Annotated in this window: 56 protein-coding genes, 2 pseudogenes and 1 riboswitch (1 of these 59 running past the window's edge); of the genes and pseudogenes, 7 read left to right on the top strand and 51 right to left on the bottom strand. The window is 37.4% G+C overall.

What is annotated here, in order from left to right:
* Positions 1 to 127, bottom strand: the start of a protein-coding gene (locus EIH20_RS03475; protein ID WP_124057978.1) for a GntP family permease. 1,142 nt of this gene lie to the left of the window's left edge; the window shows 127 of its 1,269 coding nt (coding positions 1-127); the start codon lies at positions 125 to 127; the stop codon falls past the left edge of the window.
* Positions 124 to 1,269 carry a glycerate kinase gene (locus EIH20_RS03470; protein WP_124057977.1) on the bottom strand — a complete coding sequence of 382 codons (1,146 nt, stop codon included), beginning with the start codon at positions 1,267 to 1,269 and terminating at the stop codon, positions 124 to 126. Before EIH20_RS03470 ends, EIH20_RS03475 begins: the two co-directional genes overlap by 4 nt.
* Positions 1,270 to 1,409: 140 nt before the next feature.
* Between EIH20_RS03470 and EIH20_RS03465 the strand changes: the two genes are divergently transcribed.
* A complete protein-coding gene (locus EIH20_RS03465) occupies positions 1,410 to 2,537 on the top strand; it encodes a CdaR family transcriptional regulator (RefSeq protein ID WP_124057976.1) in 1,128 nt (375 codons plus the stop codon).
* A 52-nt stretch (positions 2,538 to 2,589) separates the two neighbouring features.
* Here the strand turns inward: EIH20_RS03465 and EIH20_RS03460 are convergent, their stop codons facing one another.
* Complete coding sequence (locus EIH20_RS03460) at positions 2,590 to 3,936, bottom strand: CapA family protein (protein WP_124057975.1); 1,347 nt, start codon at positions 3,934 to 3,936, stop codon at positions 2,590 to 2,592.
* 120 nt (positions 3,937 to 4,056) lie between these two features.
* Between EIH20_RS03460 and EIH20_RS03455 the strand changes: the two genes are divergently transcribed.
* Both EIH20_RS03455 and pepF read left to right on the top strand, forming a co-directional pair.
* Positions 4,057 to 4,737 (top strand): B3/B4 domain-containing protein, encoded by a 681-nt coding sequence (locus EIH20_RS03455; protein ID WP_124057974.1) that lies wholly within the window; start codon positions 4,057 to 4,059, stop codon positions 4,735 to 4,737.
* Between the two features lie 184 nt (positions 4,738 to 4,921).
* Positions 4,922 to 6,718 (top strand): oligoendopeptidase F, encoded by a 1,797-nt coding sequence (pepF, locus tag EIH20_RS03450; protein ID WP_124057973.1) that lies wholly within the window; start codon positions 4,922 to 4,924, stop codon positions 6,716 to 6,718.
* Positions 6,719 to 6,838: 120 nt separating this feature from the next.
* Here pepF and EIH20_RS03445 read toward each other — a convergent pair whose 3' ends face one another.
* From EIH20_RS03445 to EIH20_RS03425, 5 genes are all read right to left on the bottom strand, one after another.
* Positions 6,839 to 7,120 carry a chorismate mutase gene (locus EIH20_RS03445; protein ID WP_124057972.1) on the bottom strand — a complete coding sequence of 94 codons (282 nt, stop codon included), beginning with the start codon at positions 7,118 to 7,120 and terminating at the stop codon, positions 6,839 to 6,841.
* Positions 7,121 to 7,203: 83 nt separating this feature from the next.
* Positions 7,204 to 8,442: a peptidase U32 family protein gene (locus EIH20_RS03440; protein WP_124057971.1), complete on the bottom strand. Its 1,239-nt coding sequence runs from the start codon at positions 8,440 to 8,442 to the stop codon at positions 7,204 to 7,206.
* Between the two features lie 12 nt (positions 8,443 to 8,454).
* Entirely contained in the window at positions 8,455 to 9,375 is a 921-nt protein-coding gene (locus tag EIH20_RS03435) for a peptidase U32 family protein (RefSeq protein ID WP_124057970.1), read from the bottom strand.
* Between the two features lie 449 nt (positions 9,376 to 9,824).
* Positions 9,825 to 11,057: a peptidase T gene (gene pepT / locus EIH20_RS03430; protein WP_124057969.1), complete on the bottom strand. Its 1,233-nt coding sequence runs from the start codon at positions 11,055 to 11,057 to the stop codon at positions 9,825 to 9,827.
* 106 nt (positions 11,058 to 11,163) lie between these two features.
* Positions 11,164 to 11,445 carry a DUF1294 domain-containing protein gene (locus tag EIH20_RS03425; protein WP_124057968.1) on the bottom strand — a complete coding sequence of 94 codons (282 nt, stop codon included), beginning with the start codon at positions 11,443 to 11,445 and terminating at the stop codon, positions 11,164 to 11,166.
* A gap of 134 nt (positions 11,446 to 11,579) precedes the next feature.
* Here EIH20_RS03425 and EIH20_RS03420 point away from each other — a divergent pair, with 134 nt between their 5' ends.
* The gene (locus EIH20_RS03420; RefSeq protein ID WP_124057967.1) at positions 11,580 to 12,923 is read left to right on the top strand and encodes an MATE family efflux transporter; all 1,344 of its coding nucleotides are present in this window, start codon (positions 11,580 to 11,582) and stop codon (positions 12,921 to 12,923) included.
* A 143-nt stretch (positions 12,924 to 13,066) separates the two neighbouring features.
* Here EIH20_RS03420 and EIH20_RS03415 read toward each other — a convergent pair whose 3' ends face one another.
* On the bottom strand, positions 13,067 to 13,348 hold the full coding sequence (locus EIH20_RS03415; RefSeq protein ID WP_124057966.1) for a hypothetical protein: 282 nt from the start codon (positions 13,346 to 13,348) through the stop codon (positions 13,067 to 13,069).
* Between the two features lie 98 nt (positions 13,349 to 13,446).
* Here EIH20_RS03415 and EIH20_RS03410 point away from each other — a divergent pair, with 98 nt between their 5' ends.
* On the top strand, positions 13,447 to 14,169 hold the full coding sequence (locus tag EIH20_RS03410; RefSeq protein WP_124057965.1) for a YwaF family protein: 723 nt from the start codon (positions 13,447 to 13,449) through the stop codon (positions 14,167 to 14,169).
* Positions 14,170 to 14,283: 114 nt separating this feature from the next.
* On the opposite strand, the gene EIH20_RS03405 is transcribed toward EIH20_RS03410, so the two are convergent.
* The 32 genes and pseudogenes from EIH20_RS03405 to EIH20_RS03250 form a co-directional block, all read right to left on the bottom strand.
* Entirely contained in the window at positions 14,284 to 15,111 is an 828-nt protein-coding gene (locus tag EIH20_RS03405) for an exodeoxyribonuclease III (RefSeq protein WP_124057964.1), read from the bottom strand.
* A gap of 66 nt (positions 15,112 to 15,177) precedes the next feature.
* Positions 15,178 to 15,666: a YbaK/EbsC family protein gene (locus EIH20_RS03400; RefSeq protein WP_124057963.1), complete on the bottom strand. Its 489-nt coding sequence runs from the start codon at positions 15,664 to 15,666 to the stop codon at positions 15,178 to 15,180.
* Positions 15,667 to 15,686: 20 nt separating this feature from the next.
* Positions 15,687 to 16,391 carry a hydroxyacylglutathione hydrolase gene (gloB, locus tag EIH20_RS03395; RefSeq protein WP_124057962.1) on the bottom strand — a complete coding sequence of 235 codons (705 nt, stop codon included), beginning with the start codon at positions 16,389 to 16,391 and terminating at the stop codon, positions 15,687 to 15,689.
* A gap of 168 nt (positions 16,392 to 16,559) precedes the next feature.
* Positions 16,560 to 17,183: a TVP38/TMEM64 family protein gene (locus EIH20_RS03390; RefSeq protein ID WP_124057961.1), complete on the bottom strand. Its 624-nt coding sequence runs from the start codon at positions 17,181 to 17,183 to the stop codon at positions 16,560 to 16,562.
* A 182-nt stretch (positions 17,184 to 17,365) separates the two neighbouring features.
* Positions 17,366 to 18,154 (bottom strand): glutathione-dependent disulfide-bond oxidoreductase, encoded by a 789-nt coding sequence (gene yghU, locus EIH20_RS03385; RefSeq protein ID WP_124057960.1) that lies wholly within the window; start codon positions 18,152 to 18,154, stop codon positions 17,366 to 17,368.
* Positions 18,155 to 18,241: 87 nt separating this feature from the next.
* Positions 18,242 to 18,610: a YkvA family protein gene (locus EIH20_RS03380; RefSeq protein WP_124057959.1), complete on the bottom strand. Its 369-nt coding sequence runs from the start codon at positions 18,608 to 18,610 to the stop codon at positions 18,242 to 18,244.
* A 28-nt stretch (positions 18,611 to 18,638) separates the two neighbouring features.
* On the bottom strand, positions 18,639 to 19,757 hold the full coding sequence (locus EIH20_RS03375; protein WP_164470854.1) for an alanyl-tRNA editing protein: 1,119 nt from the start codon (positions 19,755 to 19,757) through the stop codon (positions 18,639 to 18,641).
* Positions 19,758 to 19,875: 118 nt separating this feature from the next.
* Positions 19,876 to 20,781, bottom strand: a complete 906-nt coding sequence (locus EIH20_RS03370; protein WP_124057957.1) for a PfkB family carbohydrate kinase — start codon at positions 20,779 to 20,781, stop codon at positions 19,876 to 19,878.
* An 84-nt stretch (positions 20,782 to 20,865) separates the two neighbouring features.
* Positions 20,866 to 21,453 (bottom strand): annotated as a pseudogene (locus EIH20_RS03365) (HD domain-containing protein).
* A gap of 151 nt (positions 21,454 to 21,604) precedes the next feature.
* Positions 21,605 to 24,163: a bifunctional lysylphosphatidylglycerol flippase/synthetase MprF gene (mprF, locus tag EIH20_RS03360; protein ID WP_124057956.1), complete on the bottom strand. Its 2,559-nt coding sequence runs from the start codon at positions 24,161 to 24,163 to the stop codon at positions 21,605 to 21,607.
* A 166-nt stretch (positions 24,164 to 24,329) separates the two neighbouring features.
* Positions 24,330 to 24,878, bottom strand: a complete 549-nt coding sequence (locus EIH20_RS03355) for a DUF1697 domain-containing protein (RefSeq protein ID WP_124057955.1) — start codon at positions 24,876 to 24,878, stop codon at positions 24,330 to 24,332.
* A gap of 11 nt (positions 24,879 to 24,889) precedes the next feature.
* The gene (locus EIH20_RS03350) at positions 24,890 to 25,393 is read right to left on the bottom strand and encodes a phage tail protein (RefSeq protein WP_124057954.1); all 504 of its coding nucleotides are present in this window, start codon (positions 25,391 to 25,393) and stop codon (positions 24,890 to 24,892) included.
* A 14-nt stretch (positions 25,394 to 25,407) separates the two neighbouring features.
* Entirely contained in the window at positions 25,408 to 25,776 is a 369-nt protein-coding gene (locus tag EIH20_RS03345; RefSeq protein ID WP_124057953.1) for a VOC family protein, read from the bottom strand.
* A gap of 12 nt (positions 25,777 to 25,788) precedes the next feature.
* Entirely contained in the window at positions 25,789 to 26,229 is a 441-nt protein-coding gene (locus EIH20_RS03340; protein WP_124057952.1) for a VOC family protein, read from the bottom strand.
* 194 nt (positions 26,230 to 26,423) lie between these two features.
* Positions 26,424 to 27,806, bottom strand: a complete 1,383-nt coding sequence (locus tag EIH20_RS03335; protein ID WP_124057951.1) for a DUF4767 domain-containing protein — start codon at positions 27,804 to 27,806, stop codon at positions 26,424 to 26,426.
* A gap of 122 nt (positions 27,807 to 27,928) precedes the next feature.
* Positions 27,929 to 28,471, bottom strand: coding sequence for a glutathione peroxidase (locus tag EIH20_RS03330; RefSeq protein ID WP_124057950.1), 543 nt, complete (start codon positions 28,469 to 28,471; stop codon positions 27,929 to 27,931).
* Between the two features lie 83 nt (positions 28,472 to 28,554).
* A complete protein-coding gene (locus EIH20_RS03325) occupies positions 28,555 to 29,460 on the bottom strand; it encodes an alpha/beta fold hydrolase (RefSeq protein WP_124057949.1) in 906 nt (301 codons plus the stop codon).
* A gap of 222 nt (positions 29,461 to 29,682) precedes the next feature.
* The gene (locus tag EIH20_RS03320) at positions 29,683 to 30,333 is read right to left on the bottom strand and encodes an ABC-2 transporter permease (protein ID WP_124057948.1); all 651 of its coding nucleotides are present in this window, start codon (positions 30,331 to 30,333) and stop codon (positions 29,683 to 29,685) included.
* 5 nt (positions 30,334 to 30,338) lie between these two features.
* The gene (locus EIH20_RS03315; RefSeq protein ID WP_206424096.1) at positions 30,339 to 31,178 is read right to left on the bottom strand and encodes an ABC transporter ATP-binding protein; all 840 of its coding nucleotides are present in this window, start codon (positions 31,176 to 31,178) and stop codon (positions 30,339 to 30,341) included.
* Positions 31,168 to 31,554, bottom strand: coding sequence for a GntR family transcriptional regulator (locus EIH20_RS03310; protein ID WP_124057946.1), 387 nt, complete (start codon positions 31,552 to 31,554; stop codon positions 31,168 to 31,170). Before EIH20_RS03310 ends, EIH20_RS03315 begins: the two co-directional genes overlap by 11 nt.
* Before the next feature lie 96 nt (positions 31,555 to 31,650).
* Entirely contained in the window at positions 31,651 to 32,472 is an 822-nt protein-coding gene (locus EIH20_RS03305) for a TatD family hydrolase (RefSeq protein WP_124057945.1), read from the bottom strand.
* A gap of 6 nt (positions 32,473 to 32,478) precedes the next feature.
* A complete protein-coding gene (locus EIH20_RS03300) occupies positions 32,479 to 33,246 on the bottom strand; it encodes a tRNA threonylcarbamoyladenosine dehydratase (protein ID WP_124057944.1) in 768 nt (255 codons plus the stop codon).
* A 157-nt stretch (positions 33,247 to 33,403) separates the two neighbouring features.
* Entirely contained in the window at positions 33,404 to 33,913 is a 510-nt protein-coding gene (locus EIH20_RS03295) for a DNA-deoxyinosine glycosylase (protein WP_124057943.1), read from the bottom strand.
* 23 nt (positions 33,914 to 33,936) lie between these two features.
* Entirely contained in the window at positions 33,937 to 34,677 is a 741-nt protein-coding gene (locus EIH20_RS03290; protein WP_124057942.1) for a MerR family transcriptional regulator, read from the bottom strand.
* 117 nt (positions 34,678 to 34,794) lie between these two features.
* Positions 34,795 to 35,613 (bottom strand): metallophosphoesterase, encoded by an 819-nt coding sequence (locus EIH20_RS03285; RefSeq protein WP_124057941.1) that lies wholly within the window; start codon positions 35,611 to 35,613, stop codon positions 34,795 to 34,797.
* A 13-nt stretch (positions 35,614 to 35,626) separates the two neighbouring features.
* Positions 35,627 to 36,142, bottom strand: a complete 516-nt coding sequence (locus tag EIH20_RS03280) for a P-loop NTPase family protein (RefSeq protein ID WP_124057940.1) — start codon at positions 36,140 to 36,142, stop codon at positions 35,627 to 35,629.
* A 183-nt stretch (positions 36,143 to 36,325) separates the two neighbouring features.
* Positions 36,326 to 37,096: a hypothetical protein gene (locus tag EIH20_RS03275; protein ID WP_124057939.1), complete on the bottom strand. Its 771-nt coding sequence runs from the start codon at positions 37,094 to 37,096 to the stop codon at positions 36,326 to 36,328.
* 217 nt (positions 37,097 to 37,313) lie between these two features.
* On the bottom strand, positions 37,314 to 43,016 hold the full coding sequence (locus EIH20_RS03270) for a DUF4011 domain-containing protein (RefSeq protein WP_124057938.1): 5,703 nt from the start codon (positions 43,014 to 43,016) through the stop codon (positions 37,314 to 37,316).
* 165 nt (positions 43,017 to 43,181) lie between these two features.
* On the bottom strand, positions 43,182 to 43,577 hold the full coding sequence (locus EIH20_RS03265) for a hypothetical protein (RefSeq protein ID WP_124057937.1): 396 nt from the start codon (positions 43,575 to 43,577) through the stop codon (positions 43,182 to 43,184).
* Between the two features lie 160 nt (positions 43,578 to 43,737).
* Complete coding sequence (locus EIH20_RS03260) at positions 43,738 to 44,643, bottom strand: alpha/beta hydrolase (RefSeq protein ID WP_164470853.1); 906 nt, start codon at positions 44,641 to 44,643, stop codon at positions 43,738 to 43,740.
* Positions 44,644 to 44,722: 79 nt separating this feature from the next.
* Positions 44,723 to 45,310: a rhomboid family intramembrane serine protease gene (locus tag EIH20_RS03255; protein ID WP_206424095.1), complete on the bottom strand. Its 588-nt coding sequence runs from the start codon at positions 45,308 to 45,310 to the stop codon at positions 44,723 to 44,725.
* Between the two features lie 92 nt (positions 45,311 to 45,402).
* Positions 45,403 to 45,588 carry a hypothetical protein gene (locus tag EIH20_RS03250; RefSeq protein ID WP_124057935.1) on the bottom strand — a complete coding sequence of 62 codons (186 nt, stop codon included), beginning with the start codon at positions 45,586 to 45,588 and terminating at the stop codon, positions 45,403 to 45,405.
* A 254-nt stretch (positions 45,589 to 45,842) separates the two neighbouring features.
* Between EIH20_RS03250 and EIH20_RS03245 the strand changes: the two genes are divergently transcribed.
* Positions 45,843 to 46,235: a hypothetical protein gene (locus EIH20_RS03245; RefSeq protein WP_124057934.1), complete on the top strand. Its 393-nt coding sequence runs from the start codon at positions 45,843 to 45,845 to the stop codon at positions 46,233 to 46,235.
* Between the two features lie 142 nt (positions 46,236 to 46,377).
* On the opposite strand, the gene EIH20_RS03240 is transcribed toward EIH20_RS03245, so the two are convergent.
* The 5 genes from EIH20_RS03240 to EIH20_RS03220 form a co-directional block, all read right to left on the bottom strand.
* Positions 46,378 to 47,463, bottom strand: a complete 1,086-nt coding sequence (locus EIH20_RS03240) for an ATP-binding protein (protein ID WP_478212818.1) — start codon at positions 47,461 to 47,463, stop codon at positions 46,378 to 46,380.
* 35 nt (positions 47,464 to 47,498) lie between these two features.
* On the bottom strand, positions 47,499 to 47,708 hold the full coding sequence (locus EIH20_RS08635) for an AAA family ATPase (protein WP_124057932.1): 210 nt from the start codon (positions 47,706 to 47,708) through the stop codon (positions 47,499 to 47,501).
* A 220-nt stretch (positions 47,709 to 47,928) separates the two neighbouring features.
* On the bottom strand, positions 47,929 to 48,474 hold the full coding sequence (locus tag EIH20_RS03230) for a hypothetical protein (protein WP_124057931.1): 546 nt from the start codon (positions 48,472 to 48,474) through the stop codon (positions 47,929 to 47,931).
* Between the two features lie 100 nt (positions 48,475 to 48,574).
* Entirely contained in the window at positions 48,575 to 49,102 is a 528-nt protein-coding gene (locus EIH20_RS03225) for a hypothetical protein (protein WP_124057930.1), read from the bottom strand.
* A 49-nt stretch (positions 49,103 to 49,151) separates the two neighbouring features.
* The gene (locus EIH20_RS03220) at positions 49,152 to 49,883 is read right to left on the bottom strand and encodes a CPBP family intramembrane glutamic endopeptidase (protein ID WP_164470852.1); all 732 of its coding nucleotides are present in this window, start codon (positions 49,881 to 49,883) and stop codon (positions 49,152 to 49,154) included.
* Positions 49,884 to 50,418: 535 nt separating this feature from the next.
* Between EIH20_RS03220 and EIH20_RS03215 the strand changes: the two are divergent.
* Positions 50,419 to 51,087 (top strand): annotated as a pseudogene (locus EIH20_RS03215) (HAD hydrolase family protein); the annotation flags it as partial.
* 366 nt (positions 51,088 to 51,453) lie between these two features.
* On the opposite strand, the gene abc-f reads toward EIH20_RS03215, so the two are convergent.
* From abc-f to EIH20_RS08725, 5 genes are all read right to left on the bottom strand, one after another.
* The gene (gene abc-f, locus EIH20_RS03210; protein ID WP_124057928.1) at positions 51,454 to 52,986 is read right to left on the bottom strand and encodes a ribosomal protection-like ABC-F family protein; all 1,533 of its coding nucleotides are present in this window, start codon (positions 52,984 to 52,986) and stop codon (positions 51,454 to 51,456) included.
* 277 nt (positions 52,987 to 53,263) lie between these two features.
* Positions 53,264 to 53,362, top strand: a riboswitch (SAM riboswitch).
* Positions 53,363 to 54,273: 911 nt separating this feature from the next.
* Positions 54,274 to 54,885, bottom strand: coding sequence for a Type 1 glutamine amidotransferase-like domain-containing protein (locus EIH20_RS03205; RefSeq protein WP_124057927.1), 612 nt, complete (start codon positions 54,883 to 54,885; stop codon positions 54,274 to 54,276).
* A 2-nt stretch (positions 54,886 to 54,887) separates the two neighbouring features.
* Positions 54,888 to 55,913: a virulence RhuM family protein gene (locus EIH20_RS03200; protein WP_124057926.1), complete on the bottom strand. Its 1,026-nt coding sequence runs from the start codon at positions 55,911 to 55,913 to the stop codon at positions 54,888 to 54,890.
* A gap of 497 nt (positions 55,914 to 56,410) precedes the next feature.
* Positions 56,411 to 57,400 carry a hypothetical protein gene (locus EIH20_RS03195; protein ID WP_124057925.1) on the bottom strand — a complete coding sequence of 330 codons (990 nt, stop codon included), beginning with the start codon at positions 57,398 to 57,400 and terminating at the stop codon, positions 56,411 to 56,413.
* 174 nt (positions 57,401 to 57,574) lie between these two features.
* Positions 57,575 to 57,667 carry an IS3 family transposase gene (locus EIH20_RS08725; RefSeq protein ID WP_420894250.1) on the bottom strand — a complete coding sequence of 31 codons (93 nt, stop codon included), beginning with the start codon at positions 57,665 to 57,667 and terminating at the stop codon, positions 57,575 to 57,577.
* Positions 57,668 to 57,671: the final 4 nt, after the last annotated feature.

The raw sequence follows: 57,671 nt of genomic DNA, 5'->3' as shown, positions 1-57,671 counted from the left end.
TACCACCTCCAACTAGACCGCCAATCAATGAACCTAAAATTAAACTATAAGCAGGCGGAAAATTTTTCACAATCAAGATAATGGCCACGATTAAGCCAACCATGGCTCCTAAAGTAGTATATGTCATGCTTCTTTACCTCCGAATTGAATAAGTTTAAAAATTTGACTCGTTAACATGGTTAAATTCTGACTAGCTACCTTTGAATCAAGTGCTTCATCAAGGGTGACAATTTGATGCAAACATGAAAATACGGACACCGGTTCGCCTTTAAAACTGTCGATACCCGCTTGCGTAACCGCTCCGCCAATCGCAATGACTTTAGTTGAAGAAGTTTTGGCTTCACGTACAATACCAGCTAAGACTTTGCCCATGGCTGATTGATGATCGATACGCCCTTCTCCTGTCACCACAAAATCCGACTGACTAATCGCTTCTTTCAAACCGCTCGCTTCCATCACAATCTCAATACCGCTTCTTAACTTCCCATTTAAGAAAGCTTTGAAAGCAAATCCTAAGCCACCGGCCGCTCCGACACCTGAATCTAAACTAAAATCTATTCCTCGCCAATCATGTGTGACCTGAGCAAAATTTTCTGCTCCGCGATCAAGAAAGTCCACCATTTCTTGATTAGCCCCTTTTTGTGGACCGTAAATATAAGCACAGCCTTGGGGACCCGTCAATGGATTTTCTACATCACAGGCTATTTCAAACTGACAATCTTTCAAACGCTCATCTTTGAGTGAATCATCAATCTGCTTTACTTTTATTAAATTTTGCCCTATCGGATCCAAAATTTGGCCGGAGTCATCCAGAAAGCGGAAGCCAAGGGCGTGCAACATTCCCATACCGCAATCATTCGTTGCAGAGCCACCAATACCGATAATAAAATGGCGATAACCTAATTCTAAAGCGTTCAAAATTAGCTGTCCGGTCCCGATTGTCGAAGTCAACAAGGGGTTTCGTTCCACACGATCAATTAATTGAATCCCAGACGCTTCTGCCATTTCAATCACGCATTTATGGTCAGGTAAAAGCCCATAGCTAGCTTGAACTGGACGTCCTAGTGGATTTAAAACACCTACTTGGCCATATTTTCCATTCAAACTATCAACCAAGGCCTTGATTGTTCCCTCTCCTCCATCAGCTACGGGTTTTAAAAGAATGTCAGCATGAGGGTTTACGAGTCTTATCCCTTCAAGAACAGCCTCATTTGCTTGCTGACCACTCAAGGAATGTTTGAATGAGTCCATACAAACTGTCACTTTCATCCTTACACCTCCAAATGAAATCGTTTACTTTAAATCACAAAATTTAGTATACGATTTTATACAAATTAGTGTTATAGTCTATGTGACAATTAAAACCTATATTTATCTATAAAATTTGTTACCCAAAACAAGGAGTTTCTATGGAATTACATGCCCAAATTGCTAATAAAATCGTTCATGCAATGAAAAAAATCATCAATCAAGATTTAAATTTTATGAATTCCACCGGTCATATAATTGCCTCAACCGATTCAAAACGGATAGGACATTTTCACGAAGCGGCTTTACGATGTATCCAGGAACAAAAAACATTAATCATTGATAATGACCAACTTTATCAAGGGAGTAAAGCTGGCATCAATATGCCGGTCTTTTTTAATCATCAAGTCATTGGTGTTATTGGCATAACGGGGCAACCCCAACAGGTCGAGATCTATGGTCATGTCATTAAACAAATGACTGAAATTCTCATTCTTGAAGAATGGCAACATCATCATCTCTTACATCAACGTTCCTTAAATCGGAGTATGATTGATAGCATATTATTCCACGATAATCACTCAATGGATTCTATTTTTACCTTTCCCAAGACGGCTTGCCTTCACATAGCTAGTTTGAACCTTGATCATTCTCACTGGAATACAATGGATATTAATGAGCGAATTTTGAATGAAATTGATCAACTTCAGAAACGCAATGAAAGCTTCTGGGCTAGCATCCTTGATCGCCATTTAATTTGTTTATTCAAAGACTACAAAGTCGAAGAAATTAATTCACGACTAAATCAGCTGTTAGACCTTCTAAAACCTTTCACCTCTGATAAATTGATTTTTGGTGTGAGTGAAGAATTTACTATTGAACAAACGGCACTTAACTATTTTAAGCAAAGTCAGTACGCCTTTGAATGGGGACAATTTGATAGTTTACAAAACCAACCAATCATTCATTATAGTCAAATGAATCTAGGATTACTTATCGTCAATTTGAACGAGGCAACTAAACTTCAATTCAAAACCAATATCTTACATCAAATTCCACCTGAAGATCTCGTCTTTTATCAGCAACTCGTTAGTTTATACGGGCAATATAATGGCTCCTTAATTCAGTTGGCTAATCATTTCTCCATGCACAAAAATACGGTTCAGTATCGCATCAATCGTCTTTATCAGTATACAGGCTATAATTTACGTCATTACGATGACTATTGCGTTCTCAAGTTAGCTTTTATGATGGAAAATCATCCTATCATCCACACAAAGCGTCCATAAAAATACCGCCCGGCTAGTTTGTTAAAACCATCCGGGCGGTTATTATTTATTCCTATTCTTCACGGAAAAGGTCCTGATCCTCTTGAGTATATTGGGTTTGGAGGTGGGTGACATATTCATAGTCCGTCGATAAACTTTGCATCCGATCCTTTATCATTTGCCACTGATATTGACCTTGAGGCACTTGATAACGAAGATAATCTGCTAAAGGAACACTTTGGAAAATCTTGGTACCCGTCATCCCCAAAATAAAGATAGGCATAAATTTAGGTGATGTCACTTTCACTTTGCCATCTTTACCCTTAACTAGGGTCACTTCAGTAATCCCACCGAATTTATTATCAATACTTTCTTGTCCAGAAATAAAACTAGCTTGCGAGTAGATTACAAAGGTTTTATGATCATTAATCCACTCACAGGGCTGCACAACGTGCGGATGACCACCCAAGATTACATCGACGCCCGCTTCACTAAGTGCTTGATATAAAGTTAATTGTTCTTGGTTAGGCATGGTGCCATATTCTTCACCCAGTTGGACCGATACGACCGTAGCATCGACTTGCTTATTGAGCGCTTCGATCTCTTTTAACATCACAGGCAAATCAATAAGCGAAACCAGATAGTCTTCACCACTTGGGACAGGAATGCCGTTAGTTCCATAGGTATAGGCTAGAAAGCCAACTTTTATCCCATTAACCTCTTTAATCCGAGCCCGACTTTTATCCTTTTCACTTTCGTAGGATCCAACATAGTCTAAGCCACTCGCCTTGATATTATCAATCGAAGCATGGCAACCGACACTGTCCCAATCCATGGTGTGATTGGTCGCATTCGACACGATATCCACCCCAATATATTTTAGGGCATCTAGGACTTCTCTAGGGGCTGAAAATCGTGGATAACCCGCGATAGGCAATTGTGGACTCGCGGCAAGAACTTCCATATTAGCAATCGTTAAATCGGCATAGGACGTAAAAGGGGCTACTTCTTGAAACATGGGTAAAAAGTCAAATTCGTAATCTGTCCCTACCTTTATCGGCATTTGACGTTGACGATTACTTTCAATCATGGCTTGATAAAGAGGATTATCCTTGTGAACCATCTGAGCCACATTGTCATGAATTAAAATGTCTCCAACCGAACGCAAAACTAGGCGATTGGGCTGAGCTGGAGAAGCTTGAAAATTTGGTTTGGCTTTTAAACCAACCAAGGGCTGTGGCAGGTATTTAATAGCTCTGGTTTTTGTTTCTTCGGCAGTTTTCTTTTGTTGCCGACTAGCTGCCTCTTGTGTCTGATGCTGTTGCGAATCATGTGTTTGAAAATAAACATAATAGACACTAGCTGTTAGGCCCATAATTAAGGTCAATATTAAACCAAACCAAATATACTTTTGTTTCATCCCTGCAATCCCCTTCACCTGATTTAATCATTCAACCTGTTGTTTCGATGTTTCTGACCTATTTATGGTATCATATTTATGTAAATTAATCAGTCATAAACTTAAGAAAAGAGGCCTAATATGAAAGTCATTATTGAACCCGATTTTTGGCAACTATTCCCTACCGCCCACATTGGTTTGATTCACGCAAAACAGGTGGATAACCAACAGACTTCGACAGAAATTCAAACCTTACTAGAAGAAGCCCATGAAAAAGCTCAAAAGCATCTTACCCAAGCGGAATTCAGTCAGAATGAAGTCGTCGCTAGATGGCGTAAAGCTTATCAGCAATTCAAGACGAAAAAAGGAGCCCGTTCCTCCATTGAGGCTTTATTAAAACGGGTTAATCAAGGTAAAGGTGTTGGATCTATAAGTCCTTTAGTCGACATTTATAATGCCATTTCATTGGAATATGGTCTTCCGTGCGGTGGAGAAGACATCTCCTGTTTTAAAGGCGACATGCGCTTAACTCTCGCCGATGGAACAGAAGAATTCATCACTTATGGTAGCAATCAGAGCGAACCCCCATATCCTGGCGAACTCATCTATAAAGATGAAGCCGGTGCTATCTGTCGCTGTTGGAATTGGCGGGAATCGGTACGAACCATGCTAACGGCCAATACCACTGAAGCCATCTTTGTCATCGAAACTCCAGACGACCAAAGTATCGCCCAACTCGAAGCAGCTCTTAGAGACCTAGCCGCTCGCTTAGAAAAATATGCAGGTGCCTCAACTCGATTTGCTATCTTAAATCAAGATTAACCTACTTTAAATTTAGACTAAATACTTTCTAAAACCATGGTTCATTAAAGTCTTTATATTAGGCTTTGATGAACTTTTTGCTTCCCTAGTTTAATTTGCTTCGAGCAAAACTCCAATTGACTCTTGAAATAGGCTTCGCTATGATAAGGATATAAAACGTTTACATAAAGAAAGGGCAATGATTATGACCGCTTTACCATTAAGACATGAATTACCCGTTGAAGAAACTTGGGACCTTTCCCTTTTGTTTGCTGATCAAGCAGCCTTTGAACAATGCGTCGCTGAATTTAAAGGCGATGTCATTTCTTTTAAAGAGCAATTTCAAGGACAAATGACCCAAGCTAGTCAAATCAAAGATGCTATCTTAGCCTATAACCATATTACGATTCTTTTAGATCACTTATTGAACTATGGTCAATTAGCCTATAGCGTAGACCGTACCGTTCAAATTAATGAAGAAAATGAAAACTTAGTCGGTCAATTAGGCGAATGGTATCAAGAAAACACAGCCTTTTTCAAATCCGAACTCTTAGCTTTAGATGCTAGCTTGCTAGATGAAGCTCGTGCTCTACCTGAATTGGCCGCTTATCATTCATTTATCGACGATTTGGAACGACAACGTCCAACCCTTTTTGATAGTAAAACTGAAAGTATTTTAGGTGCCTTGTCCCGTACGCTTTTCGGTCAAGAAAATCTTTATAACGCTTTAAAATTCCAAGATTTGAGCTTTGATGATTTCCAAGTGGGTGATCAAACATACAGCAACAGTTTTGCAAGCTTTGAACAAGATTATGAAGTCCACCCTGACCGTCAAGTTCGTTTGGCTGCTTGGGAGGCCTTCCATCGCAATCTTGCTAGCTACCAACATACCGCTGCCACTAACTACATCACCCTCGTTCAAACGCATAAGAAAATGGCGACCCTTCGTGGATTTGATTCAGTTTTTGACTATCTCTTATTCGATCAAAACGTAAGCCAAGAATCCTATAATCAAATCATAGATACCCTCATGAGTGAATGGGCACCGGTCATGCGTCGTTACGCCAAAATGATGGAAAAAGAACATCAAATAGACCGAATTTCATTGGCAGACATCAAATCCTCCTTCGTTAAACAAGCCAGCAGCAAAATTTCGATTCCGGAAAGTCGTAAAATTGTTCAAGCCGCTTTAGCTCCATTAGGCGAAGAATATAGCCAAATCATTGAAGATGCATTCAATCAACGTTGGATTGATTATCCGATGAATTACACTAAAGCAACCGGTGGATTCTGTGCTTCTCCTTATCAAAAACCTGCCTTTATCATGCTAAACTGGACAGGCCTCTTGAATGAAGTGCTAGTATTAGCTCACGAATTAGGCCATGCGGCTCACTTTACGCTCGCAGGTCTAAATCAACCTATTCTTGCTTATGAACCAAGTCTATACTTTGTTGAAGCTCCTTCAACATGTAATGAAGTCATTACGTGCCAATATTTACTACAACAACCCCTTGAAGCAAAAGCAAAACGTGCCTTAATTGCCGACTTTATCACCTCAACTTACTACCATAATATGGTTACTCACTTGTTAGAAGCAGCTTATCAACGTAAAGTATATCAAGCCGTTGACCGAGGTGATTTATTAAATGCCAACGTCTTAAATCAATTCTTTAAAGAAACCCTTGAAGAATTCTGGGGCGATGCTCTAGAAATCAATCCAGGTGCTGAATTAACCTGGATGCGACAACCCCATTACTTCGATGGTTTATACTCATATACCTACTCAGCCGGTTTAGCGATTGGAACCCAAGTGGGGCAAAAGGTTGCCCAAGCTGACCAAGCAACCATCCAACAATGGTTAAATGTACTCAAGAAAGGCAATTCTTTATCACCTCTTGAATTAGCTAAAGAAGCTGGAGTAGATCTCACCACGCCAGAACCTCTTCGTCAAGTAATCTCATATATCTCAAGCTTACTTGACCAAATCGAAGAACTTGCCTAAGCTAATTGAATAAGTTGAATTACTACTTAATCCGAATTTTGTTAAGAGTACAGCAAACGACCGCCAAGTAACTTGGCGGTCGCTGACTCTGGCTAAGATTCGGATTATTTTATTGAGCGACTAGCTTTCTTGCTCTAATTGATTCATTAAGTCTAGTTGCTGTTGTCTCGATAAACGCATTAATTCCCGGTACAATTCACGCAATGGTGCCTCAAATTCGGGATTATTTAATAAGGCCACCACTTGGTCCGTCATTTGCTCTTCCAAACCCATATCTAGCACATCTAAATTCTGTTCTTGCTTATATTGACCTAAAGCCTGAGCTAATTCCATGCGTTGCTCAAATAAACGGACTAATTGTTGGTCTATCTGTTCAATGTCACGACGAATATCTTCAATCATCTTCTCACCTACTTTCGCTTTAACTTTTCCTTATTGTTATGATAAAAAAACGGACTGCTTTTAGCAAGCAATCCGTCTAAAACCTATTTTTGTTTACGAATCATATCATTCGGCATAACGGGTTGGTCTACTTTGATTTTACAAATCATCATAGCATGAGGCGCCCGATCAATTTCATTGTCTTCTTCATCCCAGAAATGTTCTAATTTCTGTTGGAAATGACGCATCCCCGGTCCATAAAACTCAATCTCATCACCACGACCAAAGTTATTACGCTGTTGAACCGTCGCAATTTGCGTTTCTGGATCATATGATAACACTTGACCAACAAAAGCATAAGCTGGAATCTTACGTGGAGCACCAAATAATTGTTCATTTTCACTTGGTACTGAGTAATAAAAGCCGGTCGCTAACTCTCGTTGCGCTGCTTTCCATAGTTCATCCACCCATTCTTGTTTTAAGTCATAATGTTCTGGATCTTCACAATAGGCATCGATCGCTGCTCGATAAACATTACATACTGTTGAAACATAGTGAATGGACTTCATCCGACCCTCAATCTTCAGACTGTCCACGCCATTGTCAACCAAATCCGGAATATGCTCAATCATCGCCATATCAACGGATGACATGGAATAGGCTTCTTGGATACCTTCTTCACCCGCACCAATTGGCTGATGGTTTCCATAGATATCCATCTCATACATACCGTATTTCCAACGACAGGTTTGTGAACAGCCCCCACGGTTAGCATCCCGATGAGACATATGATTGGATAGGACGCAACGGCCTGAATAACCGATACACATAGCACCGTGAATAAAGGCTTCAATCTCCACATCGACTTTTTGTCGCATTTCTTTAATTTCAGCCATCGACACTTCCCGCGCCAAAACAACACGTTCTAAACCTTCATCTTTCCAAAAGTTTAAATTTTCATAGTTGGCAGCTGAAGCTTGCGTCGATAAATGAATCGGTAAACCTGGTGCATCAGTCGCACAGATTTCCATCAAGGCAACGTCGGATACGATAACGGCATCCACGCCTAAATCACGCAACTTTTTGAAGAAGTCGCCGGCTCCCTCTTCATCCCCTTCATGAGTAACCATATTAGCTGCCACATATACTTTAGCCTGATGCTGGTGAGCAAATTCAACGCCTTCTTTAATTTCATCATAATTGAAATTACCAGCCCGACTACGCAAACCATAGGCTTCGCCACCAATAAATACTGCATCTGCTCCGTAGATAATAGCCGTCTTCAATTTTTCTAGAGTACCAGCAGGAGCCAAAATTTCAGGTTTTTTTAGTATTTTAGTCATCTGATTTTCCTCCTACTTCACTAAATCTTTATCGAACAAGAAGAATCCTGTATCCAATTCCCGGACTTGCGGATGTAAAGATCGAACTTGGTCTTCTAATTCCTGAGCCAGTTGTTCTGTCCAAGTACCCGCTTCAATCTGCTGACGCGCTTGATTAAATAGGCTAGCAATTTTAACAAAATTTTCGCCTGGCGAGAAGAGGCCTTCTAACTTCCATTGAGTCACATTCATATCAGCTAAAGTTTGCAACTCACTGGCTAATAAAACATCATTATTAGCAAAAACATGGGTTCCATTGACATCTTCATATACCGAGTAATGCGAGCCGCCCTTTCTTGGTTCAGAAAGGAAAATTCCTCGATCACGACCCACATTTTCGGTCTTTTTAATATAATTAAAGTAATTTTGGATAAGTGGGCGACGAGATTGGTGAATGCAGGTAGCCCCATAAACTAAGAACTCAACCGGCACCGTTACATCAGCCGCAAGACGTTCCAACTCAACCTTAGGAACTTCGCGAGCCAAGACGGCAGCCACAGCCCCTCGTTTAGCCCAGAAATTAACTTGGCGGCTGGAAGTAACCATGACTTGAGCATCATAACGATACGGAATGAATAAATCATTCACTTTCATTTTCTGTAAGACACCCGGGTCACCTACCGTTACCGTATCCACTTCTTGTTCTTTCAAGAAACGTAGATAATCCGGGACTTGGTCAATGCCCTCATTATGAAAAATCGCATTCACTGCCACTGATACTTTTTTCCCTGCTTGGTGTGCAAGTTTAATTAAGTGTGCTTGCTCTTCTCGCGAAAAAGAATACGGTAAGCGCAGCCCGAATTCATCTTGACCAAAATAAAGACAGTCTACTCCTGCCTCTAACAGTCCTTCTGCTTGTTGGATCGATTCCACTGTTGCAATCAGCTCAATCATTCCCCAGCCCCCTTATTAATATTTACCATTGCAAACATAAGCCTTGACAGCCAGCTTGCCATGCATTAGTAGATTATAGATGAATTCACAATTGGAATCAATATAAAGTGATAACGTGCGATCAGCTTTGAATCACTGGTCCAAAAGACGTAAAGCAAGTCTCAGCTTGGTGCGTACTTTTGGAAAGTGGAGGTTGAAGCTGCACGTTAGAACTGGATTCCATATAAAGTGAGGAAGCTCGGTCAGCTCTGAAGCATTTGGCAAAGCGTGTAGGTTAGCGCTAGCTAAGCAAACGTCTTTAGACAAATGGAAGTCAGAGTTGAGCTGACGAACTAGAATCAATATAAAGTGATAACGTGCGATCAGCTTCGAATCACTTGTCCAAAAGACAAAAAGCCCCTCTAGTAAAGACTAAATCATCCTTTACTAAAGGGGTCATTCTATTTATATTATGCTTTTTTAGCCGCTAAGGTCACGACTTCAATAATCACGTCACGTGCTTTTTCCATTGATTCAACCGCTACAAATTCATAACGACCGTGGAAGTTTTCGCCACCAGCAAAGATATTTGGTGTTGGTAAGCCCATAAAGGAAATAATAGAGCCATCCGTTCCACCACGAACAGGTTTCATAATTGGCTCGATGCCCAAATTATGCATCGCTTCTTCAGCCAAATCAACTGACCGTTTGTCTTTTTCAATGACTTCAGCCATGTTGTAATATTCGTCTTCCATGTCTAATGTTAAACGTTTTGAATCTAAGTGGTCATTCATATGGTCAACCATTTTCTTCATATATGCTTTCTTAGCTTCAAATAATTGACGACTATGATCACGAATAATATATTCGATTTGGCATTCTTCTACCGTTCCATTAACAGCTAATAAATGATAGAAACCTTCACGACCACTAGTCCGTTCTGGAACTTCTAAAGCTGGGAATAGGTTTTGGAATTCACGAGCTAATTCAAGGGCGTTGACCATGGTGTCTTTAGCTGAACCTGGGTGAACGTTCTTACCTTGGAAATGAATTTTAGCATAAGCTGCATTAAAGCTTTCAAATTCCAATTCGCCTACTGGACCGCCATCCATGGTGTAAGCAAAGTCACAGCCAAAATGATCCACGTCAAATTTCAAGGCACCGGCACCAATTTCTTCATCCGGACCAAAGGCTACACGAATCTTACCGTGTTCAATTTCTGGATGAGCTAAAAGATAAGCTCCAGCCGTTACGATTTCTGCCACGCCTGCTTTATCATCCGCACCTAATAGGGTATTTCCATCAGTGGTAATGACTGTTTTGCCAACGTAATTTTTTAAATTAGGAAAATCTTTGACGGCTAAAACAATATTCTTTTCTGCATTTAGGACAATGTCCGATCCATCATAATTCTCGTGGAATTGAGGATTGATATTACGACCTTCGAAATCGGCTGTGTCAACATGGGCAATAAAGCCAATAACAGGAACTTCTTTGGTGGTTGTTGCTGGAATTGTCGCTGTTAAGAAAGAATTTTCTGGGTTCAAAAATACTTCTTGAAAACCAATTTCTTCTAATTCAGTTGCCAACATTTTTAAGAATTCAGTTTGACCTGGCGTTGAGGGAACTGTTTGACTATTTTCATCTGATCGCGTTTCAATTTTTACATATTTTACAAAGCGTTCGACTAATTTTTCTGGCATTGTGAGTCATTCCTCCTAGAATATCTTTCTTAATAGATAGATTTATTATAACGCATTTCATCAAATTAGGAAGCCTTTTCATAAATTTTTAAATGGATCTTTTATCCTAATTTCTCACCACATCTAAGAGCCACAAAAGACACAAAACTGTAATTAAACCAGCGATAGGAACTAGCCAAATAAATTTATGTGTTTGCGTTTTATGGTGAAACATCCGCATCCCTAACCAGCCACCTATGCCGCCAAATAGGAAGCAAGCAAGCAACAAATGGGCTTCAGAAATGCGCCAACGCTGATGGATGGCTAAAAATTTGTCTAAACCGAAAATCAGAAAACTATAAAGATTGGCTCCAATAATAAGTAATACAAAAAATGTTTGATAAGTCATACTTGCCTCTTTCTATTTTAGTATCGACCTCAGCCAAAAAATTTTCCTAAATAAAGACCCTTTAACTTTCATTCAATTATAGTAATAAATAAGCTATAATAGAACAGATGATTTTAAAAGGAGCGATTTGAAAGATGAAATTAGATAAGGCTTTCTATGCTGAGATGCTGGCAATCGCCGTGCCTATTGCTTTACAAAATTTAATTGCATCCTGTCTGAATACGATTGATACTTTGATGGTAGCCTCGCTCGGGGCAGCCGCCATCGCTGGAGTTGGACTGGCTAACCAAGTCTTCTTCCTCCTTGTCATGCTCTTTTTTGGCATCAATACGGGGTCTTCCGTTATGATGGCTCAATATTGGGGTCGGCGGGACAGTCAAGGTACTCGTCATATCCTCGGACTATCCTTAGCTTTGTGTTTCCTATTTGGAACAATCTTTACCCTAGTCGCCTTATTCTTTCCTCATTTTATCTTGAGCCATATGATCCACGACCCTAAGGTGATCCAAGCTGGAGCCGTCTATTTACAGGTTGTCTCTTTATCCTATATTATGACCGGCTTAAGTTTCGCTCTCGGAAGTGCCTTAAGAACAACGGGTAATCCCAAAACGCCTTTAATGGCTTCTTGCGCTAGTCTCTTTGCCCAGCTCTTTTTCAACTATGTTTTTATCTTTGGTAAATTAGGTTTTCCTCGCATGGGAGTAGCCGGAGCTGCCGTCGGAACCATTGCCGCCCGCCTGGTCGAATTAGCTATTATGGCTTATGTTATTTCCACTTATATGGGGCCATTCAATACACGCTTAACCAACCTCTTTAATTTTAATTTATCCTTTATTCGCCAATACTTCAAAGTTACCTTACCCGTTATCCTCAATGAAGGCTTTTGGTCTTTGGGTCAAGTCATGTACAGCATTGCATACGCTATGGTCGGCACCAATGCTACGGCTGCAGTTCAAGTCTGTATGGCCATCCAAGGGATTGTCTTCGTCATCGTCCGTGGTTTGGGATCCTCCTGTACCATCATTATTGGACGATCAATCGGACAGGGCTTGTTGGAAAAGGTACATGTCTATGCCAAACGCTACCTAAAATTGGCATTATTGGTTGGCCTGACTATTGGTCTTTTCCTCAGCCTCACACCTGGTTTAACTTTATTACCATTTACTAACTTAAGTCCCCAAGTCTACCAACTATCCTCTCAATTACTTCGGGTTATGGGTGTTCTTTTTGTCATGAAGGCTATCAATTCAGTCATCATTATCGGAATATTGCGTGGTGGTGGCGACACGAGTTTCTCTATGTATCTTGAAACCTTCTGTGTTTGGGCAGTAGGCGTTCCTTGCGCGCTTATCGCAGCCGCTATTTTCCACTGGCCAATCTACGGTGTCATGATCATGGCCTGTATGGAAGATGTTTGCAAAATTTTGATTGGACTTCATCGCGTATTTTCACGAAAATGGGTTCACCAAATTAGCTAATTAAATGTGTCAATCCTCAGTTGCCACTGCAATGAAAATTAAAAAATAAAAATTCCGCATTCCCTTCAATTGCCACTTTAGAACAGGCTAGGCAACATTGAATCAGGGATGCGGATTCTTTCGTATTAACTATAATAAATCCTTTAGTCTTCAGTCTTGACTACTGGATGGGTATCTTCTGAGGATACGGGCTCTTCAATATTTGTCGTGCTAACCGTTTCTTTCGTCGCTTTCTTATCACGTTTACGAACAAGCGGCTTAGGTCGATTTTCAGGTCGGTAGTTCTCTGGGTGTTTCTTGCGTAAATAGGTATTCATCCCTACCATTGAAACAATTAAGCCCAAAAGGATTAATTCTAAATGATGAGAGAGTCCACCAAAAATAACTAATAATGCTCCAAGAATAAAATAAAAAATATAGGCCATGATTCGACTCCTTTAGGGTTATTTGCTCGCCAATTAGGACTTTCCTAATCGGCAAATACTTGGTATGATATCGAGTATCTTACTTAAGCAGGTGTTCTATGTTAACTTATTTCTTTCGCAGCCAAATCGATCCCGGCGTTAAGCTAACAGCCCCTTGGCAGCAGCTTGTAATCTTAGGCTTAATCATTAGCTTTCTCTTAGCCTATCATTTCCGCAAGAAGCCAGTGGCTCTTAAAATCGGTCTTTGTCTTTCGGCTTGGCAACAAGTCTCCATCCTTCTTTGGTATTTTAGCACTGGCTATCATTTATGGCAAGAAGGACTCCCCCTTTACCATTGTCGCATCGCCATGTGGGCTTTAATTATAACGCAATTAGGGTTCAAAAAAGAAAACCAAACCTATTTTGCCATTTTAGGTTTTGTGGGCTCCATTGTGGCTATGTTGACGCCCGCTATTGATCCCTTTGCCTTCCCCCATATTACCAATTTTTCTTTTGTTTTCGGCCACTATTTCCTCTTTTTTAATAGCAGCTGGTTGTTGCTTCGCGCTCGACCTCTAGCAGCAAAACAAATTATTAAACTTACCCTCCTGATTAATAGCTTCATCTTAGCGATGGATTATGCTCTGGGAGCCAATTATGCCTTTATGCTTAAACTACCTGAAGCTCTTAGTAGCTTACCTTTCACTGGCCTGAGTTGTGCCGTGCTAATGACGCTATTTTATTGCCTAGGATTAGTTGCTTTTAATCGCTTGCTGGGCTGGAGTCAGACTCATTATCTCTCTATAAGAAGTCGACTTTCTCTACTTAATCCAAGTAAATAAACTCCATACCATAAGGCAACCCGCCCTCTCTTATTTGATCTTATCCGAATCGTTGGTCCAACGACAGATGATCAAAGAAAAGAGACAGCGGGTTGTTTTTACGTTGCTTTTAAATTAGAAATCGATCTCTAAGAGAATAGGGGTATGATCTTGTCGATCCCCCGAATGAATCATTTCCGACTTTTGGACCTTGTCTGCAATTCGGTTGCTGACAAGCCAATAATCAATTCTCCAGCCAGAATTATTAACCTTACTAGTTTTCACACGTTGTGCCCACCATGTATAAACGCCTTCAATATTGCCATGTAGGTAACGGAAAGTATCGGTAAAGCCTCGATTTAATAATTGGGTAAAGCCGAAACGTTCTTCATCTGTAAAGCCAGCTGATCGGCGATTGCCCGCTGGATTAGCTAAGTCAATCTCTTGATGGGCTACGTTAAAGTCCCCTGTTGCTAAAACCGGTTTACCCTTATCTAAACTTGCTAGATAATCCGCATATTTAATGTCCCAAATTTGGCGATCAGCCAAACGCTTCAAGCCATCGCCCGCATTCGGCGTATAGACCTGGGTAATATAAAATTCTGGGAATTCGAGGGTAATGATACGCCCCTCATGATCCATGGTTCCCGGTGCATCAATACTTGGATAAGTGACCACTGGTTGTAATGATCGATGGATTAAAAACATGGTACCTGCATACCCCTTACGCGCTGGTTCTTTTGAACTGGTCCACACGCAATCATATTCAGGAAACATCTGTTCAATAATTTCTTCGTGTTTTTTTGTAGGACCTGTAGCCGAAAGTTTAGTTTCTTGAATAGCTAACACATCCGGTTTTAAATCAATTAAATTTTGTAAAACCGCTTGAGTCATTAAAGCTCTTGCAGACTCACTGGTAAGGGCTGCATTTAGCGAATCGATATTCCATGATATTAATTTCATATTTGATCTCCTTAAAATTTCATTTTCACATTTCGTAAACTGTCGTGGCCAAACTCCTCTTATACCTCAGTGAGTTCGTCCCACTTCTTCATTACCATGACATAAATAAGCCCAAGAAGTAGCTTTAGCATGGATTGCTAATTCGTTTGGGCTCAAACCAATGGCACTTTCGCGACTACCCGCTGCTGGATAGACATAAGGAAAACGACGCAATGACATATCAAGGTATACGCGAATCGAAGCAGGCAAATCGAATGGACAGACGCCGCCGACAATGTGTCCGACTCGCTCAGCCACTTGGTCATCTGCTAAGAGGACTGGCTCTTGGCCAAAATGAGCTTTAAATCGTTTAGGATCTATTTTATCATCACTCGAACAAACCACCATTACTAAGCCTTGGTCGGTATCAAAAACAATTGATTTTGCCACTGCACCTAAGGGTACGTCTAACCAAGTAGCTGCTTCCCCGACTCCTTGGGTGGCTCTTTCAAAGACTTGAATCCGATCGGCCAAACCCACTTTAGAAAAATATTCCTTAACAGGTTCGAATGCCATCTAATCCCCTCCCTGAATCTTTAACTAAAATCATCGCGTACTTTTCTTAGTTGGATAAATTCGGCCAAACTATTGGCTCTTAAAAATGGATTTATAGCTTTTTCTTGACCTATCGTTGATGGCAAAGTCATCTGCCCTTGATCGCGTAAATCTTGGACTAGAGCTAAAGCCTGACGAATGGGTTGGTGATGAGGACTAACCCTTTGCGCAAAGCGCAAATTGGTCAAACTATATTCATGTCCTGCATACACAAAGGTCTGATCGGGTAATTGCTTGAACCACTGTAAAGCCGCAAACTGAGCGGCGTAATCGCCAGTAAATACTCGGCCACAGCCAGCCATAAACAAGGCATCACCACAAAACAAATGATTTTCAAGCAGATAAGAAATATGACCAGCCGTATGGCCCGCAGTCAAAGCTGTCTTAAATGTGAAGTCTCCAACCGAAAAGGATTGGTCAGGCGTCAGGGTCCGATCATTCCAGTCTTGCGTTTCAGTCGGGCCATAAACGACGACTTCTGGGAAATTTGTTTTAATAGCTTCGACACCAGCCGTATGATCGGCATGTTTATGGGTCAAGAGCACGGCCAAAGGGTTTAAGTGATGTTCTTTTAAATAATTTAAGACAGGTTCCCCTTGCCCCGGATCAACGACTATAACCTGATCTCCCTGCTCAATGAACCAAATGTAATTATCTTCTAAAGCAGGTACAGCTGTCACTTTCATACACGAGATCCTCCCTTAAGCGTTATCTACCTTCTCATTATAACAGTATTCCGTTTTTATTTTAAGAAAAAAGAAAATCCACTCTTTCCTTTATTTAGCAACTCTGAGGTTGCGCGGTAAGGATAAAGAGTGGATGTTCGTATGGAAATACTGAAATGAGTATTCCGTTTATATTTTGGTTGCTAATAAGGCGAGTAATTGGTTGATTCCCATCATGTAAAGATACATGGTCAAAGGTCGGCACAAGAGTTGTAGAAGAATAAATTTGCCCTTCTTCATCTTACTTAAACCTGCAAAGGCCGTAAAAATATCGTCCGGGAGTCCGGGTACGATATATACAACTGCTAAAATACACTCTAAATAATAGCCCTTATTTAAATAGCCCATCGCTCGCTGAATTAATTTGGGACTAAAGAGGGCTTCTAAAAGGACCGTTCCGTAGCGTCTAGCCAGATAGAATAAACATAAGGAACCGATAACGTTAGCACTAAATGCAAGAGCAAAGCCCTTCAAGGGACCAAAGGCTAAATAGCCCACCACATTCCCCATACCACCTGGTATGAAAGGATAAATCGCATTAAGAATGGTCAGAACAAAAAAGATTACCGGAGCAAAAATGCCCGTCCGACTAAGATAAGCCTGCAAGACTTCTGGTCTTTGGAAAAGGTCTTGATGGACACCTAAACCCACACTAACGGCCGCTAGAATTAAACCTAGCACAGACAAACCAGTTAGAATACGTTTGTTTTCACTCAGCCATCTCAAATCTCGATTAACTCTTTGATTTCTCAACTTGCTCACCCACTTGCTGTCAAATTTATCCTCATTATAAACCGAAATCCGTATCCTTGTCTATGCAGCTAAAGTCCTATCTATTTCACTTCTGCCAAGCAAAAATCTTTGATTCTAGCAAAAAAGCCCTAACTAGTTTTCCCATCCAACTAGTTAGAGCCTTTTACTTTATCGTTGCTGAATTATTTCGTAATTGGTTGATAGTCTGCTTTTAAGGCCTTCTGTACAGCTGGCCGCTGACTAATACGTTGAGACCATGCCTTCACATGTGGGTATGCTTGAACATCGAGAAAGACATCGGACCCTGGATAAAGTTTACCATCGACTAGTTGCCCCATCCATGGCCAAATCATCATATCCGCAATAGTATAGTTCTCTCCACAAACATAGGCTTTATCTGCCAAGTGTTGATCCAAGACATCCAATTGGCGCTTGGTTTCCATAGCATAACGGTTGATAGGATACTCTAGCGCTTCAGGTGCATAGTGGAAGAAATGACCGAAGCCCCCACCGACAAAAGGAGCCCCTCCCACTTGCCAGAAAACCCAGTTTAAACACTGAGTCCGTTGACTGAAATCTTGAGGGATAAAGCTAGCAAACTTATCCGCTAAATACACTAGAATTGAACCCGATTCAAAGACATTTAAGCCTGGTTCACCTTGGCTATAATCCACTAATACGGGTATTTTAGAGTTGGGATTCAATTCCACAAAAGCCGAACCAAATTGATCTCCTTGACCTATATTAATTTTATATAGGTCGTACTCAGCGGCCTTACCAATAGCCAGTAATTCCTCTAACATAATAGGCACTTTAATTCCATTCGGTGTGGCTAATGAATAAACCTGTAAGTCATGCTTACCTCGGGGTAAGCTTTGCTCGAAACGCGCTCCCGCTGTTGGACGGTTCCCGGTTCGTTCATTATTGACATCCTGCCATTCCCAAACTCGTGGTTTTTGATAATTTGTCATCTTGCTTCACGCTCCTCAAATTTTCTATCTTTCATCTTATTGTTTCGAATTGATTCGCTACTTTTTCTCTCTCTTTCATCTCATCAACTAAGCCTTCCACCAAGTATAAATCCAATAGCCAATTCCTAACCAAATCAACAAAATTGGCAGCGCATAATACCACCTTTTAACCAGTTTTTCCTTGGAAAACTCTTGGCTTTCTTGTTGAAGTTGGTCCCAAACCTCGTCGGGAATAAAGTGAATGGTCAGCATCAAAAGCATAGGAAGGATAATGAGGTCATCCAAATAACCCAGAACTGGAATGAAATCCGGAATGAGATCTACCGGGGACAAGGCGTAGATAAGAGTCACAATGGCTAGTCCTTTTGCTAACCAAGGGGTGTCAGGATGTTTCAGAGCTAGAGGCAATTTGGGTAAATCACGCTTAATTTGTTGGGCTTTGTCCTTTAACTTCATTGATGGCTCCTCGTTTACTTCATTTTCTTTATGCCATTTCATCCATCTTAACCAAAGCTTGATAACTTTGATCAAGCGGCAAGGCAACTTTGCCAGATACAATTATGGGTGACCCACCGCCAGTTAACGGTAAGGACTCTTGCCATTTAGCGAAGATATCACGGGCTTTTTTATCTGGCGAGATAATCGCAAAATTTGTCTGTCCTTCAATCGTAGCTAATAACACTTGGGTCTGACTACTTAACTTGGACAAAGCTTGACTTAAATAACGAAATTGGGTTGCTTCTTTAACCTCGACTTGAAGAATTTTAGCCTGTTCATTAACCAACGCCTGTGCTTGAACTTCCGCAAGTTGTCGATTGAGATCATCTAGCTGTTTCTTCTGGCTTTTGACTTGTTTTCCCATTTCTATTAATCCGTCCAATAACTGGTCGGGCGCTAAATTGAAGGCTTGGGATAAGTGTCTGATTAAGTCATGCTCCGCTTGAAAACGGTACTGGCTATCCAAATTACAGGATACTTGAATTCGCGTTCCTTTACTTGCTTTCTGACTTCCCAGAATAATAAAACTGCCAATCTGGCCTGTATGATAAACATGCGGGGTTCCACAAGGTTGCTGGTTTAATTGACCAATTTTAACCAAGCGAAGTTGGTCGTATTTCTGATAAGCAGGATCCGGATAATCTTGTCCTTTCATATAAGAATATTCAATGGGAATTTCTTGACGAATGGCCTCATTCATATAGGTTTGAACTTGATCTAGGTGGTCTTGATCGATATCCTTGCTGTTGACTTCGTACCATTGATTGCCCGGCGTCACTGAGACTGACGTTAAACATAGGCCCAGTCGCTCATAGTAACCGTCCAATAAATGATAGGCTGTCTGAATAGCCGTATTCAAATAGCGCGTATCACAGTCCACTTCCATTTGAATCGGATTTTCTAAGGTACCCGCCACTTGATGCCACACTTGATCGTCTTCCCATTTCAAGTCGGTCACGGGCAAGCCGTTAATGGTACCTTGATCAGACAACTGTCCCCCTTTTTCAGCATAAAAGACCGTATCATCAAAAAGGTAATAGTCCTCTTTTAACTCTTTAATTTGAGTGGTGCAAGTCAGCCGCATAAAATCATCATAGTGAGTCATGGTCGTCATCCTTTCCCATTGAGTCTCTTTAGACTATTATAGCAAATTAATCTCTAAAACAATGCAAAGAGGTACCTAAAAAAACTAGCTGAAATATTTTGCTTCAGCTAGTTTTTTATCATTTTGTATTTAATTTTTCTTTCAATCTTTGGTATTGATCTGGAGCCAATTGGACTCCACTTGTGCCCACCACTAAACTGGATACCTGATTAGCAAAATCCACGGCATGAGACAAGGTCATACCCGAATACAGAGCCGCTATGACCGCACCCGCATGGCTATCACCTGCTCCGATCGTATCAACTACTTGATTTGGATAGCCCGAAATTCGTTTAAATTCTCCTGCTTCAAATAAAAGTGCCCCTTCGCTACCAAGGGTCACGATAATCGGACGTTGCGTTTGTTTAGCTAACTTTAGCACGGCTGCTTCAACGTTAGTACAAGTTGCTAAGCGCATAATTTCCTGCTCATTGATATGGAGAATAGGAGATAAAGCGTACATTTTTTGCATGAGTTCTGGATTGATTAATTCAGCACGAGGACCCGGACAGAAGAAAATTTGCCCCTTAAAGCGGCTTAACGCTTCTACTAAAGCAGGTCCATCTTCCTCTTCTATCTCTAATCCACACACATAAATATAAGCATACTCATCTAAATCAAATGAATCCAACCATGAAGGATTAAAGCTATATTCAACTTTGTGATAGGAAATAAAAGACCGTTCCCCGTCCTCCTCAACAAAGCAATAACAACAACCATTCTCAAGGTCTGACCTTATCTCAGATTTGATCCCCAGTTGCTTCAAATTTTTTGCGACAAAGTCCCCATACAAGCCCGTCCCAACAGGTGAAATAAAGGTATAAGGGATGTTCAAATGATGGAGGATGTTTAAACTGTTAAAGGCGCAGCCGCCAACAGCCATGGTTTGTTTTGAGATATGAACATCGCCTTCCCGTCCCGGTAGACGATCCACATAAATCATAATGTCACAAACCGTTGATCCAATTACCATACACTTATCCACGTTTGACCTCCTATTGGTTTTTCTCAATTTTCTTTTTAACCATTCCACTTATATGTTCAGGAATGTCCTAAGAAACTCCTATCCTCAGCTTCCAAGATTCCCTTTTTCAATGTGCTTTTGTAAGATACCATCCGCTACTTGGAATAAAGTTTCTGAACCTAATTTGGTTTTACTTTGTCGGCCGTAGACTTGTTGCGCTGTGACATTATGAGCACGCCAATCTTCTCCGTCATTCGAATCATTGAGAATTAAGGGTTGCATGTTGTCCATAGCACGGGCAAATTTTGCTTCTGGTGTTTCAAAAGCTTCAAATTCATCAAACAAAGCAATCAATTCTTGCTTTTGATCTGCCGGAAGAAGGGAATAAATTTTTTCTTTGGCTAAATCTTCCCGCTCTTTCTGACTTTATTTAGCTTCTTCATCATAAGCATAGGTATCTCCCGCTTCAATCTCAACAATATCATGAATCAGGCACATCACCATGACTTTAGCAATATCCACTGATTCATTCGCATATTCACGTAACAAATAAGCCATTAACGCCATATGCCAGGAATGTTCCGCATCATTTTCCCGGCGACCACCCCCGCTTAAATGGGTTTGGCGAAAAATATTTTTCACCTTATCGACTTCCAAAATAAAGTCTAATTGCTGTTGTAATCGTTGATCCATTCACTTTACCCCTTCGCTCATTCATAGCTATTATTTTACCAGTTTACTTCAAAAAGTAACATGATTTTATAGATCCCTAAATCAGCTTGATTAAAACAAATAAAGCGGTCGACCAACCCGTGTCAGTCTACCGCCTCATTTTCATTAAAGATTAACGATTCAACGAGCCCTTGGCCAAATAATCATGTTCTTTCTTTCGCTTATAGGCCAACGCATCAATATAATAGAGAGTCATAATTGTATAGGGCAACCAAGAGTGGCGGGAATAGCTGGTATAGACCGGTTCCCATTCGCTAGCAAATTTTTGCTTATAGTTCCTCAAGCCTTGGAAAGAATAGGTTTTATTTGCTAAACGATAAATCAGATAAGCCAATTTCTCGTGGACGAAACTGTGTTCATTGATACCCACATTGGCTAAAGGCGCCATCCCTAAATCAAATTGTCGCTTACCTTGTTGCCGTCCATAATCAAATAACTGTAAGAAAAGATAATCCATGGTCCCACTCGGTGCCAAATCCGGATCAAAGCGCATTAAGTCAATTGTTAAACTAGCGTTATTAGGAACAGGCATCACGTTGGCAAAGGCCACAATAAGGCCCTCTTTATTACGAACCAGTGCTATCGGTCCTTTTTGTAAATAGGCGTCATCAAAGAAGCCTAAAGAAAAGCCCTTTTCATTTCGCCCATTGAGCCAAATCGTTGAAACGTCTTGGAGTCGTTGTAACAAATCTTGACTATAAGGGGGTTGGATGACTTCAAAGCTCATCCCCAAATTAGCAAATTTATTCATGACATTTCGTAGCGGTTTGCGAGCTCGCCCTTCTAGACTAAAAGCTGTCAGATCTACTCGCGCCGTTTCACCAAACTTGCTGAATTCAAAGCCATAATCATGAAGCATCATCGTATAGTCTAACGAAACCTCATAAAACACTGGGCTATAGCCCCACAAGTCTGCCTGTTCCAAGAAAGCTGTGGTTAAAGCCGGATAGGCCTCTGGGTCCCCAAAGGGCATGCCCATTACCACTACCCGATCTCGACAGGTAAAGAATTGCAAAGCGGCTCTTATTTGACCATCTGCTTGTCGCCAAACAAAAACTTCCTTATCTCCCAAGTATACTAAACCGGCTGTGGTAGGCGCCGGATAGGTTTGAATTAGCTGTTCAATGTCCGTCTCAGCAATCGCTTCACCCAAAGAATGTTTAGGTCCTTTTAAATAACGAATTAGCCCAAACAAACACACACCAATCCCAACGACATAGAAGCTAATACGCCACAAGGAAACTTCCATTGGTAAAAAGGCCTGTTGACGCGTTAGATGATGAAAGACCATGTAATTGCGAGTGGCTACAATGGCACTAATAAAGGTTACGACTGTCATTAAAAGGCCATCAATGGTCCACGCCTCAAGTGAATAAATGAGCTGTTGGCGATATAAGTCTTGTCGACTGAACCAAGCTAAAGCTAAGGCAAGCCCTAAAGAAGCTAACATCATCCACCCAAACTGGGTCAACCAAGCATATACCAAAGCTACCAGTAATAAGACTAGCGTCAACTTGCCAGCACGGACCACCTTTTGGCGCATGGCCCGACCTAACACCAGAAAGACATAGCCTAATAAAATACTTGGAAATTGGTAAATAATATTCGCGTCTGACTGGCTAAAATGACTCAACCAGTGAATATGACTTAATTTATCCGGAATGGTAGCTGAAAAGATCAAGACCACGCCGATAAAATATAATAAGAAAGCTAAGATATCCAAACCGAGTGAACGCAGTATTTTGGAAGGAATGCCTTCATTTTGTTCATCAAAGAGCTTCCCTGAATTTTTAGCAAAGAAGAAAACACCCATTAAAAATGGCACCACGTAATAGAATAACCGATACAACAAAATCCAAGAAAGCACCAATTCATTATCTAAACCTAACAAATCGAAACTGGTCAAAATAAATAAATCAAAGGAACCAATTCCACCAGGAATCATCGAAGCCAGTCCGGCTAGATTAGCCACAATAAAGATGACCAAAATTGTCATAGCGGGCAACTTAACCCCTAAGAAAAAGCCAATCAATAAGAATGCCAAAAAGGCTCCCAACCATTCGAGTAAGGAAGTCAAACAGAGTTGCAAAATAACCCAATTTGGCAAATGACTCGCTTCCGTCTGTTTCCATTTTGATAGACCATATACCACTGGAAAATAGAGAATCCCGCCGATTAACCAGGGCCAATAGACCTCTATTAACCAACTATGTCCTACATATAAATAAATCAAGGCCACTAGAGCTAAGAATGAACAGCCGACAAAATAAAACAAGAAAGATTTTACAATGACTTTTAACAAGGAATTGTCTTCATGATGATCAGTAAAATACTGCATACGTAAACCAATATTAATCAGACCACCAAAACCAATTAAATTGTTAAAACTATTGATTGTGATGCTCCGCTCTAAAATATAGGGCCATGAATAGCGCGATCCCAGAAAGCGATTAAACAAAAAATCATAATACAACATCGGCGTCACCGCTAAAGCCGAGACAATAGCCATGATCGCTAACTTAAGCCAACCTACATCGTAGATTATTGTCTGCAATCGATCCCAAGAAAATTCATGACTTAGCCGGGTCATTTCAACGACGACTAACACGCAAACCCCAATAAAAAATAAAGGTTTTAAAAAGCGCTTAACAATATTTACTATCCTTTTCATATTTTTCCCTAATTTCTCCCTAAATTATGATTCAATACCGAACACTATAACGGATAAATATTAATTTTTTTAGACTATTCCATATAATTTCACTCATTTTTAAAATTTAAGCAAAAAAGTCTCCCGTTCTCTCTTATGTGAGAACGGGAGACTTCAACTATCTCGATTATTCTTGAGTGTGCTGCAGAAATGTTAACATCTTGTCACAGGTCTTGGCATTACGGATTGTTACCTCTGAATAGTAGGCCTGTTTACCCAACTGTTTGTGATAAGCCGTCTTCAAGTAATCCGCTTCATCGCGCTTACCCCAAAAGACCGCCCGCTGCCCCAAGAAAACTTCCTCATTTCCTAATGACATGGAGGCTAAACTAGCTTCGACTTCTTGGCGATTGACTCGACGTGAGAAGAAGAGAACATCTCGACGAGCAAGATTTTCCTGCCACCAATTAGGTTGGTTGTCCATTTCCGCTTGAAAAGCTGGACCAGAAAGTAGGGCAAAGGCTATAGGAAAATCATAGTGACTATTAAAATACTCTTCCAATAAGGTTTCTAAGGCGTCTTCGGTAAGGTTGGAAACAAAATAGAGATTGCCGCTATTAATGTAAGACTTAACCGAATCCAGACCTAACTGACTTAAATCCTGACGCAATTCAGCCATCACCACTTTATGTTTTCCACCTACGTTGATACCACGTAAGAATAAGATATATTCCATTTTCTTCTACCTTATTTGCCTTGTACCTCTTGAAGCCAACGGTCAATCATCGCTTGATGATCCCCTTTAATGACAAAGTATGAACCACGAATCGTACCCGCTAACTTCGATTTTTGGCGAGCGAACTTAAATTTATCGACCAGTTCAAGAGGAACTTCCATGCCATCCGACAATTTTAGACCAACGGCTCGTTTCTTAGGATTATCCAATTCATATAAGACATTAATAGCTAAGCCGTCCTCATAAAAGACATGGGTCCACAGGATTCGATCTTCAAGCAGGTGTTGCGCAAGTTCAAGGGGTTTCGCCGCAAAGACCAAATCGCGCTCTTCTTGCAACAATTGATTAATATCGGCCATAAGATCAGCTTTTTCGGCTACAGGAACCGTTTCAAATTCTACTTTAAATTTATTCCAAAAGTAGCGCGCTTCATTGGCCCGCAAACCAGCTAAAGCAGGAGATACAGGAGAAGATTCTAGCCCTTGGGTTGAGACATCTTTAAAATCAACAATCATCTTTGTCTTCCTTTCTATATTCCTTTAACCGCATAATAATGACCACTCGGGGAAGCAAAGTTAAAATTAGGGAAAGGCTCTTGTCTAATTGGACTTACCGTCTCAGTTACTTGCCCTACTTTGCTGTGTAAGGCTTCAATATCATCCGACTCGAATAAGATACTCGGTTTAAAATCAACCACTTCGGGTGAAACTTGTTGAATAAAAGTCCAATCATAAACTGTAAAATAAGCTGTACTTGACTCGTGCGACTTCATCTCAAAGCTTTCAAAACCCATTAAATTTTCTTCAGCTAAAATGATAAAACCAATGGCTTGCCAAAACGCCTTCTCCTTAGCAACATCCTCCACATACAACATAATATTCGTATGATTACTAAACATGTACTTACTCCTTTAGAAACGAACCGTTTCAGAAACGAAGCCATCAATTTCAGTGTTGATTTGCCAAGTCATACCAAATTTGTCAACCACAATCCCATAAGCTGGACTCCACGGTGTTTCTTGAAGTTCCAAATTAATTTGTTGGGCTTCTTCAGCTAATTTGTCATACAATTTCCGGGCTTCTTGGGCTGTATCAACCATTATACAAGCAGTCATATTGGTTCCTTGGACATAATCTTGGCCAGGACCATGATCAGAGATTTGTAAACGAATACCCTGAATATCTAAGCTGGCATTCAAGACTAAGTTTTTATTTTCTTCAGGTGTGTTAGGCATAGCTTGACCAAAAGTCGTGCAAGATTTGATTTCAGCTTGAAAAACTTGGCTATAATAGTCGACGGCTTCAAGACCCTGATTGTTAGTAACGAGATACAATTCAATCGATTTTATCATGGAATTAGCTCCTTCATTTTTCGTGATACCGTATATTACTATATACGTTTGAATAAAGCAACGGAAATTCCTCACCTGACTATGCAAATTTACACTAGTTATTCATTATCAAAATCACTTGCAAAAATAGTGAGCTAACCTCTGCTAGCTCACTATGATTTGAAGCACGAAACTAATTCGCTTTTCCTTATTTCTTAATGTTTTAAATTTTGAAAGGCTTCGTATTGAGCCATATTGATTGGAAATTCTTTTACTTGTTCAAAAGATTGACGGTTAAGTACGCTCACTGATCCGTCAGGTCCCCGATGCCAGTTCACAATATTCAGCGAGTCTTCAACTGCAAACCCTTCAAATGAAAAGCCAGGACCTCCTTGAGAAAAATGAAAAATAAACGCACCTGGGGCTGTCTCATCGATAAAAACAAGGAAATTTTGTCCCCCTTCAGTTGGTGGAATTTCATATTGCTTACCAACTTCCATCGGTGATTGACTTGGAACAAGGTCAGGCATAATCTGACGAACATAGTGCTCAAAATCCTGGGATGAATAACTTTGCTCGCGATGATTAAATAAGTCCGCTAAATCTTCCGAGGATGATAATGATGATGACGAAGCAGTCACACTCTCGGATTCTTGACTAGCAGTCATATTCTTAGCGTCGTCTCCATACATTGCTTCAATATAACCTTCAATTAAATAACTATTTTCGACCTTTTGATACTGGTTACCTTCCAAACCTTCAACGACAAAAAATTCGAACTTATGCGGAATTTTGACGATGGTAAAGGAATTGTAAGGAGAATTCTCGTTAACAATCGTCGTCACAAAGTGATAGTCAGGATTCAGGGATTCATCCCAACATTCAGTATAAGACTTTCCATCAATCATAATCTCAACCAATTTAGGATTCCCATAAGCATCCGTCTGAGGCCCTCCTAGAAAACGGAAAAAATTGCTTGGTCCAGCACTGTACTTATTCTTGAGGAAATCATCAAACCGTTGGTAACCATCTTTCAATAGCTCCGGTTCTTGTTTGAAACTAACAGCTTTATTTTGACCGGGTGTTTTCGCCGTCTTTGTTTGAGCTAAATTTTGGACTAAGGCAGTTAAATCTTGATTGGCCGTCATTTTGAAATCCATGGCTTGAGACGGATCCGTCTGCTCACAAACCAAGGTCATATATTGCCCCTTATGTTCAACAATAAAATAAGTGATTAACCGTGCTGTCACGTCTTGCTCATTATAAGTGCTATAAATACTTTGGATGATATAATCTGCGTTAGTCGTTGTCTGGTCCGCTAAACTAATACTGACTTTTTGACCATTAAGGGTAAATTTTTCCATAACTTGGTCTAACGTCAACCCTGCGTGACGAAAATCAGTTTTTCGACCAGGATAATAACAAGTATAGCTTTGACTCATCGTATTAGCCCACGCTTTGAAATCTTGATCGAGTTGCTCATACCACGCCTTGTCTTTTGTTAAGTCATTAGCTTCCACTAGTGAATAATAAGGTAACGCTAAACCAAATAGCATTATCATTACAAATAGAGTCATACCTTTTTTCAATGCCTTCATCTTCTCACCTCAAGTTGAGTCTAACATCACTTTTAATAAATCACAACAATTTATTTATAAAAAATTAAACTTTGGTCAAACAAATAAATACCCGTTTCCCAAGAGGAAAACGGGCTAACAAACTAGAGCAACTCTTTAATGCAAGCTTCAACTAATTTCATATCGGCCGTCGGTTCAAAACGAGCCACCACTTGGCCTTGACGGTCCACGACGAATTTCGTGAAATTCCATTTGATGTCTGGATTATGTTTATAATCTTTATCAATCGTCAATAACATCGTAGCCATAGCCAGAGCTTTAGCGCTTTTACCAAATCCTTCAAAGTCTTTTTGTTCCTTCAAATAGCCATAAAGAGGGAGCGCATCTGGACCATTCACATCGCTCTTTTTCATTTGAAGAAATTGAGTATGATAATGCAATTGACAAAAAGCTTGGATTTCTTCATCAGAACCAGGCGCTTGATTCTTAAACTGATTACATGGAATATCTATTACTTCTAACCCTTGATCGTGATAGTCTTCATATAACTTTTCAATGGCCTCATATTGTGGTGTAAAGCCGCAGCCAGTTGCCGTATTCACAATTAAAATCACTTTATCCTTGTATTCCGCTAATGAAATTTCTCGGCCATCGCCGGAAGTCACACTGTAATCATAAATTGACATAGACAGCCTCCTATTATTCTTTTATTGTACTCTCTTTTCGAAAATAACGTGCCTATGATAGACACCGTGATAAAACCATTTGCTTATCTGAAGATAAAATCCACAATGTCCTCTTCGACCTGTCGGTGGCCCTCTTCATTTAAAATTTCATGGCGCATACGCGGATATAAAATAGTCTCAACTTGATGAATCCCATATTTTCGCAGTCTGGCCTCTAGCCACTTCACACCCTTACCGCATCCTCCGACTGGATCATCTTGGCCTGAAACTAAGAGAAGCTGCGTGCTTGGATCAATTCGCTTAAGATTGGCTGACCGCCAAATATCTTTCGTACCGCGAAGGAATTCTTGCCAGAAGCCCCCTGTGTTTTTGGCACCGCAAAAGTCATCTTGAAGATAGGCTTGAACATTAGCTTCATTATAAGAAAGCCAGTCAAAGGGCGTTTTGTAACCTTTGATAGAACGCTTAAAACCTTCAGTTCCTAGATAATTTAATATAGGATGAGCTAGATCCCGTCGACTTGGTCTGACCAGTAATCGAGAAAGGCCGTATGCCACTTCTTGCATGATGGCAGGACCTGCCATTGTTCCCATAATTATGGCTTTCAAATTGGGATGGACATAGTTTTCTAAATAAGCTTGCATCATAATGGATCCCATAGAGTGCCCGCCCATAGCGGTCGGCAAGCCATTTTCACTGGCCATGATGCGCACGCATTCAATGGCTTCTAGACTCAATTGAAACGCATTTTGAGGCCATTTTTGCAGATCTGAGATTTGCTCAACGTTCAAGCCTTGGCCCAATTGATCCATGACAAAAAGATTGATTCCTCGCTGATTTAGATAACGACCAAAATTATCATATCGTCCTGAATGCTCCATCATTCCTGTTAAAAATACGAGATTCGCTTGAGCATCATGTAACAACCATTGACGGCCTTTGAAGACTATTCCTGATAGTGTTTTTATTTCAAATTGATCCTTTTGCATTTCAACACTCCTTCCCCTAGCTTTAACTTCAATTCTACCACGCAAACCTAGGTATTCGCATCATAAACTAAAACAAAAATACCGAAACTAAGTTCATTATCGCCTCGATGACATACTTTTGGATCATGAAGCTGACACAAACTGTCTCGGTATTACAATGATTCTTATAGATAGACCTATTTATTTCTCTTAGACTACTCTTTAATGCGATAGGCAAAGGGATTAAGCAAAATCTTTATGGCGATAAATATTTCGTGAAAGAGTAATTGATCCTAAAAAAATTAAAAATAACAAACTTATCCCAATCATAACCATTAATACTGAATGGTGAATCAACCACGTGCCCATAACCATAACTTCCTCCTTAAAATGGCTTACTAAAAATGCCAATAAACCCAAAATTAAAAAGAAGGACATCATTACCATTTTGGCTTTCAAATAGCCATATTTGAAATAGATAGGATATTGAAATCCAATCACTAGGCTAGTAAATAACACGTAGGTGATAAAAAGGGGCCCCAATTGATCCATATCAAAGGAAAATCCTGTTAGATAAGCCATGATGATACTCATCAAATAACCTACCAATACACTAAATAAGCAAATTAATAAGCCCGTAAGATAACGACCATATACTACCGTGTCCGGTTTTATCCCGGTTATTCGGAAGAGGGAGTCTAAGCCAACTTGGTCACCAACCAAAAAGGGATAGGAGGCAAAGATGATGGCAAACATTTGCGCTACCATAAAATTCACTAATAAATTTTTAGTGAAATATGAATAAAATACGCATAGAGCAACCAGAATAAAAAGATTCTTCCAGGTAAAATATGGTCTCATGGCTAATAAATCAAACTTAAGAATTTTCTGCATCTCGCTTATCTCCTTCCATATAACGACATGATTTTATCAATAGATACTATTTCGCTTTGTGGTAGCAGTAATACCAATAAAGGATCATGCTGATGAACTAATACTTCATTGATTACTTGCCCTCGTTTGAGTCCTAAAATAGATTCCGACTGAAGTTCATGTAAAGTCGCTTCATCTAGCTTTAATAAACGGAATTGGTCAACAAAGTCTTCTTTTGTCGTGGCTGACACCACTTGTCCTTGATCCAAGTAAATAATATAATCCGCAATCGCTTCTAAATCTTGGGTGATATGGGTAGAAAACAGAACGGTATGATCTTCTTTCTCCATAAACTCTTGAATGATACTAACAAATTCATCCCGCATCATAGGGTCCAAGCCACTCGTCGGTTCATCAAGAATTAATAATTTTGCTTGATGAGATAAGGCAATCGCTAACATTAATTTAATTTTCATACCACGGGATAGTTGACTCACTTTCTTCTCCTCTGCCAAACCGAATCGGCGAAGATACTGGTAAAAACAAGTCTCATCCCATGCATGATAACCCACTTTCATGGCTTGATTGACCAATTTCATATTCCAATCCTTACCCAAAATCGGTTCATCCATCACTAATCCTACATCTTGTAGATAGTCCAATGAAGTTATCGGTTGATTATCAACTAAAATCGTTCCTTGATGATGAAGTAATGATAAAATTGTTCGAATCGTTGTCGTCTTACCCGCTCCATTCCGACCAATAAAGCCGGTCACAAAGCCCTTAGGAATTGTGAAACTAAGCGGACCTAGCTTGAAATTGTCACTATCCCGAACTAATTGTCTAACTTCTACTTTATTTTCCATTACTTTCTCCTTCATATAAATATTGCACTAAAGTCATAAAACTCTCTTTATCCAATTGGATTTCATGTCCTAATTGAATAGCTTCGATTAACTTAGTCTCCATTTGTTTTTGTTTTTCTTCTTGACGTAGGAGACTGTTATTCTCAGCCACAAACGTTCCCAAGCCCTGGCGGACTTCAATAAAGCCTTCTTCAGCTAATTCGTCATAAGCTTTCTTAACGGTTAAGATACTCACTTTCAATTCTTTGGACATGGTTCTAACCGACGGGAGCATCTCGCCATCCTCCAATCGACCTTCCATAATATTTCCTTTTATGGCTTCTTTAATCTGTTCATACAAGGGAACGGATTGTCCATTTTTTAAAATGATTTTCAACTGCTAACCCCCTTTATTTATATAACAGTATATAACAGTCTATAACTTAGGTCAAATAAAAACCCATGTCTAAAAAGACATGAGTTGGATTCTTTATCACAGCATTGCTTCATCTATTCCATATAAACAATTTTGCGTTTGCTTAATATGTGCTAAGACTTGGTCTTTTCTAATTGACGTTAATTGTTCCACTGTATCTTGCAAATTGTGAATCAGAAACTCGGCCTGATCTTGAGCTAGAGTAGTCGATTCATCGTCAACAAGCGGATTAGCAGGTAGATCGCTCTCTAATAGGAGTCGATCAGCAGGGATTTGCTTTGCGTAGGCGCGTCCCTTCTTGGTTGCTAACATCTGACTTCCTACCGATATGTAGCCGCCAAGTCGAATATGACGCATCAAGTCATCACTGGTCCCGTTGAAGCGATGAAGAATTGGAATGACCTTGCTTTGATAAACCTGACAAGCCTCTAACAGATCAATCACTACTGTGCTCGATCGGACTGAATGTAGGGAAAGAATATAAAAAGTATCAGTTTGCCGACTTTGACTGATAACTTGTTGTAAGATGCTATTTAGGACTTCTACTTGCACCTTTTCGCTAGCTTGTTCTAAGCGTCGCGGGCTGAAATCCAAACCTATTTCCCCAACCAAATGGGTCGTGGGCAATAAGCGCTCAAAAATAGCCAATTCTTGCTCCGCTTGTTTGGTGGACTGAATCCACCAAGGGTGGAAGCCTATAGAATATAAAGGTTTTAAGGCCTGATCTTGCTCACTTTCTACCAAGTCTTGATAGCCACTCGGCAAAAGAGTCTGAGCCACAAGCTGAATCTCATGCTCAAATAAGACTTGCAGAAAACTTTGTCTGCAAGCCCCTGCGGGTAAAAAATCATAATGATAGTGAGTGTCCAGATAAACCATCGACCTCTACTCCTTTAAATCAATCACACGCGGTGTCACCGTATAGTTTTCTAGACTAGCTAAGCGGCGGATAACTTTACCTGCTAGCATTTGCCCCATGATGGGTGGCATATAGCTCATGGATCCAAGTGTATCCGCCTTTGCCGAACTTTCTGGATTTTCAATTAGTTGGGTTAACTCAGTTGAGAAAAGAACTTCTAGCTGCTGAATGCCCCTTTGCTTACATTCTCGTCGCATGACTTTGGATAAGCGGCAATTCACCGTATCTTCAATATAGGCAAAGCGAAGAAACTGAGGATCCAACTTATTTGCGGCTCCCATAGCAGATAAAAGAGGAATACCGTGACGGCCACACCATTGGGCGACCATTAATTTGGGCGAAACGGTATCAATACAATCGATCACATAATCAGGTCGCGGAAAGGAGCCTAATATCTGATCGATATTATCTTTGTTGAGGAAGCTTTGTTGGGTGTAAACTAGGCAATCCGGATTGATTTGGGCAACCATTTGTTCCATTACCTCAGTTTTAACCTTACCAACCGTCGAAGTAAAAGCTAGGGCTTGGCGGTTAATGTTGCTAGCTTCAATGATATCCCTATCGATCAAGATAAGATTTCCCACACCGCCGCGCGCTAAAGCCTCAGCACACGCCGATCCGACGCCACCTAAGCCCAGAACCATGACTGTTGAATCTAAAAGTCGACTTAAGCCTTGATCTTTTAAAATTAAGCGTAGGCGAGAATAACGTTCGTTTTGTATATCTTTTTGCATCTTCTATCATCCTTTATGTATTTCTAAAGGCTAGTCTAATTGCTAGCTTATCTGCACCCGTTAAGTATAGCCTAACAGACTAGTTAAGGAAATATCCATTTTCAAAGCAAAAACTCCGTATCTAGTGACTGATACGGAGCTTTGCTTTTAGCGGAGTTTAAAGATATTCAAGGATTTTCTGCCAGTGTTCCACTAAATCTGCTAAACGAAATCGTGCATTCGCTGGACTAGTCGAAGGTAATACTTGCCCTGGCAACCCTAAGTGTTGAGCATGATACTTTTGATAATATTTATAGGAGGTAGCCCCATTACAAAATACTTCTCTAATCTCAGCTGCTTGCACAATGGGCTCCAAGTTTGATGGAACAACATTTTGAATACTGGCATCACTCGAGCCAATAATGTCACACTGATAGATTGAGTCATATACCGCCAGATGGTGACGCAATAAGAATTGACGTCTCCCCTCAATATCCTTTGATAGCGTCTCATCAAATAGCTCCTCCATCACAGGCCAGAAGCGATTTTGCGGATGACCATAAAAGAAACCATATTCCCGGGTCTTGACTGATGGAAAAGAACCGAGGATTAATATTTTAGACTTCTCATTAAATAAAGGTTGAAGCGGATGCATAATGGTCTGATGACGGGTATTTTCTGTAGTCATGGTTACCTCCTTCAAGCGACTAGTTAGTTCTCATCTTTAGCTTGGCAATAATACTCGATGGCTTCCTTGACAAAAATAGCTGTGCCTTGACCGCCAGCTTGATCAATGTTGGTCGTAAACTCCCCGCCACCGGCATACATTTGGCCTAAGCCAAGTAAAATGTCATTGGTACAAGTATAAAAATTCGCCGTAATTAAGTCCTGCAATTCTTTAACCAGTGCTTGTGCCTGATCTCCTTTGGGATCATCTGATTTAATTTTCCCCATTTTGACAAAAACGTCCATGATTTGTTGACCAGCAAATTCGTCCTCTTGACGGGTGCGACTTTTTTGCCGCTCTTGATATTCTTGATAGGCTGGCGTCTTACCCCAGTATTCCTTGGCCCGTTCAGCGTACTCATCTATTTTCTGTGTGTCAAACACTTTCAAATCCATATAATTCACTCCTAATAATTTTAATCCTTGAGCAAAAACAATTAGATTTTCTAGATGTTCCTTCTTTAGAGTTAATAAGTCAATTTGCTGTTGCAGAGCAACTTGCTGATCATAAGACGGACTCGCCATAATCGCTTTGATTTCTTTTAATGGAAATTCCAAGGCTTTAAATAGCAAAATTTGTTGCAAAAGCCGCAAATCTTCCTCATCATACAAGCGATACCCGGCCTGACTGCGTTCCTTTGGCTTCAATAACCCGATGCGATCATAATACTGTAGCGTACGAACACTAATCCCTACAAGTTGACTCACTTCTTTAATGGTTTTCATATCGCCACCCCTTTCATTAGCTTTAGTGTAAACTATGACCAAAGGTCAGGGTCAAGACATTTAGAAAAATTCTGCTATAGTCTTTCAGCTACTAGCATCTAGCGAAAAAATGGACCATTATTCGATGTTTGCGTTTAATAAATCCACGACCACAATTTCGGGTCGATTATTGACACGAAGTGGGACTATGCTATTACCGAGCCCTCGGCTTACAATCATCGTGGTTTCTTGCTTATGAAAAAGTCCGCTATCATATTGCGGCAATAGACCTTGATTAGGTGCGATGAGTCCGCCAAGGAAAGGAATCCGAACTTGACCGCCATGGGCATGTCCACTTAAGACCAAATTAGCTTCTTCAGCAACATATTCATCGAATCGCTCGGGACGATGGGCTAATAGGATAATCAATGACGCCTTGCGTTTTTCAACTTTCGGCATTGATTGACTAAATCGCGGATCATGGCGCCCCGTCACTAGAATCTGTTCATCACCTTTCGAAATAACTTGCGACTGATTCGCCACTAGCTTTACACCATGGCTTTTTAGTAGTTGCACTAACTCAGTATATCGACTTCGCAATGCTGCCTCATGATTCCCCGTCACATAATAGCATGGGGCTATTTTAACTAACTGAGGCAATAAACGTCTGATAACAGCGATATCCGGATGATAGGCATCCATTAAATCCCCCGTTAAAGCTATCATATCCGGCTTTTGTTCACGAACTTGAGTCACTAAATCCCGGTTCGCCTGACCGAACTCGGCATTGTGCAAATCCGACAATTGTACAATCCGAAAATGATTAAAGGAACTAGGTAAGTTCTCTTGCTTTATCTGGTAGTGAGTCACTTGCAAGGCTGTATTACCCCAAACTGATCCAGTAATAAGCAAACCTACTAGGCAAAATCCGGCCAGCCATTTTTGTTTTGTTCGCATGGTGTCACCTCTTTTAGATCTGATTCCACTCGCGCATTAATTGATCTAGTTGGCTTTGATTCTTAATAAGTACTGTCTTTTCTTGATATTTACGACGAACATCAGAAAAATGTCGACGTTTTTTCCGGCTTCGCCCCTGCCATATAATCCATTTGATAAAATCCCAATCTAGCTTTTCATTGCATCCATCGGTTAAATCAGGTCGTGTGACTCCTTTGTAAATACGATAGCGTTGAATGACACGCCGCAAGGCTGCCCACCGATTAACTTGCATTAATATAATCCAATCTGCTTCATTTAATCGTTGCTCTAGATAAATATTTGAATAATTGCCATCAATAACCCAGTCTGTTTGGTTCTCCATAAAGGTTCGAACCAAGTCTAGCTGCTCATCTTTTTCTCGAATTTGCCAATCAGGTAAATATTGAACTTGATCCAAATGCAAAACGGCTAAATTATCTTGCTCAGCCAACCAACGTGCTAAAGTCGACTTCCCCGATCCACTATAACCTAAAATCGCAATTTTCATTTACTTACCTCCATCCATTAGGAGAAAACTAAGAAACTGTATTTAAAGCTTATATTCACTTTGATAATAGGTTACTAGTATAGACCTGTCAAACACCAAGCCCAAACAAAAGAATGCCGACTAAAATAATCGGCATTCTTTTTTATATCATATGTCGTCCTTAGTCATAAATCCTTCAAAATATTATTTCAACCACCCAAGAATTGCTCGAATGATAAAACCAATGATTGTTAATAAGGCACCACCACCGCCTAAGAGCGCCATCAATAAAGCAAAATTGGCTTCAGCGTTAAAGCCTGTTTTCCAACCATCTTGCTTGGCAATTTCTTTTAACAAGGCATCAATATCATTTTCATTATTAGCAACGAAATGCTCCCAAGTCATTGTGCCATCTTTGGGGTTCACTTCTCCTTGAACAGAAATAGACATCTGCTTGCCGCCAATCAAAAAAGGCGTTAGTTGATAAGTATCTCCGTCTTTTTCCACCTTTACATCTAAGGATAACTGTTTATATTTATTGAGCTGACCCGTTTTTAGCAAAATAACTCCCGGTTTATAGACCGTTCTGCCCGCAGTCAAACTGGCTTCATTCTTTTCAGTCAATTCACTCAAAATTCGGATTCCATCCTCATTAGTTTCAACAAAGAAAGGGGTTCCTTTCAAACGACTTTCTATTTGGCGAGCCCGGTCAAGGAGCTCGCGAGATCCTCGGCCTTGGTCAAGTGAATAGAATTCATTCCCAATGACCTTTTGTTCACGGACCATACGAATCATAGCTACGGTCGCTGGAAGACCTACGGCAAACATTACAACAGCGCCAAAAAGCAAGGCATCATCATTATTTTGCAAGTAAAAGAAGCCCAATAATAAGCCTATCGCTAAGAATACTAGGGCAAAAACACCGGTAATCATTAATTTGCCAAACTGCCATTTTCTTATCGTGACCTTATTCATAGTGACCCTCCAATAATTTTGTTCAAAAATAGCAAAATTATTATTTAATGTAGATAATTTCATTCTTAATTTCGATGATTTTTTGTCTAACTAAAGTATTTAATGCTTTCTCATAATGATTCATCATTTGTTCTGTCGTTCTAGAAAAGCCTAACATATTTGACATTGATTTTCCCAATTCTATTTTTGATATTTCCCTAGAATTAACAATAATTGTTTAGAAGCCATTTTTTAATTCTATACTACTAATCAAAGAAATATCTGGCTTATTTTGTATCCTGAATTGATGATAATTACGATAATCTATTTGGCCCCAATAAAACAATTCTCCATCTTCTATTCTCTTTTTTGATTTTGTTTTTGTAAGAATCATCTCCAAATATTCATTAGAAACTTTAGTTAATTTGACCTTATCGTAGTGAGAAAGTATTCTTCTTTTTAGCACATCTATATGGATAGGAGCTTCTAGTGAAATAATCTTCTGAGCAATCTCAATATCAATCTTAGGCTGATTCTTAAATAGATGATTTGGAAATATTTGCTCAGGCTTAAGAATACTGTACGATTCAATGACAGTTTCGAATGAATTTTTGCAATTCTCAACGGAATGGTTGTTGCATATGGTATCTTTTTCTAACTCTTCACTGTCAAAAATATTTGAATCAATACGTATTTTTTCTAACTCACTACTATTGTTCTCGCCCTCAACTAAATTTGAATTCCCAATGTTTTGAACCGTTTGATTATATACACTTTCTAAATTATTATTATTTAAAAAGGGAGATAAAAATTTATCTATTCTACTCAATTCGAAGTTCTTATTTTCAAACCAATCAATTGACCATATATATAAAATCTCCCAACCTTTATTTTTTAATATTTTAGGTATTAATCTCACACGATCGTCAGTAGTTTTTATTTTTGCAAATTGTTGGTTATCTATTTGAATTGCCGCACAATATTCTTTTGGCTTGATTGGGTTGACAATTGCGATTTGAACTTTAAATTCTGAATTTCCTACATTAATATCTACTGATAATCCTTTTTGTTGAATATAATTAGCTATACTTTCTATCATACCTTTTTGTGATAAATTATCTTTAATGTTTCTGTTTTCCAGAGTTCCTGATTGTGCATACAATAAAAATTCCTTAAGGCCTTTTACACCTTCCTGACTTCGAGCAGTTAAATTTATATCGTCCGCAGTAATCGTTGAAAAAACTTTCATTTCTTTTCGTGCCCGAGATACAGCTACATTAAGACGTCGCCATCCTCCAGGACGACCTAACGGACCAAAGTTTTGATAAAATTTCCCGGTTTCATCAGGGCCAAATCCAATCGAAAATAATATTTTATCTCTTTCATCCCCTTGAACATTTTCGAGGTTTTTTATAAATATTGGTTCTGACATATTAGTAAAGCTATCAGCAAAAACTGGATCATTACTTAACTCTTTTTGAAGCAAATCATCAATTAAATTTTGTTGTGATACATTAAATGTAATCACACCAATTGAATCAGAATTTTCTGATAAAATATGATTCTTAATTTCAGAAATAATAGCGAGGGCTTCTGGTTTATTTGTTCTCGTATTTCCACGATCATATACTCCTTCAACTTTAATAAAGGAAACCTTTGACGTACGATCATGCGGTGAAGGAAAAGTAAGCATTTTATTATCGTAGTACATTTTATTACTAAAGGAGATTAAACTTTCACTTTGAGAGCGATAATGATGTGTTAAATATCTCTGAGGCATATTAACTGAAAGACAATCCTCTAATAAACTCTCTAAATCTTCAATTAACAAATTATCTTCATCAATTTTTGATGTTCCAAAAAAATTAGTTGGGGGCATTTGTTGAGGATCACCAACAATTATACAATTTTTTGCCCGTGACATAGCTCCAATCGCAGTAGAAGTCTTAATTTGAGAAGCTTCATCAAAAATAACTAAATCAAATTTAGGAAAATCCATATCGATATATTGCGCCACAGACAATGGACTCATAAGAAAACAAGGGGTCAGACGCCTAATAATTTGACTGTTTTCATGGAAAATCTTACGAATTGAAAGGCCACGTCCTTTACTTTGTATTGCTTTTTTTAATTGAGCTATTTGTTTAGCTTCCTCGTCGGAACATGTTTTTGTATCTGGAATGTTACTACTTAAATTCATAACTATTTGATTCTTCGCTAAAGACACATAATTATTTGTAAGTTCGTTAAATTCTGAAGCTATTACATCGTAATTTTGGCCACTAAAATTGGAGATCAACTTAGATTGTCCTACATATAAATTAATCAAAGTAGGAATAATACTTGCAAGAAATACTTCATAAATATTAAATTGACTAGATTGATTTTGAGAAAGGTTAATATATTCGCCCATTTCAGTTAAGCCCAATGCATCCAGATCCAATATATTCTTATAGAATTGAGACCATTCTTTCCAATAATCCAAATTTAATTGCCAAAGCATAATTTTTTCAAGTAATGATTTCGCATCCTGATCGTTTATCAAGTCACTATAACCAGTTAAAGTTAAAAACTCAGTTATTAATTCTTGAATCTCGACAAGATTTTTCTTAAAATCTGAAAGTTTTCTTTCTTGACGTTTTGACTGAACTACTAATATGTCTTGAAAAACATCAGAATTATATAAATGATTATTTTTCAAGTGCTCAAGTAAACAAATTACATTTGAAACGCTATCCTTACTATTAAAATCTTGATTAAAAGAATACCCTAAATTTTCACTGAAGTACTTGAGTTGTTGATCGCATTCCAATTTTAAATCTTGATATTTTCCAATTTTTTCTAAATATAATATAGCTAAATCATCATCAAGCATTACATCTTTTTTAGCAATTGAATATATAGGTAAGAGTGCTCGTTTAATATTTTTTCCTCGGGTAAGAATAAATGACTGTTTAGCATTTAATATTTCTAATTTTATTTGTTGCCAATTCAAAGTATCAATTTTGCTGATAAATACTTTTTCTAAATCTTCCTTTAATTGAAGTAATTCTGATTGCTTTTTATTGAGATCCTTCAAATTTTTCAATAGGTCAACATCCGGCAATTTCAACCAATTACTTGTATCTACATCAAACTGAATATTATGTTTTTCGTATAATTCCACTAAATTTATTAATTGATTTAACCGATTGCTTTGCTTAAGCCATTCAAATTTAAATCCGGATTTTTCATTAGTATTATTTTCAAGCAATTCTTTCAGTTGTTGCAACACATTTCTCAATTTTTCTTTTGATTGTAATTCATAATTTGCCAGATGAAAGTGTCTTAGTGGGTGAAGATGAACTGGCTTACTTAATCCCTTATTAGCAACAGATAATCTTTTAACGCTCTGTAAAACCAATTCCCATTGATTTTGATCAAAGTTTGCAACTGTTTCCTCCGAAAAACTCAAAACATCACTGATATTTGTTAACGACTCATTCCATTGAATTAACTGAAAGATACTCTTTCCTATTTTTTGAGGTTTGTGAATTTCGAATACCATATCATGTAAAAGTTGTCTTTTTTCCGAGATCTGATCAAATTTACGTTGGAATTCATTGTCATCTTCAAATATTTTCAAATCGAAACACTGACCAAATTTATCTAATACCGTTTGTTTTTTTGTCTTATTTGAATGTACTTCTAACGTAAAATCCCCGATTCCAATTTGGTTTAAACGTTCAGCAACAACAGAAAGAGCTGCCATTTTTTCTGCGACAAACAATACTGTTTTTCCATTATATAATGCATTCGCAATTATATTAGTAATAGTTTGTGACTTACCCGTTCCAGGAGGTCCATGAAGAACGAAACTAGATTCTTTTGCAGATTCTGCAATTGCTAATAACTGACTAGCATCTGTATCTGTAGGTGTAATTATTTTTCTTAAACATTCAGTATCTTCCAAATTTTCACTTTGAAACTGATTATTACTTTCATAATAGCGTCCATCAACAAGTGATTGAATTACTTTATTTTCAATCAAGCGATCAAATCGTTTATTCAAATCATCCCACATGACAAACTGACTAAAAGAAAAATTTCCTAAAACTGCTATCTCTAATACATCCCACTCTTTTAATTCCATTATTGCTTTACGAATAGAATTAAAAACCAATTGAATGTCAACACCAGCTTCATCCTCGGGAAGTGGATTTAAACCAGAAATATTAAGGTTAAAATTTTGTCTTAGCATTTCTAACAAAGTAATATTCATTTGTGCATCTTCATCTCTCAATTGAAGAGTGTAACTTTGATTATTTTTCCTAATCAAATCAACTGGCAAAAGAATTAATGGAGCTAAGCGACTAACAGGATTCCCATTCTGGTCTAATTCATCTTTAGGATCAATCCATCTTAAAAATCCTGCTGCTAAAAATAGAGAGCTTGAACCATTTTCTTCAATTGATATTCGAGTTTCTCGATAAATTGTTTTAAGTGTTTTATCTAACTCTGGTTTAGATAAGAATGTACGTAACTTTTTCCCTTTAAATTCAGCTAAACTTAATTGTGAGATTACTTCTTTGTTGGATTCAACATCAACAAAATTAATCTTTTTTTTGCTAATTTCCCAATCATTAAAAGCTTCTTTTATAAGAAACGATTGACCGTTTGAAAGAGCGTCCTCGAGCTGTCCAATGTCTGAATTAAAAAGTTGTATTGCTTTTGGCCCAGGCCGAAAAGATATCAAATTATTACGTTTAGATAAATCCAGCAAATTTCTCATCCAAATTTTACGCTTATCAACAGCTTCTTTTTTCGAAGTATCTAAAAAATATTCTTCAATAGATCTAATATTTGCCGCTTGATTAATAGCATCTTCTGCCAACCCATAATCTATGAGCTTTGTTTCTCCATCCTGTTCAACAAATATTGGCATAGGTCGAATTCCCATGAAATGAGCTCTCTTAATATCAATTACTAACTCAAATTCTTCAATATTTTCTAGTGTTCCTCGAGCACTACGAATAGCCTGATCAAATAACTTTTTTTGACCTTCATTCATATATGTAGCTTCAATAACTTCTAGGTCATTAATCCCTGATGACAATCTTTTAGATAGTTCTGTATAATCAGTAATAATATTTTCATCAAAGAGAGCTTCTTTTAGCCAAACTCCAACAAAAGCATGTCCTTTCGTAAGGATAACAAATGGGTGAAAACCACAACTCTCAGCTACTGAAGCATATAATACTGCCATCTCAATACAATTTCCCATTTTATACTGAAGTATTTCTTGAGGAGTCCGAATTCTTTGCCCAACAGATGAAAAATCAGGAAGGTTTACAGAATACGCAATATTCTGTTCATATATTGCCCCATAGATTGCTGCCAATTGATTTAAAATTTCTGTTTTATTATCAGTTAGGTAACCAGTAAAAGCAGAAGAACCTGTTCGTTTTTTTAATAGTTGAGAAGCACGTTTTTGCAAATTTATTATCTGCGGAGTATTGGGTTGTACAAATGACGCTAAACTTTCTGGAAAAATTTTACTTCCAGTCCATTGATTCATTGGCAAAACATCAAATTGAAGCGATTTTTGTGCGAGTTGCGTTCCTTCACTGTCAGTCCAAGTTATTCTTAAACAATCCATTATTGTCTCAGTTAGTTCAAATACTTTTTTCGCTCTAAAAATTAATTTAGGATCTAATCTATACTCCTTACCTTCTGAGATCTTAGGAATGTTTATTTTTTGAGATTCAATGTGCTCAAATTCAAAATCTAAAGATAACTCTGTCTCCTGGATATCCATATCGGAGTTATTTCGAATAATTATTTCATTAATAAAAGGTAGCTTTGCTTGAATTAAGCTGTAATTTAATATTCCAATCCAATTGACATCTATTTCAAACTGGTTATTAAAATCGGTTGTCAATAGTTTTTCCGTTAAAGTCATTTTTTCTTCTCCTCAGAAAGAATTTAATTATTCTAAAAATTGATTTTCCTTATTAATTATATCACGGTATTATTTTATTTTAATTAGTAGGATTATCTTTGAAATAACACTTTCTTATACTGACCTTCATTAATTCGGTAATTCGGTTTTATTCTTATATTACAATCACATCTTATCCTCTTCATTTGTATAAAGTGTGACAACAACACCATTTTTGACAATAATCTTAAACTCACCTTGATTAATCGGATAATGACCATTACCTAGGTTTTCAATTAACTTTGCATCAGAAATGGGTAAAATTTTTTCGGTGATATCTTCTAGATTTAACCCCATAACCCTTTCGAAATAGCGAATGATAGCATGCTCTGAAATCAAAATACCTTCGCTATCCTTACTTAGATTATTGATTTTTTGCTTAATTTGATTTAAATTCATTTTTTTCGTTACTAACTCTTGTTTTATATTTTTTACAGTCACTTCCAATGTTTCTATATCTGCTTCAATTCCTGCCTGAATAGACTGCAACTTTTTAAGTTCTTCTCTATTTTTCTTTGACATCGACTACGCCTCTCAAAATAAATATTAGGATGACAATTATTATATCAAGGAACCTTTACTGATTAAATAATTTCTTAACAAAATATTCAATGCTTATTTTACAGTTCAAAAATCACCTATAAATTGACTTAATTGCCAACTCATAGTTGATTCACTTTTTTTATTTCTCTTCAAGAAAATCCTCAATTTCTTTCGCCAAATCTAAATAGACATAATTATGCAAGTAGTGTGGGCAATCATAGGTAATCACCTGAGCGTGAGGCACTTGTTGAGTAAAGTCTTTTTGGAATTGTTGCCACCTCGCCTTAGGGTAGCTCGTTCCCTGACCATTGGACACTAATAATAAATAAGGCACGTCAGGAAGAGGCTCAGCCTCCACATCTTTAGCTGAGTCTTTGATTGCTTGCAGTTCTCGGACCATGACCGCATTCATCGTACGCCGATAAAATAAGGCTCGATAGATTTTCTTGTCCTGATCCGATAATTTTCCATGTTGCATCGCATCACTCTCAGCTACGCCAGGTAACAAGCGAATCAAGCCGCCACGTGCAGAAAATGATAAGAGATATAAGAAAAATGGATTCAACTTCATTTCGTCGTAAGAGGCTGGCATCGCCATATCCAAGCCGACAATGGCTTCTACTTCCTCTGGATATTTCTGCGCCCAGCGCAGCGCTTGGATGCCGGACATTGAATGAGGTAGTAAGACAAACGGCCCCTTTATCCCTTTTTTCGCTAAGGCCATACGGGTTTCTTCTAGCAAAGTGTCTACGTCTCGCGGTCCTAGGATATCATCGCTAAAGCCATAACCGAACTTTTCGACGGTTACCACGCGATAATGCTGACTCAATTGTGACCCCAAAGTCTTAAAATCCAAGATGGGAACCGTGGTTCCCCCGCCCGCTAACATAATCAGCGTTTTATCCCCTTGACCCTGAACCGCCAGCGACATCTTCTTATCTTTCACTTGAACCATTTCACCTAAAGGATGCACATAAGCCTGTTCCCGTTGAAGTTGAACTTGATGGTAAATAAACACTAGGACCAAGAAAATGATTAAGGCCACTAGGACTCTCCCTAAAAATTTAATAAGCTTATTCATTGTCTCACCTTCATCATTGATTCAATCGAGCCATCCTGCTGAATTAATAGTGATTTATTTTGTTTTTATTTAAGGAATAACCGAGGGCGGAACCTACTAAACCGCCTATAATATGGGTGAAGTTGGACACATTATCCTGGACAAACAAACCATCAAAGACTTGTTGACCCAGATAGATCAAGGCTACTAGTACGAAGGTCAAAGGAATTTCGCCTTCTTTTAAGCCCGTCATTGAAGCTAAGAGAATCAGTGCAAAATCTACCCCACTAGCCCCTAGCAACTGCGTCTGTGGAAGTAATGCAAAATTGATGATACCAGTGACCAAGGCTGTGATAACAATCACCCAAAAAAGATTAGCTGAGCCATATTTTTCTTCCAAGATCGGTCCGATTACCAGAAATAACATCATATTGTTAAAAAGATGCTGCCAATTGGCATGCCCCAAAACATGACCCACAAAGCGAACATAGGTTAATGGATCTAATAAGGACGACCGATACACACTGAAGAAATGCTGCGTTAAAAAACCTGCTGTTAATTTATCACCCAATAAAATAAACAAACACGCTAAAGCAAAAGACAAAACCACTGGAGCGTTAAAAGATAATCTGAACTTATGCAACAGAGTCACACTTCATTCCTCCTAGCTTAACCGATTTATCAAACACATTATAGCATAAGAAACCCTGTCCTACGGCGAAGGAAAGACCAGGTTTTAATTATCTATTTCCTCTGTCCTTTTCGATATTTCAACAGAATTCGAATGAAGAAAGCTATTAAAATAAATGCTAGGCCTAGCGCAAGTGTTCGTTTCATAATTCCTTCACTCGCAGCCATTATGCTATAAAAGATTAAGCCCACAATGGCCATCAATAATACTAGAATGGTATAAATACGACTTATCAACACAGAGAATTTTGTCCCCCTTGATCGGTAGGAAAATTCAATAATTCTTTTTGAGATTAGCACTGCAATCGCGTATACCCCTATTCGAAAAATGGTATTCATATTCATTCTCCTTAATATTTAACACTCATCTTTAAAATCCTTGAAAACTATTCAAAGTTAATCCGTGTCCTATAAAAATAATTACGAGCGAATTTTTTTATAAACTTCCAAACTTATGATACGGTATTCCTATCATAAACAAAGGAGGAATCTCGATGTCACAAGAAGGTTTGATCTTCGACGGTGGTTATAAACATCATTCCGCTGGAAAGCTAGGAAATTACGGCGTCTTTGTCTTTACCGATAATCAATTGGAAGTCTACCAGACGATGAAAGAAAAACTAAAGAAGTCCCCAGGTATCTTGGGCTTAGTGGCTAATCTTGCATCAGATGATTTCCAATTTAAAGATGAAGACCCAACTTTTGTACTACCCTATGCCGAAATGGCTGAAATAGCTAAGCATAATAAATTCTTAATGGATCCAGCAATCAAAATCACCATGAAGGATGGAGAAACGTTAATTCTGTATATCCGTCCCAAAAAGAATATCCCTAACATTTCTGAAAAAGTGTTAAAAGTTAATCAAGAAGTCGCCATTAAGCAATAAAAAATTTTCTAAATATGAATTGGCCCCCAAAAAGTTAGCTAGTACGACTAATTAACTTTTGGGGGTCGAATAATTTCAAAGACTAATCTTATCTTCAAAGGGAATTTCGAGTGAAATGAATACTCGTGAGCCAATTCACTGACTAAAAATACTTTGATAGATACTCCTCAATTCTCCATACAAAAGCTAGAGGTAGACTATTATTATGGGTCTTTTCATCAGGATTATAGCCAATATTTTTCAACGAAAATTTAAAACCAACTAGACTTTCATATTTATTTATAAATTGACGGTAACTCTTGGCCTGCGTATTAATATTTGCTTTAGCCTCAATAGGAATAACTTGGCTATTAAATTCTACTAAAAAATCTAATTCTGCAGTATTTCCTGACGTCCAATAATACGGTTGAAATCCTTTAACTAATAATTCGTTTAACACGAAATTTTCAATTAAAGATCCTCTAAAATTCCTAGTATTTTGCGACTTCTCCATTAATGCTTTCATTGAAAGCTTTACTCGTCTAAAGAGCAACCCTACATCAGACATGAATACTTTATACTGATTTAATTGAGCTTGAGAAGCTAATGGAGCATATGCATTTTCTATTCGATGTAATCGATAAATTAATCCCGCATCAACAAGCCAACCCATAGCCGCTTCAAATGTTTTAGCCCTCGCAGAATCTTTTACTCGACTAAAAATAAATTTGTTATTATCTTGAGACAGTTGCACTGGAATTGATCGCCAAATATCACGAATATTGACAATTTGGTCTGCTGGAGCATATTTTGAAACATCATTCTCATAACCAAATAGTAAGTTATCATGAACTTCATGAACAAGATTCAAATCGTGACTCTCGAACCAAGTTTTTACAGCTTCCGGCATTCCACCTACTATTAAATAATCTCTGAACTGCGCTTCAAGATTATCTAAAAGATATTCGGGTAACGGTTCAGATAAGGAGTAGTTCATCACTAACTCAGAATAGTTCTTATTAGGGTTGGCCATAAGAAACTCTTCAAAATTCATTGGATATAAGGTTAATCGATCTACCTTTCCAACTGGAAAAGAGACCTGATCTTGTCTAATACTTACCCCTAACAATGATCCTACGCCAATAATGGCCAATTCTGGTAAATCTTCTTGAAAATATTTCAATGCCGTAATAGCCTTAGGTTGAATCTGAATTTCGTCCAAAATTAATAATGTGTTAGTTACATCAATTGCTTGATCGAGGAATAAATTGGATAATTCTTTAACTATACGCGTGATATTATAGTCACGTTCAAAAACCTGCCCAATCTGTGGTTTTTTTCTAAATTTAAATACGCAACATGGTCAAAATATTTGCGCCCAAATTCTTTAATTATGAAAGTCTTTCCTGACTGCCGAACACCAGTTAATAATAAAGGTTTACGAAGAGGTTTTTCTTTCCACTTGATTAGGTCTTTCATGATTAAGCGTTCCATAAAGTCACCTTCCTTAACTAGAAAATACCAAAAGTCCTATGATTTTTGCAAACGTATAACGAAAAGTCCTATGAGTTTTTGTTTACAAGAAACAAAACTCATAGGACTTTTGTGTGATAGTTTTATATAATAATCAGATTTAAGTCATAATACGTTTCCTTTATTTCCTTATGCCGTAGCAAGAAAACTGATTATATAAATGAATCAAACCCTTATTGATCTATTCCATACTCGAATAGGAATTTTTTATCTCTTCAAAAATTCGTTGTCTAGAATGGACTCCGCCCAAAAATAATAAGGTTACAATGAAAATATTTAATAAGTAAGTAAAAACCGCGATGAAAATCCCCGATATTAAATAAACATAGACCTCTATAAACAGAGCTAAAATACTACAAATTATCACCCATTTTACCACTTGTAATGATTTCTCATTTGCTAAATAAACGTCTTCAAACTGTTCTTTATCCATAGACATAGGAGTCAACTTAATATTGCTATATATTTTACTAGTTAGCAAATAGCCTAAAAAAACGCCAAGCATAGTACTGGCTATCCATACAATAATCCTTGCTTCAACGCCACTCATTGTCATCATGGAATTGATTATTTTTATAAGGGGATAGGTTACTAGCATTAAACCAACTAATTTAGATTGATTGAAACTTTGCTTTTTTATTCCAGATGTCTCGATTGTTTTCGACTTTCTATCATAGTAGATTTCCAAATTATTATAATAACCAATAAATATTGATTTATTTTTCATAGTCATTCCTCTTCATATACACATTCAATCAAACCTGGCATTTAGTTTTCTCGAATCTTCATTCAAACATTTTCAATAAAGCACTGTAGAATACTAAATTTTAATTGCTATTTGAGATAATGAAATAAAGTACAACCGTTAAAAAAATAATTGACATTCCAGCAATATTAAATGCTGCCGTTAAAAATTTATTCGTTAGGGGTCTCTCAACGTAATTAATGGTTGGGTTTTGTGGATTATAGTAAACTATCATTTCTTTCCCAAGTGGCCACAATTTTTCCGAAAGATTTCTCAAATTGGCAATCGGTCCTGTTTTCACACATAAATTTCCTTTGGCATCCTCGTACGCTTTGGATTCAATCGACAAAGGAAATCCTATCGATAAACTTTTTACCGAATTAAATTTTTTCTTTGTCAAAAATGTTTGGCCTTCTGCTTCAAACTCAACAACTGGATACATCTTTACATCACCAGGAAAATCGTATTTGACAACATGTCCAATTGCTTGTTTTGAACAAGATCTATTTTTCTTATCCGTTATTTTCCTAATCAAGACTCCGGCCAAAATACAGATTATTCCAAGGCTAGCTGACAATAATAAAGAAATTAAAACTTGTTTATTTTCCACGTCTTCAACGCTCCTTTAGTAGTGGCTATTATCTCTTTTATTGTTGAAATTAATTTCTATTCATTACATAAATAATGTATGGCACAAAGTCAATTAGCCAATTATGAAATCCATGAGCAATAATCAAAGAAAGTAATGTACACCCTTTTATTTTTTCCCTGAACATACAATATATAAATCCCATTAATCCAGTAACAATGACTTGTATGAGGCTGCCATGACTTATATGATAAAGCCCAAATAAGATGGACGATCCCGCTATTGCTAGCCCTCTTGAATGTCTAATTTTAAGAAAAGTATTAAAAATGAAACCTCTAAAAAGTATTTCTTCAGTTAAAGCTATGGAGAAAATATAGTAGAAGAGTCCATAAATCATCTTTAGCCAATTGATATCGGGAGATACATTAGGAAATTTATTTTGACCAATGAATGTAAATAAGCCACCAAAAATAATATAAGTACTTAAACCACATAGTAATCCAATAATAATTTCTTTTTTCTGGTTGCCTTTAAGTTTAAAGTAGTCTAAAAATGATTCTTGGTTTTGTCTCATATAAACCCATGGTAGAACTAATACTGAAAAAGGTAGTATAAAGCGCATTATTTGAACAACGATTAGGGGTAAATTTTTAATTGTTGGAAAAACTATGCCAACAATCAAAATTAGAATCACAAAACTCATAAGACTTACCATGACTATTTGCCTAATAGCATCAGACTTTACTTTAGCTTGAAAATCAGGTGAACGTTTCATATGCCCTCCGTAAATCACTTTATCCATTGAATTGGCTAATATTCCAATTCTCTTCAACTACATAAAAAAGGTTCCATACTTGTGACTATCTGTGATAGCTCCTTTTAAACTAATCAATTCAGACTTATTAAACTAATTATAATAAAGTATTCATAACAAATACATAAGACTTTAGAACTTTATACAGCGTTTTTAATTAAAGATAGACTTTTCTAACTTATAGGTGAGACAAATCCTTAATTTTACTTTGGAATTCATTTTCTATATTCATTTTGTAAAAGTAGGTTCGAATTACTTTGTCAAAATTGTGCACTGTCCCATAAGGATATTATTATACAAAAAATTTAACTCCTCCATTTTTAGCTTAATTTCAACCGATTCGTCTTTAATGAGAATTAGTAGACAAAAAAATATCAATAATATACAATTTTTTGTATATCTGATTTTGTTTGGAGTGAAAAAATTGTATTTTGTATTCGATATAGACGGGACAATCTGTTTTAATGGTCAATTTATTGACAAAAAAATAATTTAAGCATTAGACGAACTAAATAAAAATCACGATTTAATTTTTGCGTCTGCAAGGCCGATTAGAGATCTCCTTCCTGTGGTGACACGGTTCAAAGAAAATTTATTAATCGGTGGAAATGGATCGATTGTTTCGGATAATGGAGCCATTCAGGTCATTGATTATATATCGAACAATGATTACATGAATTTGAAAAAAATAATTAAAGAGAATAATCTTAATTATATTATAGATGGAGCTTTTGATTATTCTGCTAAAGTAGATTCCAGTAATTTGATTTATCGACAACTAGACCCTATGCATCTTGCTAAAAATGTTTCAATGGATGAAATAGAACAGCCAATCAAAATTATCTTAATCGATATTCCTGAAAACTTTTATGAAGATATATGTCAAAACTTAGCTGATATAGATGATAATATTTCAGTAAACTATCATCGTACAGACTCAAACATCGATATAACAGCTCGAGAAGTCAACAAATATTCAACTCTCAAAAAATATATTGAAGATCATGACTATATAGGATATGGGAATGATATTAATGATTATGATTTATTAAAACATGCGCAGAAATCATACTACATAAGTAATGATAAAAATATAGATTTAAACTATAACGTTACCGAAGTATTGCCAAAGGACGTTACAAAGATAGCATTATCCATTCAATCACACCTCAAAAATGAAGTAGCAAAATAAACATGACACGAGTACTTTAAATCTCAATAATACTAAGTAACGTATGTTTTTGGTAAATAATAGTGCTCGTTTTTGATCAAACGAAGCATAATTTTTTGATGAGAAAAGTTAGTTAAAGTAGAATTTTCAACGACTCGAAAAATATTAGGATCATATTATTAGCAATCAATTTAACTAGTTTTTCAAAAAGAAGCTACTTTTATATATAATCAATAAATAAGGTTCCTAAACATCAAAAATGTTTAGGAACCTTATTCTTATCAAAGTCAATATTTATTTTTTTGAAGCAATATTACACACTCAGTATGTGCCATAAGTAAGGTATGTATGCAAATCGTTTTGTCGAATATGATGTTAGACTGTTATTTAACTGGCATTATTTCTCAACTTTTCAATTTTCCTCTGGATTTCTCTTATATCTTCTAACTGCATCTCAGGTTTCATAATCATTTCATCTAATTGAAATTGCAATAATAATAGTTCTTGTTCTACTTGATTTTTATTCTTTTCTCGATAGACAGGAGACAATAATTGTCCACCATCAATAAAATAATGCTGGTTAGTCGTCGCTTCAACGAAGGTTTGATCATGAGAAACTAAAATGACAGAACCTGGATAATTCTTAATATAGCCTTCTATCGATTCTAAAGTATCAATATCTAAATAGTTAGTGGGTTCATCTAATAATAATAAATTATGGTTGCCTAATAAAATTTTAGCAAATGACAACCGAACTCGCTCGCCACCTGATAAAACATTTGCTTTTTGATAAATTACTTTATTATCAAAACCTAGAGAAGCTAAAATATTCTTAATAACAAAATCAGTCTGTAAGCTCCCTTTTCTTACATTATTATAAAGTGATTCATTCAAATCTAGTACATTGAAATTTTGGGAAAAATAACCGATATTTAAATGTTGGGAGTAGTAGCCTTTTAATGTTTGACTCAAAATGGCTCTCAAAAAGGAGGTCTTCCCTGCTTGATTGGGTCCACTTATAGACAACTTATCTCCAAATGTTACTTTGAAGGGAGGATATGAAAATAAGTATATATTCTCGAAAAATAGCTTACCTTCATTTAGATTAATTAAGGTACTAGCATTCCTATGAAGATGACCTACTTCTTTGAAAACAAATGAACGTTCCTTAACAGGAGCCTCCACATGATTTAATTTCTTAATTCTCTTTTCTAGAGCTTTAGCTGACTTGGCCATTGCTTTTTCTTGTGCATCATATTTCCCAGCATAAGAATTTACCTTGTAGTCTGATGTACTTACATTCTTCTTTTGCTTTTTGAAAGTTGAGGCCTTTTCAAATCGTCTTTGAGCTTCACTTTCTAATTGTTTAATTTTTCTTTGATACTCACTGTAAGCTACCTCTTGCTGCTTGCTTTTTAATTGCTTCATAGTTTGAAAATCATCATAATTTCCTGAATAAGTATATATTTTTCCTCGATCAATTTCCCAAATATTGTCGACTAATTCATTTAATAAGTATCGGTCGTGACTTACAAATATTAATGTTGCCGAATACTCTTTAAGCCATTTTATCAATAAATTCAAATTTTCTACATCTAGATTTGACGTAGGTTCATCTAACATTAAAATATCAGGATGAGAATGAATGGCCTTTTGAATGAGCGTCATGCTTTGTTCTCCACCTGACATAGTGGAAGTTTCTTTTATTTGCGGGACATATTCAATTCTTCCATGGCTTTCTATTTCTCCATCATAACCATTATCTTCACCTATTATCATTTTTAATAGGGTAGATTTTCCTTGACCATTCCTTCCTACGATCCCTATACGTTCTGATCGCTTAATCATCAGTGAATCAGCTTCAAATAAAACGCGGTCGGTAAACTCTTTTTTTATATCTTGTAATTTAATCGCATGCATAATATTAGCCTCCTTTAATTCAAAAACATAAAGCTAGACTAAAACTAAGCATACAAAAAGACATGGCTAGCTCTCAACTAACAGTCTGACTGCATACTTCTCCCTTGATTTATAGGAGAAATTTAGTCTAGAGAATTAGTTAATAGATAACACCATGTCTTTATACCTCTCGTTTCTATTTATTAACTATATTTTATCATAGATGTAAGATGACTACATCAATATTCTAGTAATTATATGATCATTATGCTATTAACCTAATACAATTAATAACCACAACTTATCCAGAGTCAGCGGAGGGAATTGGCCCATTTAAGCTGAAGCAATCTACCTTTTGGAAAGGTGCTAAATCCAACTCGAAAGAGGCCGATGAGTTAATAACTATTTTTCTAGCACGACGAATCTCGTTGTACTTTTTAATTGAATAATAAACTAAGAATGATTGGATTGTTGCAAGAGAAGAAAGTTACTTTTGAAGAGTTTGTTGAAGTGATTAGAGAGCTAGGTTTAATGTCTTACTTAAGATTTCGCAGAGTCAAAGTGGTAATCTGAAATAAAATGATTGGATTTTTTAGTAAATACGCATCTACCTAATGGAGGAGCTCATATTGGGATAGTCTGTCTATGCTGTGTTGGAAATAGGAGTGTTAATGCCTATCGGTACTTTAAGGAAGCATTTGATCAAGAGACATATGATACTCTGGTTGATTTATTTTTTGACTTCTCCTTTATAAATAAAAACTACTAAGCTATAAACAAACAACGACAACATTTATGAATTCCTGCTTTGACACTTTATTCATGACAGTTGGATTCTACTATATAGGAACACCTTCTATCGGACTAATTATCTACTGATAATTCGATGACGCTAATTATTACTAAATTTATAAATATCTTAACAAATCCTATCACACCTAGCTTTAGAGCTTTGATTTATTCCCCCAAACGCCCCTTAATTTCAGCCTGAAAGTTGCAAAAGTTCCGAAAATAATCACTATCACTCAACAAAAAATAAGGTTCCTAAACATCATAAACGTCCAGGAACCTTATTCTTATCATATTCTTTATTTTACTTTTTCAATTAATACTATACACTCGGCGGTTCGCTGTCTCGAATCATTTCGTCGTTTCACTCCTCATTCTTCGACAGCTATCGCACAGGTCTCCGTAATTGCTTAATTCGTCACTTCATTCCTTGTAATCAATACTACACACTCCACATGTATCGTTAGTAAGAGTTGGATTGATTTTTGAAATATTGGATATAAAGTATTGATGTAAATATTATTCTAAAATATTAATCTCATCATCTTGGTACAACACCGCCGTATGATTATCCATCAAAAGTAAGTCTAAATCAGTATACTTATCAACGATAGCTTGTGCACTTTCAACAAACGGAATTTCACCAAAATGCGGAACAATATATTTAGAAATCAATCCTAATGCAGCTGTTGATTTGAGATTCTGTGCCTTCGATTGATCATCCATTAAAGCTGAATATTCGATGTCCTGAGCAGAAATAATAGCGCCTGCTGACTCTCCGACATAAATCATACCTTTTGAAATTTTTTCACTGATGACTTCTTTTAAATCTTTCTTTTCTATTTCTTGTAATAGAAAGAATGAGTTCCCTCCACTAATATAAAGCAAGTCTGTAGCTTCGAGTATTTTAATAATTTTATCTCTCTTTTCAACCGAAAAGTCTAACTCCGTCAGGTTATAATCATTTTCCAAGAACCACTTTCTCGCATCATCTACATATTTAGTGTATTCTTCAACTTTATTAGCTGTGTCAACAAATGTTACGCATTTTCTCTTTAATTTTGGTTCAATTTCCTTAACGAATTTTTCAGATGTTCCTAGAAAAGAACTCGTTAAAAATAAAGTTTTCATAGTTAGTCATCTCCTTCTAATAAAAAACGATCAAAGTCAGAAACATATGTGCGGTCTTGGATAATCCTGAACTTCTCAAATTCACTTTCAGCATGTAATTTCGCTTGTTCAGCAGAGATTTTTCCAGGCCCTATCAATAAATCTCTACCGTTAAATTCAATAAAACTATCTAAACGATTCGCCCAATCTTCCATACTCATTGGAATTTTTCTTTCTGCCTGCATTTCAGCATAGTCTAAATACATAGAAACAATTCTTTCTAAAAAATTCATTTCGTCACCCGTCAAATAATTCTTAGCAATGACAACATCAGACTTAATTATCTTTCCCTCGGGAGCACTTTCCCAAGAGGTAAGCCCCATATTCTCTTTTCTAGAATTTGCTCTTTCAACAATTAGCTCTGAAGCTGTATGACGATGAACTGCATAATGTAATTTATTTTGTACTGTCTGAAAGAACTTTCTTGTCGTCCGAGAATCTTTATCATAATCAAAAGCAGTTGTATATAAGTCGGTTACTTTTTGATAAAACTTTCGTTCGGACAAACGAATTTCTCGAATATATTGAAGCTGTCGTTCAAAATATTCGTCTGTAAACATATGCCCTTTTTTTAACCGTTCTTTATCCATAGTCCAACCTTGAATAGTATGGTCCTTAACAATTTGCCCCGCCCATTTACGAAACTGAACAGCTCTTTGATTATTGACTTTAAAACCAACAGATATAATCATTTGAAGGTTATAGTGAATCAATTCGCGTCTTACCTGCCTAACTCCTTCAGTTTGAACTATCCGGAATTTCCGGATAGTTGAATTCTCACTTAATTCCTGATCTGTATAGACAGTCTTTATGTGCTCATTAATTGTCCTTACATCTACATCATATAATTCAGCCATCATCTTCTGAGTTAACCAAATATTCTCGTCTTCATATCGCATCTCAAAACTTTCTTCATTTTCACCAGTAGATGCAACAAACGTTAAATATTCTGCAGCGCTTGACCGAATTACTATCTTATCCTTATTCATAGATCCTCCTAGCTAAAAAATATAGTTTGTCATTAGTACTTTACAAATCGATTATACCACAAAAACGAACAAATGTTCTGTTTCCGGTGATAAATAATAGAGGCAATGTTTATAACTTGCCTCCATGAATTTCAATTTGACTTCCAAATTCTAATACCCTCGATAAGATTTGTTGTTCAGTACCCTGATGGCTAAAATTCAACATAGCCAAAAATATAAGATTTAACATTGAAAATATATACTTGTCATTAGCTATCATCGAATCATTTCATTACGCTTACGATATCCGTACGTCTCATTGTTCCACAGCTATCGCACAGGTCTTCGTAATTGCTTACTTCGTCACTTCGTTCCTTGTAAGCAATACTACGGCCTCGACATGTAAACTATAAGCTAATTCATCTCATTTACTTACTAACATAAACGCTATCTTATCATCCTTTTAGAGAACTCCACCATTAACCAATACATCTCGTATAATAAGTAGGCTATCCATCTCATAAATTAAATAAATCAAACCCTTGATTTTTAATTTGGTATCCTTTGTCAGTAGGCATTCCAAAAAAATCTTCAATTTGAGCAAATGAATAATTAAAGCTCTCTTTGTCTTCTTCTGTGAGTGCATACCAAGCATTAGGATTAATAACTAAATTTTCTGTCCCTTTTATGATTAAATGATTAATAAAATTTATTTGTTCTTCTTGGGTTAATCTTTTTAAACTAGTTATATAATCGGTTAATGATTCATCATTTTTTAACGCAGCAACAATTGCGTAACTCTTATTTTCTTCTGGAAATACACTAAAATATAGATTAGACATTTTAGCCTCAAAGTCTGATAAATTTTGTATTTTATTCCCTTGTAAATCATCTGTCGGCGTTAAAAATCCAGTAGCAGCAAATTTTATTTCTTTATCAAAATCATAAACAACATAGTTTAAAATATTAAATTCATTATTCAAAATAGCCGCATCAAATACCTCTTTATCTTTCTCCATGTCTCTTTTTGCTAAGGTAAAAGCTAATTGAAGGTCATCGATTATTGAGTCTGAAGTATATTTTTTCATTTCTTCTTGCTGTTTAACTCCCTCCATCTTTCTATGATATTCGACTGCAAAAGCTCGGTATATATAGAGAAATACCTGTTTAATTTCATAATTAAAATCACAATCTTCAATCGGACTGAACATTTGGTCGTGATGACCGCAAAAACCTGTAAAAACAGTTGCTCTTTTTCTACCATATTCTGTTGTTAGCTGGAATGGATTATCTGGTTTTGGTATCGGCATTATTACATTGCCATTTTTTGATATTTTTGATAAGATTTTATTATTTTGAATCGAGTGAGCTTTAATAATATTTTCGCTACACTCTTCTTTTTTAGGATGCAAACATTCTTTAATTCTACTTTTTCTAACTGTACTTTGGAATTGCTCAGATAATCTTCTCTTTAAATCTTTTTTCGATTGTTTTTTCTTTTTCCCCACTTAAAACCCGCCTTCTAAATTATTAAGGTTCTATTCTATCAATAATTCCGAAATATTTTTCGATAGAAGTCCGTTTCCCAATTAAAACATCACTATTTGCATCTTGAAAGCATGAACAGATAAAAAAAGACCTATCTCCCAATTTGTAGTGGACCCAAAAAGTTGAACTTTTTATTAAGCCACTGTCATTAAAGCAAGATTTCTGTATTCTACAGGAGTCTTGCTTTTTAATTTTCTCTTCTTCCTAACTAAATTATAATATTCTATATAG

This window comes from Vaginisenegalia massiliensis (assembly GCF_900604935.1).
GTDB classification, from domain to species: domain Bacteria; phylum Bacillota; class Bacilli; order Lactobacillales; family Aerococcaceae; genus Vaginisenegalia; species Vaginisenegalia massiliensis.
This window is presented reverse-complemented; position numbering and strand designations above follow the sequence as displayed.

Coding starts and splice junctions, on each gene's coding strand:
- EIH20_RS03470 (WP_124057977.1), bottom strand. CDS start 1,269: ATGAAAGTGACAGTTTGTATGGACTCATTCAAACATTCCTTGAGTGGT.
- EIH20_RS03465 (WP_124057976.1), top strand. CDS start 1,410: ATGGAATTACATGCCCAAATTGCTAATAAAATCGTTCATGCAATGAAA.
- EIH20_RS03460 (WP_124057975.1), bottom strand. CDS start 3,936: ATGAAACAAAAGTATATTTGGTTTGGTTTAATATTGACCTTAATTATG.
- EIH20_RS03455 (WP_124057974.1), top strand. CDS start 4,057: ATGAAAGTCATTATTGAACCCGATTTTTGGCAACTATTCCCTACCGCC.
- pepF (WP_124057973.1), top strand. CDS start 4,922: ATGACCGCTTTACCATTAAGACATGAATTACCCGTTGAAGAAACTTGG.
- EIH20_RS03445 (WP_124057972.1), bottom strand. CDS start 7,120: ATGATTGAAGATATTCGTCGTGACATTGAACAGATAGACCAACAATTA.
- EIH20_RS03440 (WP_124057971.1), bottom strand. CDS start 8,442: ATGACTAAAATACTAAAAAAACCTGAAATTTTGGCTCCTGCTGGTACT.
- EIH20_RS03435 (WP_124057970.1), bottom strand. CDS start 9,375: ATGATTGAGCTGATTGCAACAGTGGAATCGATCCAACAAGCAGAAGGA.
- pepT (WP_124057969.1), bottom strand. CDS start 11,057: ATGCCAGAAAAATTAGTCGAACGCTTTGTAAAATATGTAAAAATTGAA.
- EIH20_RS03425 (WP_124057968.1), bottom strand. CDS start 11,445: ATGACTTATCAAACATTTTTTGTATTACTTATTATTGGAGCCAATCTT.
- EIH20_RS03420 (WP_124057967.1), top strand. CDS start 11,580: ATGAAATTAGATAAGGCTTTCTATGCTGAGATGCTGGCAATCGCCGTG.
- EIH20_RS03415 (WP_124057966.1), bottom strand. CDS start 13,348: ATGGCCTATATTTTTTATTTTATTCTTGGAGCATTATTAGTTATTTTT.
- EIH20_RS03410 (WP_124057965.1), top strand. CDS start 13,447: ATGTTAACTTATTTCTTTCGCAGCCAAATCGATCCCGGCGTTAAGCTA.
- EIH20_RS03405 (WP_124057964.1), bottom strand. CDS start 15,111: ATGAAATTAATATCATGGAATATCGATTCGCTAAATGCAGCCCTTACC.
- EIH20_RS03400 (WP_124057963.1), bottom strand. CDS start 15,666: ATGGCATTCGAACCTGTTAAGGAATATTTTTCTAAAGTGGGTTTGGCC.
- gloB (WP_124057962.1), bottom strand. CDS start 16,391: ATGAAAGTGACAGCTGTACCTGCTTTAGAAGATAATTACATTTGGTTC.
- yghU (WP_124057960.1), bottom strand. CDS start 18,154: ATGACAAATTATCAAAAACCACGAGTTTGGGAATGGCAGGATGTCAAT.
- EIH20_RS03380 (WP_124057959.1), bottom strand. CDS start 18,610: ATGAAGTTAAAGGACAAAGCCCAACAAATTAAGCGTGATTTACCCAAA.
- EIH20_RS03375 (WP_164470854.1), bottom strand. CDS start 19,757: ATGACTCACTATGATGATTTTATGCGGCTGACTTGCACCACTCAAATT.
- mprF (WP_124057956.1), bottom strand. CDS start 24,163: ATGAAAAGGATAGTAAATATTGTTAAGCGCTTTTTAAAACCTTTATTT.
- EIH20_RS03355 (WP_124057955.1), bottom strand. CDS start 24,878: ATGGAATATATCTTATTCTTACGTGGTATCAACGTAGGTGGAAAACAT.
- EIH20_RS03350 (WP_124057954.1), bottom strand. CDS start 25,393: ATGATTGTTGATTTTAAAGATGTCTCAACCCAAGGGCTAGAATCTTCT.
- EIH20_RS03345 (WP_124057953.1), bottom strand. CDS start 25,776: ATGTTTAGTAATCATACGAATATTATGTTGTATGTGGAGGATGTTGCT.
- EIH20_RS03340 (WP_124057952.1), bottom strand. CDS start 26,229: ATGATAAAATCGATTGAATTGTATCTCGTTACTAACAATCAGGGTCTT.
- EIH20_RS03335 (WP_124057951.1), bottom strand. CDS start 27,806: ATGAAGGCATTGAAAAAAGGTATGACTCTATTTGTAATGATAATGCTA.
- EIH20_RS03330 (WP_124057950.1), bottom strand. CDS start 28,471: ATGTCAATTTATGATTACAGTGTGACTTCCGGCGATGGCCGAGAAATT.
- EIH20_RS03325 (WP_124057949.1), bottom strand. CDS start 29,460: ATGCAAAAGGATCAATTTGAAATAAAAACACTATCAGGAATAGTCTTC.
- EIH20_RS03320 (WP_124057948.1), bottom strand. CDS start 30,333: ATGCAGAAAATTCTTAAGTTTGATTTATTAGCCATGAGACCATATTTT.
- EIH20_RS03315 (WP_206424096.1), bottom strand. CDS start 31,178: ATGGAAAATAAAGTAGAAGTTAGACAATTAGTTCGGGATAGTGACAAT.
- EIH20_RS03305 (WP_124057945.1), bottom strand. CDS start 32,472: ATGGTTTATCTGGACACTCACTATCATTATGATTTTTTACCCGCAGGG.
- EIH20_RS03300 (WP_124057944.1), bottom strand. CDS start 33,246: ATGCAAAAAGATATACAAAACGAACGTTATTCTCGCCTACGCTTAATT.
- EIH20_RS03295 (WP_124057943.1), bottom strand. CDS start 33,913: ATGACTACAGAAAATACCCGTCATCAGACCATTATGCATCCGCTTCAA.
- EIH20_RS03290 (WP_124057942.1), bottom strand. CDS start 34,677: ATGAAAACCATTAAAGAAGTGAGTCAACTTGTAGGGATTAGTGTTCGT.
- EIH20_RS03285 (WP_124057941.1), bottom strand. CDS start 35,613: ATGCGAACAAAACAAAAATGGCTGGCCGGATTTTGCCTAGTAGGTTTG.
- EIH20_RS03280 (WP_124057940.1), bottom strand. CDS start 36,142: ATGAAAATTGCGATTTTAGGTTATAGTGGATCGGGGAAGTCGACTTTA.
- EIH20_RS03275 (WP_124057939.1), bottom strand. CDS start 37,096: ATGAATAAGGTCACGATAAGAAAATGGCAGTTTGGCAAATTAATGATT.
- EIH20_RS03270 (WP_124057938.1), bottom strand. CDS start 43,016: ATGACTTTAACGGAAAAACTATTGACAACCGATTTTAATAACCAGTTT.
- EIH20_RS03265 (WP_124057937.1), bottom strand. CDS start 43,577: ATGTCAAAGAAAAATAGAGAAGAACTTAAAAAGTTGCAGTCTATTCAG.
- EIH20_RS03245 (WP_124057934.1), top strand. CDS start 45,843: ATGTCACAAGAAGGTTTGATCTTCGACGGTGGTTATAAACATCATTCC.
- EIH20_RS08635 (WP_124057932.1), bottom strand. CDS start 47,708: ATGGAACGCTTAATCATGAAAGACCTAATCAAGTGGAAAGAAAAACCT.
- EIH20_RS03230 (WP_124057931.1), bottom strand. CDS start 48,474: ATGAAAAATAAATCAATATTTATTGGTTATTATAATAATTTGGAAATC.
- EIH20_RS03220 (WP_164470852.1), bottom strand. CDS start 49,883: ATGGATAAAGTGATTTACGGAGGGCATATGAAACGTTCACCTGATTTT.
- abc-f (WP_124057928.1), bottom strand. CDS start 52,986: ATGCATGCGATTAAATTACAAGATATAAAAAAAGAGTTTACCGACCGC.
- EIH20_RS03205 (WP_124057927.1), bottom strand. CDS start 54,885: ATGAAAACTTTATTTTTAACGAGTTCTTTTCTAGGAACATCTGAAAAA.
- EIH20_RS03200 (WP_124057926.1), bottom strand. CDS start 55,913: ATGAATAAGGATAAGATAGTAATTCGGTCAAGCGCTGCAGAATATTTA.